Below are 56978 nucleotides of genomic sequence, written 5' to 3'. Positions count from 1 at the left end.
GGTGCCCACGCCCATGGCGCAGAACATCATCGGCCCGGTGCGCAATGCCTTGTCGTTGCTGCGGGTGTCGGTACAGGAAAGCCGGATTTTCAACCCCCAGCAGGCGGCCAAGACCTACCGCATCAGCATGACCGACCTCACCGAAGCGGTGATCCTGCCCCTGCTGTTCCAGCGTCTGCGCCGCCTGGCGCCCACGGTAGCGATCGAGAGTTTCCTGTCCAAACGCCGCGAGACCACCAAAGAGCTGGCGGCCGGGCGCCTGGACTTTGCCGTGGATGCGCCGCTGAACACCGACCCACAGGTGCGCCACGTCAAGTTGATGGAAGACCGCTACGTGTGCGCAATGCGCAAAGGCCATCCACTGGCGGGCAAAGACAAGTTCACCCTGGATGACTACCTGGCACTGACCCATATTCACATCTCCAGCCGCCGCAACGGCCTGGGCCATGTCGACCTGGCGCTGGGCAAGATGGGCATCCAGCGCAAGATCGCCCTGCGCTCGCAGCATTACCTGATGGCCTCGCAGGTGTTGCAGCAGACCGACATGGTGATGACCGTGCCCGAACGCTTCGCCCGCCGCCACGAACTGCACTGGTTCAACCTGCCGGTCAACGACGTGCCGCCCGTGGAAACCCACTTGTACTGGCATGAGAGCACCGACCAGGACCCGGCCAACCGCTGGATGCGTGAGCAAATGATCGAGTTGTGCCAACAAGTCATGGCGCAGGAAAAGAAGTTCGACAGCAAACCGGCTTGACCTTGACGTTTACGTAAAGCTGACACTAGCCTAGCGCCCAAGCCATCCCTTGAGCGCCACCATGAGTACGACCTACAGCATCTCCGACCTCGCCCGCGAACTCGACATCACCACCCGCGCCATTCGCTTCTACGAAGAACAAGGCCTGCTGGCCCCGGAACGCCGGGGCCAGGAGCGCATCTACTCGGCGCGGGACAAGGTCAGCCTCAAGCTGATCCTGCGCGGCAAGCGCATCGGCTTCTCCCTGGCCGAGTGCCGCGAGTTGATCGAACTCTACGACCCCACCAGCGGCAACCACGTGCAACTCAACAGCATGCTGGCCAAGATCGCCGAACGGCGTGCGCAGCTTGAGCAACAGTTGCTGGATATCGAACAAATGAAGCTGGAACTGGACACCGCCGAAGAGCGCTGCACCCAGGCCCTGGCGCACACCATGAGCCAAGCCGGCCATTGATCAGAAGGTAACTGCCATGTCCCTCCCCTCGTATGTCCGCCTGGTCGAAGTCGGCCCACGGGACGGTTTGCAGAACGAAGCCCAGCCCATCAGCGTGGCCGACAAGGTCCAATTGGTGGACGCACTCAGCGCGGCGGGCTTGAGCTATATCGAAGTCGGCAGTTTTGTTTCACCCAAATGGGTGCCGCAGATGGCCGGGTCGGCCGAGGTGTTTGCACAGATCCAGCGCAAACCCGGGGTGACCTACGGTGCCCTGGCGCCGAACCTGCGCGGCTTTGAAGATGCCCTGGCTGCGGGGGTGAAGGAAGTCGCGGTCTTTGCAGCGGCATCGCAGGCGTTTTCACAACGCAATATCAACTGCTCCATCAGCGAAAGCCTGGAGCGCTTCGCGCCGATCATGGCCGCCGCCCAGCAGCATGGCATCAGCGTACGCGGCTATGTGTCCTGTGTGCTGGGCTGCCCCTATGAGGGTGAAGTTGCACCAGAACAAGTGGCGGCTGTCGCGCGGGAGTTGTATGCCATGGGCTGTTATGAAGTGTCCCTGGGCGACACCATCGGCACCGGCACCGCAGGCGCCACGCGGCGCTTGTTCGAGGTGGTGGGCGCCCAAGTGCCGCGGGACAAGCTGGCGGGGCACTTTCACGACACCTATGGCCAGGCGATCGCCAATATCTACGCCAGCCTGCTGGAAGGGATCAGTGTGTTCGACAGCTCTATCGCAGGCCTCGGCGGCTGTCCTTATGCCAAGGGCGCCAGCGGTAACGTCGCCAGCGAAGATGTGCTGTACCTGCTCAACGGCTTGGGTATCGAGACAGGTATCGACTTGGACGCCTTGATACGTGCAGGCCAACAGATCAGCGCGGTGCTGGGCCGCCCCACGGGCTCGCGGGTGGCCAAGGCGCGTAACGCCGTTTGAGTAGCGTGGTCGTGACAATGTGTTACCGCCTCGCTACTTAACGAGTAACACGGGAACATATTTTGTCTTATTTGCCGTAGGCCGTTGCCCACGAAAAAATCAAACCATTGATTTTAAAGGGTTTTAAAAAGTTGGCACGGCTTCTGCTATCTCTATGGCATAACAAGAATAAAAAGTGCCAAACCTAATAAAAATAAGACGAAACGACTCTGACATAACAAAAACAACACGGCAGAGACGCAGCTAACAGATTTTTTTGGAGAAGATGTGCTTCGCAGGGTACGGCATGCCGAAACCCGCAACCGGATAGAGAACAATAAAACTACCATCAGGTAGCTACCCACTGGTTGGATCGCACGCGAAGAAGCAGATCAGCGCTCAAAAAAATACGTTTGCTCTTGACCCCGCATGGGGGTCGCCAAAAACAGCGGTAAAGGGTAACGGCTGCCAAAAACAACAATAGGCCGCCCCTCAATAATAAAAAAAGAGCACGCAACGACAAATTAAAGGGGACCTCCGGGTCCCCTTTGTGCTTTCCGGGGTTTACCCCCGCCCTTCTCCAAGCTCTTCGATGGAAATCTCGCGCATGCGGAATTTCTGCACCTTGCCCGTCACCGTCATCGGAAACTCATCCACGAACTTGAAATACCGGGGCGTCTTGAAGTGGGCGATACGGCCCTTGCACCAGGTTTGCAGTTCCAGCTCATTGGCGGCGTGGCCGGGATGGAACTTGACCCAAGCGACGATCTCTTCACCGTAGCGCGCGTCCGGGATGCCGATGACCTGCACATCCGCCACCGCCGGATGGGTGAAGAAAAACTCCTCCAGCTCACGCGGGTACACGTTCTCGCCACCTCGGATGATCATGTCCTTGTTGCGTCCGGCAATGCTTACGTAGCCTTGCTCATCCATGGTCGCAAGGTCGCCGGTGTGCATCCAGCCGGCATCGTCGATGGCCTCGCGGGTGGCTTGCGGGTGGTTCCAGTAGCCGAGCATCACGCTGTAGCCACGGGTGCACAACTCGCCGATCTCGCCCCGCGCCACAGTGTTACCGGCAGTGTCGATGATCTTGTTTTCCAACTGCGGCTGGGTGCGGCCAACGGTGGTGACACGGCGCTCGAGGTCGTCATCCGGCCCCGTCTGCAGCGACACCGGGCTGGTTTCGGTCATGCCGTAGGCAATCTGCACCTCGCTCATGTGCAGCTCGCTGATCACTCGGCGCATCACCTCAATAGGGCACGTGGCGCCGGCCATGATGCCGGTGCGCAAGGTCGACAGGTCGAACTCGCGTCGGAGTGGGTGATCCAGCATCGCGATAAACATGGTCGGCACACCGTACAGGCCGGTCGCGCGCTCTTCGGCGACGGCGGTGAGGGTCAGCAGCGGATCAAAGCCGTCATTCGGATAAATCATGGTGGCGCCGTGGGTGATACAGCCCAGGTTGCCCATGACCATGCCAAAGCAGTGATACAGCGGCACCGGGATCACCAGGCGATCCTGCGCCGTCAGGCCCAGGCTTTCGCCGACCATGTAACCGTTATTGAGGATGTTGTGGTGGCTCAGGGTGGCGCCCTTGGGGAAGCCGGTAGTGCCGGAGGTGTACTGGAGGTTGACGGCTTGGTCGAAGTGCAGGCTGGCTTGGCGGGTATGCAATTGCTCGGGCGGCACGCCTGCACCGAGCGCCGCCAGCTGCGACCAGGGCAGGAAACCCGCAGGCGGGGCCGGGTCGAGACTGATGATGCCGCGCAGGTCGGGCTTCAACTCCAGCAGCATGGCATGGTAATCGGAAGTCTTGAATGACCCGGCGCACACCAGCCACTGGCAGCCGGACTGCTTGAGCACGTACTCCAGCTCGCTGCTGCGATACGCCGGGTTGATGTTGACGAGGATCACGCCGATCTTGGCGCTGGCGATCTGGCTGATACACCACTGGGCACAGTTGGGCGCCCAGATACCCAGGCGATCGCCGGTTTGCATGCCCAGGGCCAGGAACGCACGGGCGTGCAGGTCCACCGCCTCGCAGAGTTGCCGCCAGGTGTAGCGACATTGCTGGTGACGCACCACCAGTGCCTCGCCATCCGGATACTGCGCGACGGTGCGATCGAATGCCTGGCCAATGGTCATGGCCAGCAAGGTCTTGTCCTGGGAGCCACGGCTGTAGCTCTGATGCGGTTGATCCATAACGACCCCTGTTGTCTTTTTTGTAGGTTGACGTAAACGTAAACTACGATTGACAGCGTCGCAAGGCAAGCTTACGTTAACGTAAAGGTTAGCGACCTCCCCTGGCGCTCAACCCACACAACAACAAAGCTCACATTAAGGTGCCTGTCCATGAGTTACCCGTCCCTTAACTTCGCCCTCGGCGAAACCATCGACATGCTGCGCGATCAAGTGCAGTCCTTCGTGGCCAAGGAGCTGGCACCGCGCGCGGCACAGATCGACAGCGACAACCTGTTCCCCGCCGATATGTGGCGCAAGTTCGGTGACATGGGCCTGCTGGGCATCACCGTCGCGGAAGAATATGGCGGCGCCGGCCTGGGTTACCTGGCCCACGTGGTGGCAATTGAAGAGATCAGCCGCGCTTCGGCTTCGGTCGGCTTGTCCTACGGCGCCCACTCCAATCTCTGCGTCAACCAGATCAACCGCAACGGCAGCCACGCGCAGAAACTCAAGTACCTGCCCCAGCTGATCAGCGGCGAACATATCGGCGCACTGGCCATGAGTGAGCCGAATGCCGGCTCCGATGTGGTCTCGATGAAGCTGCGCGCCGACAAACGCGGCGATCACTACGTGCTTAACGGCAGCAAGACCTGGATCACCAACGGCCCGGACGCCCACACCTATGTGATCTACGCCAAGACCGACCTGGAAAAAGGCGCCCATGGCATCACTGCGTTTATTGTCGAGCGCGACTGGAAAGGCTTCAGCCGCAGCAACAAGTTCGACAAGCTGGGCATGCGCGGCTCCAACACCTGCGAGCTGTTCTTCGATGACGTCGAGGTGCCCGAAGAAAATATCCTCGGTACGCTCAATGGCGGTGTCAAAGTGCTGATGAGCGGCCTGGACTATGAACGTGTGGTCCTGGCGGGCGGCCCGATTGGCATCATGCAAGCCTGCATGGACCTAATCGTGCCGTATATCCACGACCGCAAGCAGTTCGGCCAGAGCATCGGTGAGTTCCAGCTGATCCAGGGCAAGGTCGCCGACATGTACACCCAACTCAACGCCTGCCGCGCTTACCTGTACGCGGTCGCCCAGGCCTGCGAGCGCGGCGAAACCACGCGCAAGGACGCTGCCGGGGTGATCCTGTTCAGTTCCGAACGCGCCACGCAGATGGCCCTCGATGCCATCCAGATTCTCGGCGGCAATGGCTACATCAATGAGTTCCCTGCCGGACGCCTGTTGCGTGACGCCAAGCTGTATGAAATCGGCGCCGGCACCAGCGAAATTCGCCGGATGCTGATCGGTCGCGAACTCTTCAACGAAACGCGCTGAGGGAGCACGCCATGGCCACCTTGCACACCCAGCTCAACCCGCGCTCGGCGGAGTTCGCCGCCAACAGCAGGGCGATGCGCGAACAAGTCGACGCCCTCCACGCCTTGCTTGCTCAAGTACAGCAAGGCGGCGGCGCCAAGGCCCAGGAGCGGCACACCTCACGCGGCAAACTGCTGCCGCGTGAGCGCATCAACCGCCTGCTGGATCCCGGCTCGCCGTTTCTGGAACTCAGCCAGTTGGCCGCTCACCAGGTCTACGGTGAAGACGTGCCGGCCGCCGGGGTGATTGCCGGGATCGGCCGCGTGGAAGGCGTCGAATGCATGATCGTCGCCAACGACGCCACGGTGAAAGGCGGCTCCTACTACCCGCTCACCGTCAAAAAACACCTGCGCGCCCAGACCATCGCCGAGCAGAACCGCCTGCCGTGCATCTACCTGGTGGACTCCGGTGGCGCCAACTTGCCGCGTCAGGATGAAGTGTTCCCTGACCGCGAGCACTTTGGGCGGATCTTCTTCAACCAGGCGAACATGAGCGCCCAGGGCATTCCGCAGATCGCCGTGGTCATGGGCTCATGCACCGCAGGCGGTGCCTATGTGCCCGCCATGGCGGACGAAGCAATCATGGTGCGTCAGCAAGCCACCATCTTCCTCGCCGGCCCGCCGCTGGTGAAAGCCGCTACCGGCGAAGTGGTCAGCGCCGAAGACCTTGGCGGCGCGGACGTGCACTGCAAAATCTCCGGCGTGGCCGACCACTATGCCGACAGCGATGAACACGCCCTGGCCCTGGCCCGCCGCAGTGTGGCCAACCTCAACTGGCGCAAGCAGGGTGAGTTGCGGCAACGGCCGCCCGAGGCGCCGCTGTACAGCGGCGAAGAACTCTACGGCGTGATCCCGGCCGATGCCAAGCAACCGTTCGATGTCCGCGAGGTCATCGCACGGCTGGTCGACGGCTCGGTGTTCGATGAATTCAAGGCACTGTTCGGCACCACACTGGTGTGCGGTTTTGCGCACCTGCAGGGCTACCCGGTTGCGATCCTGGCCAATAACGGCATCTTGTTCGCCGAAGCCGCGCAAAAAGGCGCGCACTTTATCGAACTGGCCTGCCAGCGCGGGATTCCACTGGTATTCCTGCAGAACATCACCGGGTTCATGGTCGGCCAGAAGTATGAGGCCGGCGGTATCGCCAAACATGGCGCCAAGCTGGTCACGGCAGTGGCCTGCGCCAAGGTGCCGAAGTTCACGGTCATCATCGGCGGCAGTTTTGGTGCGGGTAATTACGGTATGTGCGGCCGAGCCTACGACCCACGCTTCCTGTGGATGTGGCCGAACGCACGCATTGGCGTGATGGGTGCCGAACAGGCGGCCGGCGTGCTGGTGCAGGTCAAGCGCGAACAAGCCGAACGTGCGGGCACAGGGTTCAGTGCCGAGGAAGAGGCGGCGATCAAGCAGCCGATCCTCGACCAGTACGAGACTCAGGGCCACCCCTACTACTCCAGCGCACGCCTGTGGGACGACGGTGTCATCGACCCGTTGCAGACCCGCGACGTGCTGGCCCTGGCCTTGTCCGCCGCGCTGAACGCCCCCATCGAGCCGAGCCGCTTCGGCGTGTTCCGCATGTAAATGGAGCTGTACCCCATGAGCGACTTCAACACCCTCGAACTGGTCACCGACACGCGTGGTTTCGCCACCCTGTGGCTCAGTCGTGAGACCAAGAACAACGCGTTCAATGCCGAGATGATCCGTGAATTGATCATCGCCCTCGACCAGGTACAGGCCGACCCGTCCCTGCGCTTTCTGGTGCTGCGCGGGCGCGGCAAACACTTCAGCGCCGGTGCCGACCTGGCCTGGATGCAACAATCGGCCGAGCTGGACTACCACACCAACCTGGACGACGCTCGCGAGCTGGCCGAGTTGATGTACAACCTGGCCAAGCTGAAGATCCCGACCCTGGCGGTGGTGCAAGGCGCGGCTTATGGCGGCGCCCTGGGCCTGATCAGTTGCTGCGATATGGCGATTGGCGCCGATGATGCGCAGTTTTGCTTGTCGGAAGTGCGCATCGGCCTGGCCCCGGCCGTGATCAGCCCGTTTGTGGTGCAAGCCATCGGCGAACGCGCGGCGCGCCGCTATGCCTTGACTGCCGAGCGCTTTGGCGGCCAGCGCGCACGGGAAATCGGCCTGTTGGCGGAAAGCTACCCCGCCACTGAGCTGGACCTGCAAGTCGAACAGTGGGTCGCCAACCTGCTGCAAAACAGCCCGGCCGCGATGCGCGCCAGCAAGGATTTGCTGCGCGAAGTCGGCAACGGCGCGCTCACCCCGGCCCTGCGCCGCTATTGCGAAAATGCCATTGCGCGGATTCGTGTCAGCGCCGAAGGCCAGGAAGGCTTGCGCGCCTTCCTGCAAAAACGCCCGCCCAGCTGGCAAGCGCAGGAGCCACGTTCATGAGCAAGCTGACCACCGTACTGGTCGCCAACCGTGGCGAAATTGCCTGTCGCGTGATGCGCACGGCCAAAGCCATGGGCCTGACCACCGTGGCCGTACACAGCGCCACCGATCGCGATGCACGCCACAGTCGCGAGGCAGACATTCGCGTTGACCTGGGTGGCAGCAAAGCGACCGACAGCTACCTGCAAATCGACAAACTGATCGCCGCCGCCCAGGCCAGCGGCGCCCAGGCGATTCATCCCGGCTACGGCTTCCTCTCGGAAAACGCCGGCTTTGCGCGTGCGATTGAAGCGGCTGGTTTGATCTTCCTCGGCCCGCCCGCCTCGGCCATCGACGCCATGGGCAGCAAGTCGGCGGCCAAGGCACTGATGGAAACCGCGGGCGTGCCGCTGGTACCGGGTTATCACGGCGAGGCCCAGGACCTGGAGACCTTCCGCAGCGCCTGCGAACGCATCGGCTACCCGGTGCTGCTCAAGGCCACGGCCGGTGGCGGCGGCAAGGGCATGAAGGTGGTCGAGGACGTCAGCCAACTGGCCGAAGCCTTGGCTTCCGCCCAGCGCGAAGCGCTATCGTCCTTCGGCAATGGGCAGATGCTGGTGGAGAAGTACCTGCTCAAGCCACGCCATGTGGAAATCCAGGTGTTTGCCGATCAGCAGGGCCACTGCCTGTACCTCAATGAGCGCGACTGCTCGATTCAGCGTCGGCATCAAAAAGTCGTGGAGGAAGCACCCGCCCCCGGCTTGAGCGTGGAACAACGCAAAGCCATGGGTGAAGCCGCCGTGCGTGCGGCCCAGGCCATCGGTTATGTGGGCGCGGGCACCGTGGAGTTCTTGCTGGACGCGCGCGGCGAGTTTTTCTTCATGGAGATGAACACACGGCTGCAGGTGGAACACCCGGTCACCGAGGCGATTACCGGCCTTGACCTGGTGGCCTGGCAGATCCGTGTCGCCCAGGGCGAACCACTGCCGATCACCCAGGAGCAGGTGCCGTTGATCGGCCATGCGATTGAAGTGCGCCTGTATGCCGAAGACCCGGCCAATGATTTCCTGCCGGCCACCGGGCATCTGGCGCTGTATCGCGAGTCGGCGCCGGGCCCTGGTCGCCGCGTGGACAGCGGCGTTGCCCAGGGGGACAGTGTCTCGCCATTCTACGACCCGATGCTGGGCAAGCTGATTGCCTGGGGCGAAGACCGCGAACAGGCACGGCTGCGGTTATTGAGCATGCTCGATGAGTTCGCCGTTGGCGGGCTCAAGACCAACCTGGGTTTTCTGCGGCGGATCATCGGGCATCCGGCGTTTGCGGCGGCAGAGTTGGATACCGGGTTTATTCCGCGCTATCAGGATGAGCTGTTGCCGCCGCCCGGCGCCTTGTGCGATGAGTTCTGGCAGATGGCAGGCTCGGCCTTCATGCAGAGCCTGCCGACCGCCGATGGCCCCTGGGCGGACACACGCGGGTTCCGCGCCGGGCTGCCGGCCGAGGTCTCCCTGCATTTGAGCAGCGGCGGGCAAGACCGGCTGGTGACGCTGGCGGACAGCACATCGCAGTGGCGCGATGAGCAGTTGCTGACCGAACAGCACGGCGTGCGTCGCAGCCATCTGGCGGTGCGCCAGGGGGCGCTGCTGTATCTGCGCTGGGGCGGTGAGATGCATGCGGTAAGCCTGTTTGACCCGATTGCGGCGGTCGAGGCCAACCAGTCGCATCAAGGCGGCCTCACGGCGCCCATGAACGGCAGTATCGTGCGGGTGCTGGTGGACGTCGGGCAAAGTGTGGAAGCCGGGGTGCAGTTGGTGGTGCTGGAGGCGATGAAGATGGAACACAGCATCCGTGCCCCCCAGGCCGGGGTGGTCAAGGCGCTGTTTTGCCAGGAAGGTGAAATGGTTGCCGAAGGCAGTGCCTTGGTGGAGCTGGAAACGGCGGACTAAAACTTCGCGGTGGCTTGCACCACGACGCCGAGGATTCGGCAATCGTCGCTGAATACCTGCTTGGGGTAAGTGGGATTGAGCGGTACCAGGTAGAGCTGGCCGCTCTCTTCCTGCAACTGGCGAAAGGTCGCTTGGGCGCTGTCGGCCCACTGGGCTAGCACCAGCTTGCCAGGTGCGGCGTCGATGGCCGGGTCCACCAGGATCAGCATGCCGGCGCCGATGCTCAGACCGCTGGGCGCCGTCATGGCGTCCCCCATCACGGGTAGCCAGAATGCCTCGCCCTGGGCGTGGTAATCGGTCGGTTCAAAGCGCGCAGTTGCGTAGGTGCCGCGCTCTTCGCGCGTTTCACAGAGCCCTTTCCAGTCGCTGACCGGGTAGCGGAAATACGGGTTGTAGCGTTGCTCGTGGGCCTCTGCCCCCTCATCGATTCGTTCACGAACCTCAAGCGCGACTTCCAGGTATCCCAAGCCGAGCTCCTTCAGCACCCGGTTCATGTCCGCCAGGCTGGGCACGCGGCGTTTATTCAGCCAATGGCCAACGCCCCCCTGGGACATGCCCAGGCGCTCGGCCAATTGATCCTGCGTGACCTTGCGGTCTTTCATGTGGGTTCTGACCAGCGCTATCCATTTATCCATGGCGCCTGACAATACGTTGCGTATTTTCCAGGGCAATAAACAGTTTGTAGTAATCCATAAAACGACATAAATACGATACGTACTATCATCGAACATAAGGTTTTCGACACCCACTCAGAGTAGCGCCCCTTATGATGAACAGCCCGTCTTTACTCGCTCAAACACCTGAATACGACGAACTGCACGGCATGCGCAGCAGCGGCGCGGCCCAGCGCGCGTTGGACTTCTACTTGAAAGAAGATATGTCTGCATCGATGCCGGAAGAGGCCTTGTTCGCCATCCACCCCGGCATCAGCCAGGAGGAAGCCCTGGTCCACGCTTCAGACCTGTTGCGCAGCGCGGCAGCCACGGCCTACGAATCGGCGAGCAACCATCAGGGCAACCAACGGGACCTGGCATTTTCAGTGGTGTATTTGATTGATATGGCCAAAGCGATGGTGGAACGGTCGCTGCAGGCATCGGTGCCGCCGTCACAGGCATGACGGGCACGCGGGAAAAATATTTCTATCCGACGGATAAAAACATTTGACTTGCAAATGATAATGATTATTATTGGACTCAGCTGATCGCGAGATCAGTCGATAGACCAAGGGACCTTAGGTCGGACTCTTGGAATATCTCCTCATCAGGCTAATCACGGTTTTTGACCCGGCTCTTTGGCCGGGTCTTTTTTTTGCCAGTTTCCCTGGCATGGCTTCAGGCTAATGAAGACTGTGTGTTGCTTGATGGCGCGCATGGTAGCAAAAGAGCATCAACCAAAGAAAGTCGCATGAACGCTCTAGCCCGTATCTTTGAGAAATAGCGCTTGAGAATCAATCTCATAGATTCTAAGCTGCCAGAGCGTCAAGGATGACGCCCCCTCCCCCTGCAACAATTTTGCATCCAGATTTTTCCTCGCGCCTGTGTAAGATATCCGCCACAACAACTCATAATCAGGCAGCCAGACTATGACCGTGGCCTTGACCTCCATCAAGATCAGCACCGACTTCGACAGCGGCAATATCCAGGTCCTGGATGCCAGCGACGCTTATCAGTTGCTGCTGGCGATCAAACCCGATACCCGCAGCCCGCACTTCCAATGGTTCCACTTCAAGGCTGAAGGCATGCATGTGGGGCACACCCACACCTTCCGCCTGAGCAATGCGGGCCGCTCCTCTTATAAACATGCCTGGAGCGGCTATAACGCCGTGGCTTCGTACGACCATATCAACTGGTTTCGCGTGCCCACGCGCTTTGATGGCGAAATCCTGCACATCAGCCTCCAGACTCGCGAGAAACAAGTGTGGTTCGCCTACTTCGAACCCTACAGCCGTGAACGCCATGACTGGCTGATCGACCAGGCCCTGAATCGCGCCGGCACTGAGTTGCTCGCTACCGGCAAAAGTGTCGAGGGCCGCGATATCCAATTGCTACGCCGTGGCAAGGGTGGCGAAGGCCGACGCAAAGTCTGGATCATCGCGCAGCAACACCCCGGCGAGCACATGGCCGAATGGTTTATGGAAGGCATCATCGAACGCCTGCAACAGGACGGTGATACCGAGCTGAAAAAACTGCTGTCCGTCGCCGACCTGTACCTGATACCGAACATGAACCCCGATGGCGCCTTCCATGGGCATCTACGTACCAATGCCATGGGCCAGGACCTCAACCGTGCCTGGCAGAGCGCCAATCAGGAAACCAGCCCCGAAGTGCTGTTCGCCCAGCAGCAGATGGAAAAGTATGGCGTCGACCTGTTCCTCGATATCCACGGCGACGAGGAAATCCCCTACGTGTTCACCGCCGGCTGCGAAGGCAACCCTGGCTACACCCCGCGTATCGAGAAACTGGAAAAACACTTCCGCAGCCACTTGAGTGGGTTGACCCGCGACTTCCAGACCACCCACGGCTACACCCGCGACCTGCCGGGCGAGGCCAACATGACGCTGGCCTGCAATGCCGTCGGCGAGAAGTACGACTGCCTGTCGCTGACCCTGGAGATGCCCTTCAAGGACAACGACGACGCGCCCAACCCGAAAACCGGCTGGTCAGGCGAGCGCTCCAAGCAATTGGGCAAGGACGTCTTGAGCACCGTGGCCGATATCGTCACGGCGCTGCGCTAACCTCCCCGCCCCCGGCATCAGCCCTTGGTGCCGGTCATGCTTTGCAATACACCATCGCGCCGGATCAGGCCGTGGAACAACGCCGCAGCCAGGTGCAACAGCACCGTCAGGAACAACAGGTAAGCGAGATAACCATGGGCCTTGCGCAACAGCGCAAACAATGGCGCGTTCGCCCCAACCAGTGCCGGCAGTTGTACCGAACTGCTGAGCATCACCGGATCGCCGGCCGCCGAAATCATTGCCCAGCCCAACAAGGGCAACACCAGCATCAATGCGTACAGCACCAGGTGGGACGCCTTGGCCGCCAAGACTTGCCACAGTGGCAAATCGGCGGGCAGCGGCGGTTGCCGGGTCGAGAAACGCACCACCAGGCGCACGATCACCAGCGCCAGAATCGCGATACCCAGCGGCTTGTGCAGGTGAATCAGCCACTCGTGACGTTCCGACACGGATGCCACCATGCCCGCGCCGATAAACAACATGGCGATGATCATCAGCGCCATCAACCAATGCAGCAGACGCGCCAGCGGTGCGAAAAACCTGGGTTGAGCATTCATGGCTTCGACTCCTGTGGGGCGCTGTGCAGTGGGCTGACTTCACCCGCGCGGCGCAGGTAGGAACTGGCGTAAGCGGCCGAACGGGCAGCCAGCAATGGGTCGTTGGAGGCTTCGATGCCACTGGGCAGAATCAGCGGGTCGAAGTTGATATCACGGCAATCACCGTCCGCCTGGGGCTGGCTGCTTTGCAGCACCAGGGTGCCGGCGTTGAGCACCTTGTGCTCACCGGTCCAGGGCTTGCTGGCGTCGTCCACCGGGTCGCCGGGGTTGGCCAGGGTCATGTTCAATTGCCAACGCAGCGGCCCGGCCGCCAACCGCTGCACCAAGTCTGTTTCCAGGAAATCGCTGCCCGGCGGCGCGCTGTCACCACTTGCGTCCTGGCTCTGCGGCACCACGCCCCAGCGTACGGCCTGGCGCTTGCCATCAGTGCCTACCAGGTAAAACGCATTGATGCCGTTATAGGTTTGCGTGGCATAGCTGGCCGACGGCTTGGCGGTCTTGACCCACGCCAGGAACGGCGCCGTCTCCGGGTGTGCGGCAAAAAAAGCGGGCATGCTCGCAGGATTCGGCTTGCCGGTGGCCGGGTCCGGCGCGCCGGCCTTCAGCAACTGGTAAAACGCCTCGGGCGTGCCCACCGGGAACACCGGCATGCTGTTCATGCCCGTGCGCCATTGCTGGCCGTTGGCCTGGCTGAACTGCAAGGCCAGACTGCGGATCGGCACGCTGCTGTCCGGCGCATAAGGGTTACCGCTGGGCAGGGCAAACCGTCCAATCACCGGGGTTTTCGCCGCGCTGAATACCTCGGCGCTGGAGTAGGCACGCACCTCAGGGCTGCTTTCGAAATAACCGGCTACGCACACGCCCTTGGCATGATTGCGCCGCAAGCCCGGGTGCTGGCCGTTATTGGTTTCCAAGGCATTGACCAAGGTCTTGGGGCGCAGGCGCTGGGGGTCGAGGGTGCCATTGACGTAGGCAAACGCCCCAGCCATAACCGCCACCACACCACCAATACACGCCAGCCTGACGACCAGACTGGCTGTACTGAGTGGCGGCCGTGGCGGTGATGAATGATCTACCATGAAAAGCTCCAGGGCACGTAGCCGTAGGGGAAATGAGCTATGAGACGAATCCCATGTAGGTTTATTCCCCTTTTACTGTAGTTATTTTCAAAGTAGATGCGCCGCCCTTCTACCTCTGGTTAAAGGAAGCCGTGCGCTTGCCCAAGAACGCCTGCATGCCCTCCTGCTGGTCCGGCGTGGCGAACAGGCCGTGGAACAATCGGCGCTCCAGCCGCACGCCCTCGTGCAATCCCACCTCAAGGGATTGCTCCACAGCCTCTCGCGCCGCCCGGGTAGCCGTGCGAGAAAATCCGGCGATCTGTGCAGCCACCGCCAGCGCCTGCTCCAACAAAGCCGCCGACGGATAAACACGCGACACCAACCCAGCCTGCTCGGCCTCCTGGGCCGTCATCGGCCGGCCAGTCAATATCAGGTCCATGGTCTTGGCCTTGCCGATCAACCCTGTCAAACGCTGGGTGGCGCCCATGCCAGGCATCACGCCGAGCTTGATTTCAGGCTGGGCAAACGTGGCGGTGTCGGCGGCAAAAATCATGTCGCACATCAACGCCAGTTCACACCCGCCACCAAAAGCGTATCCGGCGACTGCGGCGATGGTGGGCGTACGCAGCCGGGTGAACGCTTCCCAGCCGACGAAATAGTCTTCGTTGAGCATCTCCAGATAGGACTTGCCACTCATCTCCTTGATGTCGGCACCCGCGGCAAAATAGTCCGTGCCGCCGGTGATCACAAAACAGCCCACCTCAGGATCTCGGTCAAGGGTTTCCAGACAAGAAACCAGTTCGGTCATCAGCGCCGAACTCAGCGCATTTTTGACTTCAAGGCGATTGAGCCTGACCAGAATCACTCGGCCATGACGCTCGACCAATACATTCATAAGCACCTCCACTGATTGATAATCTTCAACGACCCCACGCTCTCAGGAATCCCAGATCGCGCCATAAGCGGGTATCCCTTGGGCTTCCAACGCCTGCACCACACGCTGCGTCAGGTTCTGGTTGGCGATGCAGATGACCGCCTCGATGCCATAAGCCTGGACAGCGCCATAGGCCAGCTGCACAAGGTCTGGTTTACCGCGCTCATCGGTATCCCAGATCAGCGCCTGGGGGTGTGCCCGGAGAATTTCATCCACCAATGCGTCACCGTAAGTTTTGCGCGGGCTGCGGGCCGACCAGATCAACCGTATCGGCACGTTGCCTGCCAGCAGGTGCGGCATGACCGGACCGATGCCACTGCCGGTGGCGACGTAGAGCACCGACTTGAATAGCGTCTCCACATTCGCGACCCCGGCGGTGGTAATGCCCTTGACCCAGACCTGGGCAGGCGGTTGCTCAATGAACCGCCCCGTCCAGTCCCCAGCCCGTGAAATGATCAGGCGAAACCCCGCCTGATCCGGCGCAGGGATATTGGCGAAGGAATGCCATTCCAGCAGTGGGTTCAGGCTGATCGCCGTGGATGAGCCGGCAAACGGTGTGGTGTGGGTCAATTGTGCAATTGCCGCATGCCGGGAAGGCCGCAGCGTGTCGATCGGCACCCGGCGCAAGCGCAGCCACGGCAGGGCGATACTCAAGGTCAGTAACACCAGCACCCAAAATGCACCGCTGGACAGTGGGTTCCCCCCACCTTCGACGGATGCCGTCAGTGTCAGCCCCCAAAACAGCAGCAGCACCCCCCATCCGGCAAACCGGTGAACACGCTCGAAAGCGTTGTGAAAATGCCCACGCATCCAAGGCAGCGCCATGATCAGCATCAACAACAGCAATGCCATCAACACCGCACCCAGCCACATTGCGCTTGACGAAGCATCACCAGGCTCGCGCAAGTACAGGGCTACCTGCATACCGAACATGGCGCAGAACCAGGCTGTCGCCGCCACTGCCCCGCCACTGTGCAGCCCGCCGAAGTGATACACCTTTGCCACCCGGCGCCGAATGCCCAGCGGCCATCCCAGCGGCACGCGGGTGGCCAGCCAGAACAGCCCATTGATCAGGTATTGCTGGCGCACCAAGGTCGCCAGCGAAAGGTTGATCAACACCATCGTCGACAGTGCCTGCGTCCCCATGGCCTGCCCCCCCTCACCCAGCCACAGCACCCCTGCATTGCAGGCGATGACCAGTGCAAAGAGACGGTTGTAATAGGAAAACACCGACCACGCGCGCAGGCGCCGCCAGAACCTCGGCTGGGGAGGAATCTGGGCTCGGGCCAGTGCATCAAACATGACCGGCCTCCTTCACGTCCTGCCTTTGTTGCGCCCATTGCAGCAACAGCGCTTTGTCGACCTTGCCTCTGGCCGTCAAGGGCAATTGTTCCAGCGCATAGATCGCCGACGGCACGCAGTAGTAGGCCAAGCGTTGTTCGCTCTGATGCCGGCAAGATTCAATATCGGCGCTGGCCGGTGAAACGAAGGCGATCAGGTTGCGCTCGTCCAGTTTCAGCGTGACGGCGCGTACGCATCCCTCCCCGGCTTCCAGTGCAGCCGACACCGCATCCAGCTCCACACGAAAACCGCGCACCTTGACTTGATCGTCCACACGCCCCAGGTGCTCAAGTTGCCCGTCACGCGTCCAGCGCCCCAGGTCTCGCGTGCGAAACATCCTCGCATCGCCCCCCAGGAACGGGTCCGGCCGGTAACGCTGCGCAGTCAGTTGAGCATCGTCCAGGTAGCCGGCTGTCACACCTTGGCCACCGGCCCACATTTCACCGGTTTGCCCTGGTTCACAGGCACGCCCTTGTGCATCGAGGACATACACCGTGTTGTTGGGCGTCGGTGTGCCGATGGTCAGCAATGTGCCGGGGACATGCCGGTGCAAGGTATTGACGATGGTGGTTTCAGTCGGCCCGCAGCCGTTATAGAAATCGCAATGGCTGGCCCAGCGGTCAGCCAGGGCCTGGGGGCAAGGTTCGCCGGCCACGGCGACCTGCTTGATCCTGGGGCAACGTTGCGGATCGAGCGTGGCCAGGATCGAAGGTGTCGCGATCAACACATCACACTGTGCTGCCGTTTGCGCAATGTCCTTGCCACGGATCAGCAGGGTTGCACCGTGGGCCAGGCAGCCAAGCATTTCCCAGGCGGCCATGTCAAAACCGATATTGAGGATCTGCCCCACGGTGCGGCCAGGCGCCATCCCCATCCGCCCCGGTTCCGTGAGCAGGATATTGCATAGGTTGCGATGGGTGACGCGCACACCGTTGGGGCGCCCGGTAGTGCCGGACGTGAACAGCACAAAACACAGATCGTCCGGGTAGGTAACGGCAAATAGACGATGATTGTCCTGGGCAACCCAGGGTTCTTCGGCGAGAAAGTCATCGAGACACAAGCAGCGCTGCGTCGGTGTTTCAGGGATACGTCCTCTCAGGTTCGACAGGGTCAATATGACCGGGCTGGTCAATGTGTCGAGGACCATTGCCAGTTGCACGGGCGGCACGATCCTGGCGTCCTGGGGGACATACGCCGCGCCGATCTTCATCACCGCCAGCAACCCCACCAACATAGGGATCGACCGCTCGACGAACAGCGCCACCGTATCGCCGCGCTTGACCCCCTGCTCGATCAATCGCACCGCCAAGCGGTTAGCCTGGCGGTTGAGTTGTTCATAACTGATGGGCTGGCCCAAACCGACCGCAGCTATGGCCTGAGGAGCCCGTGCCGCTTGAGCTTCGATGGCGTGGTGCACACAGCTATCGTCCAGCGGGACCAACGGCCCCCGGCCCCACTCTTCCAGCATGTACTGCTGCGCGGCGGGTAAATGAGCGAATGCTTCTGGTGAAAAATACGCTTTATCGGTTGGTGACAACGTCATGGACACACCCTCATCGTTTCACCGCCAACCACGTGCTGGCAGTTACAAGGGTGGAGAGACGGCAATCGCCGCGATTACAGCCTCTCAAGCTATGCAGAAACGTCTGACTCAACACAGAGTGAATTTCTTTTCTCGGCTGATGGAATAACCTACAGGGGCCTGCGTCTTCCTCAGTACAACCGACCAGACTTCCACTGCCATGCATGAACTCGACGAACAGTTACGTGAACTCATCCCCAGGTTGCGGCGTTTTGCCGTGTCCCTGACGCGTAACACCAGCAGCGCCGACGATCTGGTGCAGTCGACCCTGGAACGGGCAATCACCCGCTGGGCCGATAAACATAGCGAAGGTGACCTGCGTGCCTGGCTGTTCTCGATTCTCTACCGGCAGTTCCTCGACGCTCACCGGCGCAGCCGTCGGTATGCGCGCATGCTCGAATTCTTCACCGGCCGTGACGACGCGCACCCTTCGGCAGAACGCTCGGTCATGGCCCAGTCGACCCTGCAAGCCTTCGACCAGCTCAACACCGAACAGCGCGCCCTGCTGCTCTGGGTCAGTGTCGAGGGCTTGAGCTACAAGGAAGTCGCCGACATCCTCGACGTACCGCTCGGCACGGTGATGTCGCGTCTGTCCCGGGCACGCCAAGCCTTGCGCCAACTCAGTGACGGCGACATCGCCAGCCCTTCCCTGCGGATACTCAAATGATCAGCCTGCCCCCCAGCGAACGCGATATGCATGCCTATGTTGACCACCAGTTGTCGGAGAGCGACCGCCGTGTGCTCGAAACCTGGCTGGCCGCCCACCCCGACGCCGCGGCTCAAGCGCACGCATGGCAACGCGACGCGCAGTTGCTGCGCGCTTCCTTGAGCGGCGCCTTGCAACAGCCGGCCAACCCCGAGCTGGACCCGGCGCTGGTTCGCCGGCGCCTCAAGCATCAGACGCGCCGCCACGTCGCCAGCGCCGCCGTCCTGCTGATCGCCGTCAGCCTCGGCGGGCTGGGCGGCTGGCATGCCCGCGAAGCCACGCAAGCGCCGACGTTGCCGATGGCCGATGCGATGCAAGCATTCCGCTTGTTCGCCCAGGACGGCATCATGCCGGCCGACTACCAGACCCAGGACGGCGACGCCATGCAGGCGTGGCTGGACCGTTACTTCAACCGCGCCCATCGCCTGCCCGACCTCAGCCCATCGGGCTTCAAACCGGTCAGCGGGCGCCTGCTCACGACCGATCAAGGCGCGGCCGCCATGGTGCTGTACGAGGACGCACAAGGTCACCGCCTCAGCTTCTACATCCGGCCACCCGGCCCGAACAACGGGTTCCTGCCCCGTGGCAGCCGCAGTGCCGATGGTTTAGAGGCGCAGTATTGGTCCGGCGGCGGGTACAACTACGCCATGGTCCGGCCGGCGGACCAGCCGGGCACGCCGCTGCTGAAGTTCTAGAACCCTACATCCAGCACCACGTTGTCGAGGTAGGTGCCACCCGGTGGCGTGGTTTGGTCGGTGTAGATCCGGGCGTTGTAGTTGAACACCTGGCTGCCGGTGCCCAGGCCGTTGCCGGGGTTGATTTCCGCCGAGGCACTGGCGCGCCGCGACGCGCCCACGCTGCCCCAACGGGTGGTGCCGGCGCCCTGGAAAATGTCGTAGGCCAAGAGATTACTGCCGGAAATCATCTGCCGTCGTCCGCCCACACTCACCGGGTTCTGCCCGTCGCCGAGGCCGACGGTGTAGGCGCTGCCCTTGGTGCAGGCGACACTGGCCTGGCCGTTGACGGTGGTGAAGGCGCTGACCACCGGCGCACTGCCGAACGCGATCGCCGGCGTGGTGATCTGACAGTCATTGGCAACGGTCATGCTGACGTTCAGCGTGCTGGTGCCACTGCCGATATCGCGCCCTGCGCAGATACCGCCGATGCCAATGCCCGCGCAATAATTCCAGCTCCATAAAATACTCAGTGTCTCGCTGTACACGCCTGCCGCCACGTTACTGCCAACGGTGGTGGCAAAGTAGAGTGGCAAGGTTTTGGTGCCGGGGCCGAACACCAGCCCCAAGTTCGCGGCAATGCCGCCACTGCCGCCGAAATCAAATGCGCTGCCCCGCGTTATCGGGAATGAGGTGGTGTTGTTGCCGTACACCGTGTAGCTGATGACATCACCCGTCGGCCCGAGCATGCCACCTTGCGCCGAACCGGTAATGGTCGCGTAGAAGTGATCACCGGACGTCAGTACCGACAGCAACGCCGGTGTGCAGTTGATGCCACCGTTGGTGGTCGAACTGGGCTGGGACGTGGTACGTACCGTCATCGAGCTGACTGCCGTGCCGAAGCTGGCCGGCACGGTGGCCACCGCCGAACAGGCGGCTTGCACCGGTATCGATACGGCCAAGCTCGCCACCCCCCACAGCCATTCCTTGACCCGCACACGCACACTCCTTATGTCATTGGCACACCAGCGGCCCGATCAGCGGCACCTGTTCCCGAGTGGTATCCAGTTCAAACCTGGCCTGGCACGTCTGGCCATTGCCGAGGGTAACTTGCAAGGTGTTATGGGCCGCCAGGTTTTCCAGGTACACCAGGCCATCCCAGCCCACCACCGCCAGCGCGCCGCTTTGCTCGTGACGTACCTGGCTGCCCAGGGGCAGTTCCGCATGCTGGGCATCGACCAGCGTGATACTCGCCGACAGCACCCGACGCATCGGGAACTCGAGCAGATAACCGCTGCCCCGGCGCACGGCCACGCGTTGCTCAACGTTGGGGACTTGCACACTGGCCGGCAGGTTCAGCGGGTCAATCTCGTATTTGGCGCGGTAATACGCGCTGGTCCACGGCACCAGCAGGTGGCCGTTGCGATCGGTCTGGCCCACCACCTGGTTTTCATAGCGCACCGGTACACCGCTGAAGCCATCGGTACTCACCACCACAAATGCATCGTTGACGCGGTTGGCAGCGAACACCTGATGGTCCATCCACACCAGTGAGCCGCTGGCATCCGCCCAACGGGTTTCGCTGTCGCGGCTGCCATATACGCCTGCCTGCAACTGCACCGACTGCAAACGCCAGGTCAGGTCGGCCTGACGATAAGCCGGCCCATCACCGCTGGCGTAACCCAGGTTGACGCCCACCCCGCCTTCGGCCGGCACGGCGCGGCTGTAATTGACCCGTTGCAGGCTTTGCCCGGTCTTGCTGCGTTCACTGCCGACGCTGAGGCTGCCGTAAACGTCGAACGGAATCACCAGTTGCGCCTGCACCGCCCAACTGCTGTCGCCCACCTCATGGTTGGCCGACAGGTAAAAACTGCTGTTGCGCCACAGCGGTTTGCTCCAGGTCAGGTTCACCAGGCGCGTGCGTGAATCATCCGCCGCCTGCACATCAAAATAACCGACGCCCAGGCTGCCGAAATCGTTGAGGTTCAGACTCAAGGTGGCCTGCTGGCTGCGTTTGCTGAGGCTGGCGTAAGGCGTGTCGATCAGGCTCAGGTCGGCGTATTGATCGCGGCGCTCTACCCGTTGGTACGACAGGCTGTAGAGCGGGTTGCTGTATTGGTAGCCCAGGCTCAATTGCTGGCCGGTCTTGCCGTCATACTGGCTTTGGCTGATCGCCGTGTTGAGCACACCGAAGGTGCCCATTCGCAGGTTGCCACCCACGCCGCCCAGGGTCAGGTCGTTAGAGGCTTCCGCGTGGCTTTCCAACGTGAAGGCATCGGACAGCCCATGGCGAAACGTAGCGCTGACCAGCCCAGGGCCATAACCAAAATCACGCACGGTGTAGTCGCGACGCAGATTGCCCGCCGCTACTGAAAAGTCCGACAAGCCCTGTTGCAAAAGCGTACTGGTGACATAGAAGGGTACCGTGGTCGAGACTTGTCGGCCCAAGGTGTCGGTGGTGACCACCACCGCTTCCCCAGCACCATTGATAAACGGCACGTTGGTCAGGGTGTAGGGACCCGGCTGCAAATCGGCACTGCTGGTTTTATAACCATTGATAAACAAATCCACCGACGATGGCACCGCCGCCTCGCCCGAGAATTGCGGCAATGGGTAGGTCACCAGGTCCGGGCGTACCGCAAAGTCCCGCGACACCTGCACCCCGCCCAGGCGCACCGAAGTGCTCCAGGGCAACGCGGCGCTGATCACATCCCCCGCTTCGTAGGTCAGCAGGCGTTCATCATCGGAAAACCGCCAGGTGGTGTCATACCGTCGGTAACCGTTATCCAGGCTGCTGCCGACGGTCTCACGACCAATGGTGGCGCGGTACTGCCCGGTGTTGGACAAGGTTCCCCAGGTATCGAACAGCCGCACTTCGTTGAAGACGCCCAGGTAAGTAGCCGCGTCATCGGTGTCGTTCAGATAGGCGTCGTAGTTGAGCATCGCGCCAAAGCTGGTCAACGCGGGAGTGCGTGGGGAGTTGTCGCGATTGCCGATAAACTGCTCAGGCAACCAGGGGGGCGGCACGGTGAGCACCAGCCGCTGGCCCTGGCTGTCGTAGTCGCTGTGCAGGCCCGGCAGGTTATCCAGCGCGATTTCGCTGCCGACGTCGGCAGGCAGTTTCATGCCCACCTCTTGCAACACCGAGGCCGACAGGAACAACTGCCCGGCTCTCTGATTGACCGCGACCACACGGCCGGTGTCCTGCTGGTTGACCACCAGTTCCAGGAACAACTGTGCATCAGCAACGGCCTCCATGCTGCTGGGCGGTGGCGGCAACGGTGCAGCCATGCCCAGCGGCGCAAGCGCCAGGCCGGACAAGCCACCCACCCACACCCTTCGCCATAACCCTGGAGCCTGACCTTGGCTCACCACTACTTTGTGTCCGTCAATGGACATCTCCATCCGTTAACATCCGGGGCTGCTCCATGCCCTAGCGCATTGCCCTACCGCCCCGGCGCCAGGCTCTCCAGCTGCGTTGCACCATTGATGCGGACCTGTAGCGGCTGATCAACGGGTAACCCGTCCGGCACCGGCCAGCGCATGGTCGCCCCCGGCAACACGTAGCCCAACAAGCCCTCCACCAGCGGCCGAGGCTGGCCGCCCTGTTTGAACGCGGCATCGGTCAAACGCGCATGCACGGCGCCCTGGTTGCGCATTTCGACGTAGCTGCGTGCGCCCACCGTGACCTTCTTCCAGCTCAAGTCCGGTTTGCCCGCCCCCTTCGGGTCGCGATCACGGGTGCCGTCGTCCCTGCTCCACAGGCCCGGCCCATAGGCGAACAGTGGCACTGAATAACGCATCTGGAAGCGGATCGCTGCAGCGGTCTTGCCATCGGCCGGCGTGGCGATGGGTGTGGCCGATGGGATTTCATCGATGATGATGCGATAGGCCAGCTCCTGGCCCGGCGGCACGTCTTTGGTACGGGTCAGGCGCACCAGTTGCTTCTGCCCCGGCTCGATCTTCGCCACCGGCGGGCTGCCGATCACGTCGCGCTGGTTGTGGTACTGCTCGTCGAAACCCTGTTGGGTCCAGGCAAACACACGGATTTGCAGGTTGGCGGTCTCGGTGCCGCGGTTCTCCAGCCACAGGGCGCTGGCCTGTTGATCGGCCTCCAGCACCGGGTCAATCGGCCAGATCAACACGGAACTGGCAGCCTGCACGTTCGCCACGCCCAGTACCATCATGCTGATAACACCCGCGATCCATCCTCGCCGGGAAGCTGCATCCATAAATCCCACTCCTTGTGCCGATCGCTTTACCACGACAGCTGCACCTGCAGCGTATCGCTGTACGTCCCCCCAGGCTGGTTGCCCGGTAACTGCACTCGCCCATAAATCGGCAAGGTGATGTTGTTGGCGTTGCTGTAGGTCACACTGACGCTCTGGCTGATCCCCAGGCTCTGGCTGAAGGCCGCGTCCCGAAACAACTGGTAAGCCACTTGGGCGGTGCCGCTATTGAGCTGCATCCTCCGGCCGCTGGCGTTATACAAACCGCCATCGACACTCATGTTCAGCGCAACCCCTGGCGTGCATTGCAAGGTCACACCCCCGGTGAGCGCGACGGACGCCGTGCTGGTCGCCAGCGCTGAGTACGTGCCGAACGCCAGGCTGCCGTAATTCGTGCCGCCGCCGACCACCAGGCACCCCGGGGTGATCGTCGCACTGACCTGGAACGACTGGCTGGTCACCGCCAACAGCGACACCGGCATGCCCCAGCCCACGCACACCAGCAACGCCGCCCACCCAACGCGATTCATGCACTTAGAAGGTCAGGGTCACGGCAACTGTGTCTGTGTACGTGCCGGCCGGCAGCCCCGCCTTGCCGGTAGCCTTGCCGTAGATATTCACGGCCTGGGCAACCCCGGTGCTCGGCGCCAGGTTGATCACCCCTCCGATGGCCAACAGGTTCGAGTGGCCGCTGTCGGTGTAAAGGTCGTAGGGCACGTAATTGGCCACGCCGTCGTACAGCGCGCGCCCACCACCGGCGGACTTGCCATCGTTGGCCCCTGCGGACACCGTCAACGAGGGTGAAGTACCGGCCGAACACAAGATCGACAACGCTCCGCCGCCGCCGCCCAGCACCTGGCCGGTCGCTTGGGTGAACAGGCTATTGGCGGTACCGAAGTTCAACGCACCGAAACTCATCCCGCCGGTCGCCGCCGCACCGTTGACCAGGCAACTGCTGGTCAACACCAGGGTGGAGGTCACCGTGCCAGCCACCGTGGCCGCCTGCGCAGCCGACACCCACGCCAGCGCCATCAAGGGGAAAACTGCTTTGGAGACAAGTGCATGCATGATGTTCATCCTCATGGTTTACCAATCCAGAGTCACCGTCAGGGTGTCTGTATAGATGCCGGCCGGTAAGGCCTTGGTATTCGCCACCACCAAGCCGAATAACAGGATCGGGATGTGTGTGCCCTTGGTCATGACGAAATGGTGTTGCTGACCGATGCTGTAGGAGATTCTCCCCAGCGGATCGGCCGACAACTGATACGGAATGCTCTGACGACCATTGCTCAGGCGCCGGACAGTGCCGTCACCATTGGTGCCACCGTCGATGGTCACTTTAAAACTGCTCACCACCGACGGATTGCAGGACACCGACAACGGCGCCTTGGTGACGTCGGTAACGACCGCGCCCAGAGGGTTGGTCCAGGTCGGGCCCTGGCTGCCGAAGTCGAGCATGGCGGTGCCGCCGGTAGCATTGAGCGGCGTAGTCACCCCACCTTTGCTCACCTCGCAACTGGCCGTGATCACCAGGCGCGCCTGAATCTGCCCGCTGACCGCCGCCTCAGCGTCACCCGCCAGCAGCAACAAGCCGCCCACGGCTACCAGGGCCCAACCCCGGCTTACCATGTGACGGTGACCTTGAGCAGGTCGGAATAGCGGCCGACGGCGGGAATATCCCTCAACGGTTCGATACGGCCATACAGCGGCAGGTCGACGCTGCCGGAGTCCGGCACGCGCCCGCTCAACGGTTCATTTACAGGCAAGGGGATGCGACGCGCGGCGTCAGCGTACAGGCGATAGGGAATGGGCCGAGCCGAAGGCGCAGCCGTGGCGAGGTAACGCACTTCACCGACGCCACCATGCAAGCCACCGTCCACGCGCACTTGGTAGGGCGTATCGGGGTTACATTCAAGGCGCGGTTGACGCTGGCTGATCAGGGCCGCGCTCAAGGGACCGGCCGGGTCGTCCAGGCGCGGGCCACTGCCGAAGTCCAGCACACCCAGCTGTTCGATACCGGCACTGCGGGTGGTGCCCACCAATTGGCAGCCGCGCTGTACGTCGATGCGCACCACCACTTGCAGTTGCGCGCCGTAGACCGTACTGCCAAGCATGGCGCCCATGACGGCCAATACTGTGTGTCCCTTCACAGCCCCAATTCCTTATACAGGGGTACAAACTTTGTATGAGGTTAGTCATTTAGCAAGAATCTGCCAGTTTGCGCGGAATCCCCCACCCGTCATGCCTTTTTGAGATAACGGCTTGCCTGCTTCTCTATTGGTCAAATCGCGCTCAAGCCCCTAAAGTGAGCGACCCCCGAAACACAGAGCGACTCGTATTGGCCGTGCTTTCCCTGATCCAACGCCTGCTGGGTAAAAAAACCGACGCCTCGGACACCTCGCCCATCGCCGCTTTCTTTGCACAAAAAGCCGCGCAACAGGGCTACACCCTCAGTACCGGCCAGACCCAGGCAATTGCTGCCCTGGCCCGAGAAACCCGGCAACTGCTCGGCGGTCAGCGCACACGCAGCCTGTACCTGCATGGCCCGGTGGGGCGGGGTAAAAGCTGGCTGCTCGATGGTTTTTTCCAGGCGCTGCCGATCGACGAGAAGCAGCGCGTGCACTTCCACGATTTTTTCGCCCGCCTGCACCGGGGCATGTTCCAGCACCGCGAACACACCGATGCCCTGGCCGTCACCCTGGATGAACTGCTGGCAGGTTGTCGCGTGCTGTGTTTCGACGAGTTCCATGTCCACGACATCGGCGATGCGATGCTGATCAGCCGCTTGTTCAAGGCGCTGTTCCAGCGGGGCATCTGGGTGTTGGTGACGTCCAATTACCCCCCCGAAGGGTTATTGCCCAACCCCCTTTACCACGAACGCTTCAAGCCGGTGATCGACCTCATCGCCGCACGCATGGACGTGTTGGAGGTCAGTTCGCCGCAGGACTTCCGCAGCCTGCCCCAGGCCCATGCCGAACAACGGTTTACCGAAGGGCAATATGTGTGGCCGGGCACTGCGCAGCAGCGCGAAGACCTTGGACTGCCCGCCACCGACTCACCACCGCACCGCTTGAGCGTCGGCACCCGGCAATTGACTTACCGCCATCGGCAGGCACGCACCATCGCTTTCACCTTCAACGACCTGTGCGAGCAACTCACGGCGGTGATGGATTACCTGCTGCTGTGCCAGGACTACGACCATTGGATCATCGACGGCCTGCCCCAACTGGCAGAATGCCCCATCGCCGTGCAACAGCGTTTTATCAACCTGGTGGACGTGCTTTACGACCGCGATAAGCGCCTGACCCTGATCGGCCACCAGCCCCTGCCGCTCGCCATGGAAGGCCAGGCCATCGATCTGGCCCGCACGGCGAGCCGCCTGAGTCAATTACAAACGGTCTGCCCGCAATGGGCATCCGACCCGGTATCATGAGCGGCATTTACACCTACCTTGCCGAGTGATCGCGCCGTTCATGAATACCCTCGCCCAACTCAAGGCCGGCCAATTGGCCGGCACCCGACGCCTGGACCTGTCCTGTGGGCTGACCGAATTCCCGCCGGAAATATTTGAACTGGCCGATTCCCTGGAGATCCTCAACCTCACCGGCAATGCCCTGAGCAGTCTGCCCGACGATCTTCACCGCCTGACCCACTTGCGCATCCTGTTCTGCTCGAACAACGCCTTTACCGAGTTGCCGGAATGCCTGGGCCAATGTGCCAAGCTGAGCATGATCAGCTTCAAGGCCAACCAGCTCAGCCATGTGCCCGCAGCCGCCCTGCCACCGCGGCTGCGCTGGCTGATTCTCACCGACAATTGCATCCGCCAATTGCCCCACGAACTGGGAGAGCGGCCGCTGCTGCAAAAGCTGATGCTGGCCGGCAATCAACTGGAGCACTTGCCGCAAAGCCTGGCCCGTTGCCACAACCTTGAGCTGATCCGCATCGCCTCCAACCGTTTCACCCATTTGCCCGAATGGCTGCTGAACCTACCGAGCCTGACCTGGCTGGCCTATGCCGGTAACCCGGTGGAAATGGCGGCGGTAGCGGCCGATGAGCACACGACGGCGAGTATTCCCTGGCCTGAGCTGGAACTGGCCGAGGTACTCGGCGAGGGTGCGTCCGGGATCATCCGCAAAGCCCTGTGGAAGCCTTTGTCCAAACCTGTCGCGGTCAAGCTGTACAAAGGCACCATCACCAGCGACGGCTCGCCCTTGCACGAAATGCAAGCCTGTATTGCCGCGGGCCTGCACCCGAACCTGATCAAAGTGCAGGGCCGCGTCGTCGACCACCCCGACGACCAGGCCGCGCTGGTCATGGACCTGATCGACCCGAGTTATCGCAACCTGGCCGCCCTGCCCAGCTGGGACTCTTGCACCCGGGATATCTACGAAGCCGATACCCGCTTCAGCCTTGAGGTGGCGTTGCGCATGCTGCGGGGCGTGGCGTCGGTGGCGGCGCACCTGCATCGGCAGGGCATCACCCATGGCGACTTGTACGCGCACAATATCTTGTGGAATGCAGCGGGCGATTGCCTGCTGGGCGATTTCGGCGCGGCCTCGTTCCATGCTATGGCGGACACGCTGGAAACCAGGGCGTTGCAAAGGATTGAAGTTCGGGCCTTCGGGGTGTTGCTGGGAGAGTTGTTGGAGCGGGTCGAGCCGGGGTTCAGTGGCGAAACACGATGCCGCCTGGAAGCGTTAAACGCCCATTGCCTCCAAACGGATGTATTGGCGCGTCCAAGCTTCGAGGACATCACAGTTAGTTTGCAGGATATTTAAATAGCGCAAACTTATGCAGTCATAGATTAGAGGGTGCGGCTCCAGACGCACCCTACAGAACATTGGAAACATCCAAATATATAGCGCCTCTGGAAAAGCCATGAATTCCCGATAAGATCGCCACCCCAGTCCATTGCAATCCGCAATATTTATAGACACAAGGTGCAACTATGATCATCCGGATGCCCGCCCCACCCCACCAAACTTTGCAACCTCATCTGGATCATCAGCCCGTTGCCGAGCGCACGCCTGGAACTGCTGCATTTAAAACGCCTAAAAACTACGACCGAATCACCACTTCCTTTTCTTCCCCTTCTACTTCCTCTCTGGATCTTACACAAACAAACCTTCCAGCCGGGCTTCCGCTGCCGAAAGATAAAATGCTTTCCTTTCTATACAGTGAAACCCAGAAGAAATGGTATTTGACCGGCAAGGACGTCAATTACTCATCGCCGTTCAGAGTCGGATCTTCCATTCCAAACTATCCCGCCCCTATCACGCTCTACTCGATATCCAGTAATAACTGGATACCTGCGGTCAGCTTGCCGACGCACGCCAAGGATAACGACTTGATCGTGATCGAGTCGTCTGCGGACAAGCCTGTAACGATAGAAGGGAAAAATATCGTGCCTGCGCAGAGCGCTATCTTGAACAAGGATGAAAAACGCATTTATCAATACTCCGAAATTGATAAAGGCTGGAAGCTGTTCACGCCACAGAAAAATCCCACCCCATCGATCGCGCCCATCGAACCAAAGCCCGTAATGCCCGAGGCGCAAGAGGCCAAAGCGCTGAAACTCGAGGGCAAAAAAACAATATTTTTATTGGATGACGCCGCCAACGAAAAAACCGTCAAACTCCCCGACATTGCCAATGACAATGATCTGGTCAGGCTCACATCAAGCGCTAGACAGACTTTTAATATCAATACATCCAATATAAACAATCGCAGCGCAATGACATTGGATAAAGGGGAAGAATACATATTCAAATACATCACAAAAAACAAAAAATGGGAAATGATACGTGCCCCGGAGAAATTCTTTGACATTAAGACCCTGGCCAATAGCCAAGTACCCGACCTGAGCAAGCCCAAAACTTATATTGAAATTTCCAAAAACGCCATCTCGCCAAGTTTGAAACTTCCCGGCAGCCAGCCGCCTGGGTCAGAGGTCATCGTGAGTTCCTCTTCGAGCCACCACACCATCGTTGACATGGGAAACTCACAAGAAACCGTCAAGCCTGGGGAGGTGGTCGTTTTCAAAGTTGATAATAATAAAAAGTGGAAAAGGGAAACGGTTACCATCGATTTGCTTTTTCTCTACAACAATGAATTGCCGAAAGAACTGAGCAAAGACAAAATACAAAAACACGTCAAGCAGTCCATGAATGAAACCAACCAGGCACTGGTCAATTCAGGGGCAAACTTCACCTACCGAGCCGTTGCAGTGAAAGAGTTTGAAGATAATCAAGGCTGGGCCAAAACAAATACCAGCCATGTTTTAAATCAACTCAGAAATGACCCGCGAGCCCAGGCCATGCTGGATGACGTTAAAGCCGATGGTATGTTTTACCTTGCAAATCTCAAAGACCCTGCGGCATCAGGAAGAGCATTCCTTGGGCCGGGCAAGAAAGAAATGATTGCCACCTCAAACACTTACTCAACCTATGTCATCAGGCATGAGCTCGCCCACAATATGGGTGTAACTCACGCAGGGGAAGACTTCGGCCCGTCTCAGGGCTTGGCCGGTAAAACCGTGATGGGCCACTCCTTGAACCTGTATTACTCCACGCCACATCGCTATACGGACGAAGGAGAACCCCTGGGCATTGAAGGAAAAATCGACGCCGTTGGCGCCATGAACAAAATCTCCGCTGAAGTCGCTGCCTACCGATAAAACATGGAACAACCTGCGGGCACCTGAACGGCTCCGCAGGCGTGTTCGCAAGGGTCAGCCGGCCAAACCGACGAACATATCCTGCACGTCATCATGGTTGTCCAGGCCTTCCAGGAAGGCTTCGACTTCGGCCATCTGCTCATCGGTCAAACCGCTGACCGGGTTCTTCGGCACATAACCCAGCTTGGCCGACAGCACGGTGAAACCCTGCTCCGGCAGCGCTTTCTGCACAGCGTCGAGGTCGGTGGTCTCGGTGATGAACAGGGTGGTGCCCTCTTCCTCGCCGTCTTCAAAATCCTGGGCGCCGGCTTCAATAGCGGCCATTTCCGGGTCCGCGTCCGGGGTGTCCGGCGAGGCTTCGATCAAGCCGACATGGTTGAAGTCCCAGGCCACGGAGCCGGAGGCACCCAGCTGGCCCTTGCGGAACGCCACGCGGATTTCCGCCACGGTACGGTTGATGTTGTCGGTCACGCACTCGACGATCAACGGCACCTGATGCGGGGCAAAACCTTCATAGGTGACACGGTGGTACTGCACGGTTTCGCCCAGCAGGCCGGCACCTTTCTTGATGGCGCGGTCCAGGGTCTCCTTGGGCATCGAGGCCTTTTTGGCCTGCTCCACCACCAGACGCAGGTGGGCGTTGGTCGCGGTGTCGGCACCGTTACGGGCGGCGATGGTGATCTCTTTCACCAGCTTGCCGAAGATCTTGCCCTTGGCATTGGCTGCCGCTTCTTTATGTTTGACTTTCCACTGTGCGCCCATGACTCACTCTCTTTTATCCATCGCGCCGAAACGTCTACTGGCCGGCGCTTTGGGGGCAGAGTTTATAGGGCAAGAACGCTCCAATCCACCAAAAAACCGTCAAGCGGCCAACTCGAAAAACGCCTGGATCAAGCGCAATGAGCGACGTCGCTCCAGGCAACCGAGCAGGTGCCGGTTGACCAGCCCATCACCTTGCAAGGCAATCGCCTGTACCCGAGGGTCGGGGCTGACCTCCATTGACGACACCACACCCACGCCCAATTGCGCGGCGACGGCTTCGGTGACCGCTTCACGGCTGTCCAGCTCCAGCAACACCCTGGGCTGTACACCGCGTGCCTGACAGGCGTCATCAAAGGTACGGCGGGTGATGGAGCCGGGTTCACGCAGCACCATGATCACCTCGTTGAGCTGCTCCAGGTCAATGCCCCCAGGCTGCTTGGCCCAGGCATGGCTCGCCGGCACCAGCGCGCAGATCCGCGACTCACTCAAGGGCTGCAAATGCAGGCCGTGGCGCGGCTCCACCTCGGTCAGCACCGCCACGTCCGCATGCTCGGACAGCAGCGCCGCCAGGGTTTCCTGAGCATTGCCCAACCGCAGGTTGACGGTGATGCCCGGGTAACGCGCGCGCAGGCTGGCAATCATCGGCATCACCAGGTGCGGGCCATCCGCCGCCACTTCCAGGCGCCCGGTCAGCAATTGCCGGTTGGCCTCCAGCAACATCTGCGCCTCATCCACCAGGCCGAAGATCGCCCGCGTGATCGCGGCCAGGCGCGTGCCCTCCTCGGTCAACTCTACCCGCCGGGCCGTACGGCGCAGGAGTGGGATCTGGTAGTGCTCCTCCAGGGCCTTGATATGCCCGGTCACCGCCGGCTGGCTGATAAACAGCCGTGCCGCCGCCCGGGTAAAGCTGCCCTCGCGGGCCACGGCATCGAATGCGCGCAGTTGGAACAGGTTCATAGCTATCGGCCTCACTGATAGCTCGCATAACAACAAACAATTTGATTGATAACAAGCCAAACTGCAATTTAGGCGCCGTAGATTGACTCGACCGCTTCACGAGGAGCTGCAATGACCCCGCCGATTCTGCTCACGCCCGGCCCCCTGACCACGTCCGCCCGCACCCGCCAGGCAATGCTGATGGACTGGGGCTCATGGGATGACCGTTTCAACCAACTCACCTCCAGTGTTTGCGAGCAGTTGCTGGCGATTATCAACGGCGCCGCGAGCCACCACTGCGTGCCTTTGCAAGGCAGCGGCACCTTTGCCGTGGAAGCCGCCATCGGCACCCTGGTGCCCCGCAACGGCAAGGTGCTGGTGCTGATCAACGGCGCCTACGGCAAACGCCTGGCGAAGATCTGCGCAGTGCTCGGCCGCGTATTCACGGCCTTTGAAACCGCCGAGGACGAGCCGACCACCGCCGCCGACGTGGACCGCCTGTTGCAGGCGGACCCCACCCTCACCCACGTCGCGTTGATTCACTGCGAAACCAGTACCGGCATTCTCAACCCGCTGGCGGCGATCGCCCGGGTGGTGAAGCACCACGGCAAGCGCTTGATCATCGACGCCATGAGCTCGTTCGGCGCCTTGCCGATCGATGCCCGCGAGGTGCCGTTCGATGCCCTCATTGCCGCTTCGGGCAAATGCCTGGAGGGTGTGCCGGGCATGGGTTTCGTTTTTGCGCAAAAGCACGCCCTGGCCGCCGCCGAGGGTAATTGTCATTCCTTGGCGATGGACCTGTTCGACCAACACCGCTACATGGCCAGTACCGGTCAATGGCGCTTCACTCCGCCGACCCACGTGGTCGCAGCCCTGCACGAAGCGCTGGTGCAATACGCCGAGGAAGGTGGCCTGCCTGCGCGCTATCAACGCTACGCCAGTAATTGCCAGGCGCTGCTGGACGGTATGGCTGGACTGGGCCTGCGCAGCTTTTTGCCGGCAGCGATTCAGGCGCCGATTATCGTGACCTTCCACGCCCCGCAAGACCCGCGTTACCAGTTCAAGGCGTTTTACGAACGGGTCAAGGCCAAGGGGTTCATCCTGTACCCCGGCAAATTGACTCAGGTGGAAACCTTCCGTGTGGGCTGTATCGGCCAGGTCGACGCCAGCGACATGCACGCCGCCGTCGCCGCCATCGCCGAGGCACTGCAATCCATGCATATCAACCTTTCTTCTCTGGGATCGCCGGCATGAACTATCAAACCCCCAACACCCTCCAGGCCGTGATCCTCGACTGGGCCGGTACCGTGGTCGACTTCGGCTCCTTTGCCCCCACGCAAATCTTTGTCGAAGCCTTCGCCGAGTTCGGTGTGCAGGTGTCCATCGACGAAGCCCGCGGCCCGATGGGCATGGGCAAATGGGACCATATCCGCACCTTGTGCGATCAGCCGCAGGTGGCCGAACGTTACCGCAAGGCGTTCGGCCGCAGCCCGACCGACGATGACGTCACCGCGATCTACCAGCGTTTCATGCCGCTGCAGATCGAAAAGATCGCCGAGCATTCAGCGCTGATCCCGGGCGCCCTCGACACCATCGCCCGGCTGCGCGTGCAAGGCATCAAGATCGGTTCCTGCTCAGGCTACCCCAAGCAAGTAATGGACAAGGTGGTTGCCCTCGCCGCCGCCCACGGCTACATCGCCGACCATGTGGTTGCCACCGACGAAGTGCCCAACGGCCGACCATGGCCGGCCCAGGCCCTGGCCAACGTGATCGCGCTGGGGGTCGATGATGTGGCGGCGTGCGTGAAGGTCGACGACACCGTGCCAGGCATTCTTGAAGGTCGCCGCGCCGGGATGTGGACCGTGGCCCTGACCTGTTCCGGCAATGCCCTTGGCCTGACCTACGAGCAGTTCCGCGCATTGGACAGCGCCACGTTGGCCGGCGAACGCAAACGCATCGGGCACCTGTTCGAACGCTCGCGTCCGCACTACCTGATCGACACCCTCCTGGAGCTGCCGGCAGTCATCACGCAGATCAACCAGCGCCTGGCTCGCGGCGAAATGCCGCAAAGCGGCTGACAGAGGTCAAAACAACGGTATTTGCGCCAGGCAAACCACTCAAAATCGGCATACAGTTAAAGCACTCCGTCGCTAAAGAACGGAGGTTTGCCCTGATGAGTGAGGAACCCAGCGATGCCGTGGAAAAATTCCGATACGCGTTACAGCACCATGTCGATAGCGTTGCACTGGGTGATGGTGGTGCTGCTGGCGGTGGTTTACGCCTGCATTGAGTTTCGTGGGGTCTTCCCCAAAGGCAGTGGCGGTCGGGCATTGATTGTGGAAATGCACTTCATGTTCGGCCTGACCATCTTTGTACTGGTCTGGCTGCGGCTGTTCGCACGCGCACTGGGCGTGGCACCGAAAATCGTGCCGGCACCGCCGCCCTGGCAGGCGGCATTGGCGAAACTGATGCACGTGGCACTCTATGTGTTCATGATCGGCACGCCGATCCTGGGCTGGTTGATCGTCAGCGCCCAAGGGCATTCCGTGATGTTCTACGGAATAGAGTTGCCGCCCCTGATCGGCGAAAACAAAGATTTGGCCAAGCAGATCAAGGAGTGGCATGAACTGAGCGGCACCGTCGGTTACTGGCTGATCGGGCTGCATGCCTTGGCGGGGATCTACCACCACTACATCGTGCGCGATAACACCGCGCTGCGCATGATGCCGGGCAAGCGCGCTACCCCGTGAACCCTCGGCGGCCTTGCAAGCCGCCGGTATGAATGAAGATCAACCGGGTGCCAGGCTTGAAGCGCCCGGCTTCGATCTGCTGCTTTAACGCCAGCAACGCTTTGCCGGTATAGAGCGGCTCCAGCGGCAAGCCACAGGCCTGTTCGGTAGCCTCGATAAAGTCGCGCAACACCGCGTCGATTTTTGCGAAGCCGCCCCGGCAGGCGTCCAGCAGTTCGTAACCGCCCGGCACTAGCGCCTCGATGTTCTGCGCAACACCGTGATCATCCGGCACGGCCATGGCGCCGTACACCGGATGCGCCCCCGCCTCAGCCAGGGCCAGGCCCGCGAGCGTCGTGCCGGTACCCGCCGCCAGCCACCAGCCGTCATAGTCCGCCCAACCCAAGGTGTGCAATTGCGCGCGCGCCTGTTCCAGCAGCACCGCGCAGCCCAATGCACCGGCCATTCCGCCTCCGCCTTCGGGCACAGGATGCAGGTGCGGGTATTGCTCGCGCCAAGGCAACCAGAAGTCCGGCGCATGCCGCGCGCGATAGCCGCCGTAGCCCAGCCAATGCAGCTGCATGCCGAACGCTTTCAGGTCGAGCACGGTGGGCGTGTCTTGAGGGTGGCCGCGCAACAGGCCAACGGTGGGGAAACCCAAGCGTTGCCCGGCCGCCGCCAAGGCGTGCAAATGGTTGGAGTAAGCGCCGCCCAGGCTGATGATGCCGCTGGCGGTTTGCGCCTGCGCCAGATGCCCGGTGAGCTTGAACCACTTGTTGCCGCTGATCAGCGGGTCGATGCGGTCCAGGCGCAGTACCGCCAACTCGACGCCCTTCAACCAGTCCAGGTACAAGGGTTCAAGGGGAGCGCGGGGAAGCCAGTCGAAGGGGCCCATCAGGGGATCTGCATGAAAAACGGGGCGGTAGTCTAACACCGCCCCGCTTGTGGCCTTACAGCTCGGCCGCCAGGCGTGAACCCTGGTTGATCGCACGCTTGGCATCCAGCTCGGCCGCCACGTCGGCACCGCCGATCAGGTGCACGTTCTGGCCCGCCGCGACCAGGCCATCCTGCAATTCACGCAGCGGGTCCTGGCCGGCGCAGATCACAATATTGTCCACCGCCAGCACCTGAGGCTCGCCTTCGGCACCAATACGGATATGCAGGCCCTCATCGTCGATCTTCAAATACTCGACACTGTTGAGCATCTGCACCTGCTTGTTCTTCAGACCGGTGCGATGAATCCAGCCGGTGGTCTTGCCCAAACCGTCACCGACCTTGGAGGTCTTGCGTTGCAGCAGGAACACTTCACGTGCCGGCGCATGGGGCTGAGGCTTGATCCCGGCCACGCCGCCACGGGCCTGCAGTTGCGTGTCGATGCCCCACTCCTTCCAGAAGGCTTCGCGGTCAAGGCTGGTGGACACGCCTTGGTGCACGAGGAATTCCGAGACGTCAAAACCAATGCCGCCGGCGCCGATCACCGCCACGCGCTTGCCCACCGGCTTGCGCTGCAGAATCACGTCCAGGTAACTGAGCACCTTGGCATTGTCGATGCCCGGGATCGCAGGGGTGCGCGGTGCAATACCGGTGGCCAGGATGATCTCGTCGTAACCGCCCGCTTCCAGTTGCGCCACCTCCACGCGAGTGTTCAGGCACAGTTCGACGTGGGTGGTCTGCAGCTTGCGCTTGAAGTAGCGCAGGGTTTCAAAAAACTCCTCCTTGCCCGGCACTCGCTTGGCGATGTTGAACTGGCCGCCAATTTCGCTGGCCGAATCGAACAGCGTCACTTGGTGGCCACGCTCGGCAGCCACCGTCGCCGCTGCCAGGCCGGCCGGGCCGGCGCCGACCACGGCAATTTTCTTGATCTGTTTGACCGGCAGGTAGTTAAGTTCGGTCTCGTAGCACGCTCGTGGGTTGACCAGGCAGGTGGTCAGTTTGCCGCCGAAGGTGTGGTCCAGGCAGGCCTGGTTGCAGCCGATGCATGTGTTGATTTCATCGGCACGACCGGCCGCAGCCTTGTTGACGAACTCAGGGTCAGCGAGAAACGGCCGCGCCATCGAAACCATGTCGGCATCGCCTTCGGCGAGGATCTGTTCGGCGATTTCCGGGGTGTTGATACGGTTAGTGGTGATCAGCGGGATCTGCACCGCACCGCGCAGCTTGGCGGTGACTTTGCTGAACGCGCCACGCGGCACCTTGGTGGCGATGGTCGGGATACGCGCTTCGTGCCAGCCGATACCGGTGTTGATCAGGGTCGCACCGGCCTGCTCGATGGCCTTGGCCAACTGCACGATCTCTTCCCAGGTGCTACCGCCTTCCACCAGGTCGAGCATCGACAGGCGGAAGATAATGATGAAGTTCGGCCCGACGGCCTCGCGCACACGGCGTACGATTTCCACCGCCAGGCGCATGCGGTTTTCGTAGCTGCCGCCCCAACGGTCGGTACGGTGGTTGGTATGGGCGGCGAGGAACTGGTTGATGAAGTAGCCCTCGGAGCCCATGATTTCAACGCCGTCGTATTCGGCGACCTGGGCCAGCAGCGAACAGCTGACGAAATCCTGAATCTGCTTTTCGATGCCCTCTTCGTCCAGTTCCTTGGGCTTGAACGGGTTGATCGGCGCTTGAATCGCGCTCGGCGCCACCTGCTTGGGGCTGTAGGCATAACGGCCGGCGTGGAGGATCTGCATGCAGATCTTGCCGCCCGCTTCGTGCACGGCCTGGGTCACGATCTTGTGCTTCTGTGCTTCGGCATCGGTGGTCAGCTTGGCCGCACCGGCGTAGACCCCACCCTCATCATTCGGGCCAATGCCGCCGGTCACCATCAGGCCCACGCCGCCACGGGCACGCTCGGCGAAATAGGCCGCCATGCGTTCGAAACCGCCAGGCTTTTCTTCCAGGCCAGTGTGCATCGAGCCCATCAGGGTACGGTTGCGCAAGGTGGTAAAACCCAGGTCCAACGGGGCCAGCAGATGCGGGTAGGCAGCAGCGGTCATGGTCAAGCTCCACAACAGATCATCACGGGACGTGGGGCGTTCGTATGACACCCCATCGGTTTATGTCCCACAGACTAAGAGGCGCTGAACCCGCGCTCAATGACTGAAACTGACAAGTTATTGATCCAAATGTACAGCGCCCCTTGGCAAGCCGCGCCATGGGCCCTACCCTAGTCGCGAACCCTGCACCCGGTCTGTTGTCTGTTGCCCCATGCGTAAACTTCTAGCTTTCAGTTTCACCCTGGCCCTGGTTGCCGCCGCCACCGCGTATCTGGTCTGGACCCAGGAGCGCCCTGTGGCGCATTACCTGTCGGACCTGCGCATTACCCTGGCCGTCAACGAAGGCATTCCGGCCGACCGTGGCAATTTGCTGGGCATCCAGCCGGAGCTGTTTCCCGCCGACTACCAGAGCCTGGAACGCCTGCACCTGAAACTCGCGGCCTACCTGCAAAAGGCCCGGGACCAGGGCCTGATCAACAGCAAGACCGTCGTAGTGCTGCCGGAGCATATCGGCACCTGGCTGATGCTGGGCGGCGAGAAAAACGAGCTGTACCAGGCCATCCACCTCAAGGACGCGATGAACTGGCTGTCGGCCAGCAACCCATTCCTGTTCGCCCGCGCCTGGCTCAGCGCCACCGGCGACAATCGCATGGACGACGCCTACCTGCGCATGAAAGCCGCATCGATGGCCCGCGACTATCAGGCGTTGTTCGGCGGCCTGGCCAAAGAGTTCGGCGTCACCCTGGTGGCCGGCTCCATCACCCTACCCAACCCGAACGTGAGCCAGGGGCAACTGCAGATCGGCCATGGCGCGCTGTACAACGCCAGCCTGGTGTTCGGCGCCGACGGTCTGCCCTTGGGCCAGCCGCAGCGCCAGCTCTATCCTATCTATGACGAACGTGGCTTTATCCAACCGGGCGCTGAAGACCTTGTCAGCGTGGTCGACACGCCGGCCGGGCGCCTGGGCGTTCTGGTCGGCAGCGACAGCTGGTACCCGGACAACTACCGCAAGCTCAATGAGCAAGGCGCACAGCTGATTGCGGTGCCGGCATTCGTGACCGGTCGCGACACCTGGGACCGGCCATGGCGCGGCTTCAAAAGTGTGTCCACGCCGCCTGAAATCAGCCTCAAGCCCGAAGAACTCAGCGAAGGCGAAGCCTGGCGCCGGCTCACCCTGATCAGCCAGCAGCCGATCAGCCAGGCCACGGCAGGCATGAGTGTATTTCTGCGCGGGCAGTTCTGGGACCTGGGTACCGCCGGGCACAGTTTCCTGAACAGCAACGGGCAGATCAGTGCCGACAGCGACGCCCGTGGCGCACGCCTGTTGAATGTCTGGCTGTAACCCGTGAAGCCGGTGCGCCTTGGGGATCTGTCGGTGGGCTTCGTGCACACCCTGGCCGATGCCATCCACAGCCACGGTATGGACCCGCAACCCTTGCTGCTGCAATACGGCCTGGACCCGGCACGCCTTGCCGAGGCTGGCGCACGCCTGTCGATCCCGCGCTATATGCGCCTGGGCCATGCCGCCATCCAACTGACCGGCGACCCGAGCCTGGGCCTGCGCATGGGCCAGCTCAGCCGCTTGAGCCAGGCCGGGCTGGCGGGTGTCACAGCCGCCCAGGCGCCCAACGTACGCGAAGCGGCACGTACATTGACGCGCTTCGAAGCCTTGTACGGCTCCAACTATCGCGGGCAGTCGAGCTTTCATGAGGATGCTGAAGGCGCCTGGCTGCGGTTCTATTCCATCAGCCCCTACAACGCTTACAACCGTTTTGTGGTGGACTCGATCATCGCCGGCTGGCTGCACCAATTGTCGAGCCTGGCCCAGCAGCCCGTACGTGCGCAGCGTATCGACATCGAGTTCGAAGCGCCGCAATACAGCGAACACTACCAGGCGCTAGGCGATGTTCACTTCGGCGCCGACGCCAACCAACTGCGCCTGGGCCAGCAAACCCTGGCCCTGCGTAACCCACAGCACTGCCCCAGCACCTGGCATCTGTTGCTGCAGTTGTGTGAAAGGGAGTTGGAACAGCTGACCCGCACCCGCAGCCTGCGCGAGCGCATCACCCGTTTGCTCGGGCCGATGCTCAATGGCGGCCGGGAACCGGACCTTGAAGAAGTGGCGGCGCGCTTGAAGCTGCCCACCTGGACGCTGCGGCGCAAGCTGGCCGAAGAAGGCACTCAGTTTCGCGCAATTCTCAACGATACTCGCCGCGACTTGGCGATGACCTACATTCGCGACACCGAACTGGCATTCGGCGAAATCGCCTATCTGCTCGGTTTTGCCTCGGCCCAGGCGTTTCAACGGGCGTTCAGGCGGTGGAACAACCAGACCCCAGGGGAATTTCGCCGCAGTCAGCGGCATTCCGCCTGAAGTCAGGGTTACAGCTCAGTGGCGTCATCCACCGGATCCAGCGGGTCCAATTCAAACGCCTGGTACTCCAGCAGTTCTTCCTGATAATCGTCCATGGGTCACTCCTCGCTAGGTTTAATGTGGCTGCAGATTAATGACCTGCACAACCAGCCTAAAGTGCCGTCATGACGAAAAAAAGTCTGCGCTATGACGTTCCTGCACTCAAGGATTAAACGTAGCAGCATTGCGGGGATTTAGCCCGCCTGCATCGAACAACTATTGCAATCATTGCAATTGCAATCAAAAGCGATTTTCTATTAGGGTAATGGCCTTCCTTGCCAGGTGTCCCTCTCCATGAACGTCGCCACCGCACATGCCGCTCGGTTCTGTATCGACGCCTTGAGCACTGCCAACCTTGCCGGCAACTCACCGCTGGGCACTCTGATCAACATAGCCAATACCCTTGAAGCCAGCCGTCAGGCCTGGGTGATTCGAGGCCAGTCACGCTCCCGGCGCGTGAGTCATTGGCCCACCTGGTTCGCACGCAATACCGCTGAGAGGCCCTTGCTGTATCTGCACAGCGCGCATTCGTCGGCGCAGTTGAGTGCACTGTCGGACATCACTCAACAGCGCGGCATCCTGTGTAACGACATTGAAAACCTGCCCTCGCCCTGGCCCAAGGGCGCTCAGCCTTCCTTGCCCCTGTGGCTGGCCACTCACCCGCGCTGTACGCCGTATGACCCCGCCTCAGGTGCGGAAACCCAAGCGATTGTATTGGCGGCGTTGCGTGCACTGTATGTCGACGGCAAGCCAGGGTTTTACTACCTCGCCCTCCATGATCATGAACTGGCAGCGCCCTTGAGTGAGCACAATCGTGAAGCCGCATCCAAGGGCATGTACCCGCTCCAGCACGACCTATCTGCGGATGTACGGCTGCTCGGCGCCGGCCGGGCGCTGGCGGAGGTCGTGCAGGCCAAGCGCCTGCTGGAACAAGACTGGAATATCAGCGCGCAATTGTGGAGCTGCCCCAGCTATACACGCCTGGCTCGGGAGGCAGCGGCGGCGGCTCGCTGGAATCGCCTGCACCCCACGGCCTCCAGGCGCAGTTGCCATTTGCGTGATTGCCTGGCTGGGAGTACTGCGCCGGTGATTGCCGTCACCGGCTACCCGCAGGCGATTGTCGATCAATTGGCAGCGCACGTGGACGCGCGGTTCATCGCGTTGGGCGCGGGGTCAGTGCAAGCGGCGGCGCCGACCCGGTATTGGATTGTGCTGGCGGCCTTGAAAGCACTGGCGGATGAAGGTCATGTCGATGTTCGCCAGGTGGAAAAAGCGTTGGATCGGTACCGACTGCAATGAAGCGCAGGGCGAACTAAATGTGCGGGAGCCTGGCTCCCCCTATTTGAACTCAGGGTTTACGTCGACCACGAACCTGCACGCCAGCCTCCATCGCCAGCCCTGCCGTACGCTCCAACGCATCCGCAAACGCCTGGCGCTGAGCAGGTTCAATCTGCGACAGAAACAGCTCTTCCACTGTGCTTTCGTAGATCTTCCACATCTTTTTACGGAGCCCCCGGCCGGCATCGGTGATTGAGGCAAACGCCGCGCGACCGTCACCGTCTGAGCGGGAACGCACTACCAGGCCGTCCTTTTCCAGGCGGTCAACCAGGCGCGTGAGGTTATAGCGCTCGATGGCCAGCACATCGGCCAATTCATGCATGCGGCGCGTACCGTCGGGGCCGCTTTCCAGGCCCCACAACGCGTCATACCAGGCATATGGCGGCAGGCCCGCCTCTGCCAGTCGACGCTCGATTTCACGGATGACCGTCCTGTGGGCCCTGACAAAACGAAACCATACATCAGGCTCTTTCGACGCCATGCAACACCATCCGCGGGAATTTCAAGAAGGTTGCAATAGTAGCCCATCCCGCGCTAGATTCCGCCATGTAGTTGCAATTGCAATTACTTATCGACACTCCCACAAAGAGCCCGTCATACGAAATCCGCCTACCCTGGAGCCTCACATGACCCAGAACCACGCACTCAGACACGACGATGATCCCCTGGAGACACGCGAGTGGCTGGAGTCCATCGAATCGGTATTGTCCGCCGAAGGCCGCCCGCGCGCGCACTACCTGATCGATCAGTTGCTGGATTTCGACGTGGCGCGCCATGGCGACTTCCACGGGCGGGTCACCACGCCGTACGTCAATACCATCCCGGTAGACCGCCAGTTGCCCTACCCCGGCAACCTGGACATCGAACGCCGTACCAACGCTTTTATCCGCTGGAATGCGATGGCGATGGTATTACGTGCGGGCAAACACTCAGGTGTCGGTGGGCATATCGCGACCTATGCGTCAGCTGCCGTACTGTACGACGTAGGGTTTGACCATTTTTTCCGTGGCCGTACCGACAGCGTCGATGGCGACCTGGTGTATATCCAGGGCCACTCCGCCCCAGGCATCTATGGCCGGGCTTACCTGGAAGGCCGCATCAGCGAAGCACAACTCGACAACTTCCGCCGCGAGGCCGGTGGCGAGGGTATCTCGTCCTACCCGCACCCACGGCTGATGCCCGACTTCTGGCAGTTCCCCACCGTGTCCATGGGCCTCGGCCCGATCACCGCGGCTTACCAGGCGCGCTTTATGCGCTACCTGGAACTGCGTGGCCTCAAGCAACACCAGGGACGCAAGGTGTGGGCCTTCCTCGGTGATGGCGAAATGGACCAACCGGAATCCTTGGCCGCCCTTTCCATGGCCGGGCGCGAGAAGCTCGACAACCTGATCTTCGTGGTCAATTGCAACCTGCAACGCCTGGACGGCCCTGTGCGCGGCAATGCCAAGGTCATCCAGGAGTTCGAAAGCCTGTACCGTGCCGCCGGTTGGAACGTGATCAAAGTGATCTGGGGCAGTGGTTGGGACGCACTGCTGGGAAAAGACCAGAGCGGCCTGCTGCGCCAGCGCATGATGGAATGTGTGGACGGCGACTATCAGAACTACAAATCCCAGAACGGCGCTTATGTCCGCGAACATTTCTTTGGCAAATACCCGGAGTTGCTGTCGTTGGTTGCGGACATGTCCGACGACGAAATCTGGAAACTGTCACGGGGCGGGCATGACCCGGAAAAGGTCTATAACGCCTACGCCGCCGCCATGCGTCACAAGGGCCAGCCCACGGTGATCCTGGCGAAAACCGTCAAGGGCTTTGGCATGGGTGAAGCGGGTGAAGGCCAGAACATTAACCATCAATTGAAGAAGATGGGCGCTGATGCGGTAAGAGCTTTCCGCGATCGCTTTGGCCTGGACGTCACTGACGGTCAACTCGCCGATATTCCCTACCTGAAGCCCGCCGCCGACAGCGTAGAAGCCCGCTACTTCGCCGCACGCCGCCAAGCGTTGGGCGGCTACGTACCGGCGCGCAACAGCGCGGTCGAGCCGTTGCAGATTCCCGAACTGTCGGCCTTCGCCACCCAGCTCAAGGACACGGGCGAGCGTGCGATCTCCACCACCATGGCCTTTGTACGCATCCTGGGCACGCTGCTCAAGGACCCACACCTGGGCAAACTGATCGTGCCGATCGTGCCGGACGAGTCGCGTACCTTCGGCATGGAAAGCCTGTTTCGTCAGATTGGCATCCATTCTGCCGTAGGCCAGCTCTATACCCCACAAGACGCAGGGCAACTGAGCTACTACAAAGAAAGCAAGGACGGACAGATCATGCAGGAGGGCCTGAATGAATCCGGTGCCATTTCTTCCTGGATTGCAGCCAGCACGTCCTACAGCAACCATGGCCTGATGACAGTGCCGTTCTATATCTTCTACTCGATGTTCGGCTTCCAGCGCGTCGGCGACCTCGCCTGGGCGGCAGGCGACGCGCGGGCGCGTGGTTTCCTGCTGGGGGCCACGGCCGGCCGCACCACCCTGATGGGCGAAGGCTTGCAGCATGACGATGGGCACAGTCACATCCTGTCGTCGGTGATTCCGTGCTGCGTATCCTACGACCCGACGTTTGCCTACGAGTTGGCAGTAATCATCCGCGAGGGCATGCGGCGTATGTACGTGCAACAGGAGGATATTTACTACTACATCACCCTGCTCAACGAAAACTACCCACACCCGGCCATGCCCGAAGGCGTGGAAGACGGCATTCTCAAGGGCATGTACCGACTCAGTGCCAGCGACCAGGCCCAAGTGCAACTGATGGGCAGTGGCTCAATCCTGCGCGAAGTGATTGCCGCGGCTGAGCTGCTTGAAAAGGACTTCGGCGTAAGAAGCAACGTGTGGAGCGCAACCAGCCTGACTGAATTGCGCCGTAACGGCCATGAGGTGGAGCGCTGGAACCTGCTGCATCCGCAGAGCGAGCCGCGGGTGAGCTACGTCGAGCAATGCCTGGAACGGCAGACGGGGCCGCTGGTAGTAGCAACGGACTATATGAAGCTCTTTGCCGATCAGATCCGCCCTTTCGTCTCCGGCCGACGCTTTGTAGCGCTGGGAACGGACGGCTTCGGGCAATCGGATACCCGTGAAACCCTGCGGGCATTCTTTGAAGTGGACCGGCACTTCATCGCGTTGGCGGCCTTGAAAGCACTGGCCGATGACGGCGTCATCGGCCGTGAAAAAGTCAGTGAAGCCATCAGCCGCTACGGGATCAACGTCGACAAGGCCAACCCCGCAGCCGTCTGAGTTACTGCCCAGGCGTCGGCAGGGGTGCAATCACCTCTGTCGGCGGCGGCAGGTCCGGGCGAGTAGGCGCCGGTGCAGGCTCTGCTTGCGGCACAATCGGCGCGGCCTCGACAGGCGGCGTGACAGGCTGAGAACTGGCAGGCTGCGAGCTGGCAGGCTGAGAACCGGCCGGTTGCGAAACAGCGGGCTGCGAAACGGCTGCCGGTGCAGCGGCCGGCGATGAGGTGGTCGGCGCCTCCTTCGGTGGCTCGACCTTCTCGGTAGCCGGTGCAGCCTTGGGCTCCGGCACCCCCAGCTCGGCTTTCGGCTTCTCAGGGCTACTCTCGGCCGGCTTCGCTTCCTGCGGCAGGAACACGTCCACCAGCGCAAAGTAACGCTCATAGAACTTCGGTGCCGATACGGTCTCACTCGCCACCTTCACCATCGAGTCATCGGTGGAGCCGATCGGCATCGACACCGAGCCCAGCACACCCACACCCAGGCTCGCGGAGTTGTTGACCTTCTTCAGCGCATACCGGTCCTGCAAGGCGTTGGCAAACATCGTCGAGTGATTGTTGCCCTTGCCATCATTGGCACACACCACATTGAAGCTGATCTGCATGTGGGTTTCGCCGGTTTGCTGGAAGCTCTTGTTGCCCACCACCAGTTTGGGATCGCTGCTGGTGATGATGTAGCCCTGGCTCAGCAGCGCCCGCCGCGCCGCCTCGCAGGACGCCGTGGCACTGACCGGATAATCACGGGAAAACGTACCGGAATCGTCGAAGTTCTCATGTTCATAAATAGCGGTCTTGGGCGACGAGCAGCCCGCGGCGCCCGCCAACACAAGCGCCAACCCGAGGCTACGCACGTGAAATGATGTCGACATCGAAAATCCTGAGGAAAACAGTCAGGGCGGTATTGTGCAACAGAACGAGACCTTGGCGCGCATATTCCTGTCGGTAAAACGTCACAGATCTACAGATCAAGCACCATAAAAAAACCCCCGGTCTTTTCAGGCCGGGGGCTTTTCATTCAAACCGTCATCAGAACTTCTTGATGTCAGCCTGGGTTTCCAACTGCTTACGGTACGCCGCAAAGTCTTGCTGGCCAATGCGCGAAGCGAGGAATCGACGGTATTGCGCCTTTTCTTCGTCCGACGGGGCTGCCGCTTCGTTGACGCCGTTCAGGCGCACGATCACCAGGCTGCCATCAGCCAGGGTCACCGTAGTGAACGTCGGCTTGTCCTTGCTCGCAGGCTTGGGCATACGGAACAGGGCTTGCAGCACTGCTGGATCAACAGCCTCGGCGTTACGGGTCGCCGCTTCGGTGACTTTCCAGGCCTGGCCGTCGACCGGCTGGCCCAACGGGGTCTTGCCGTCGCGCAGGCTGGCGATCACTTCGTCAGCGTGAGCCTTGGCCGCCGCGCTGGCGCGCTCCTTGGTCATCTGGGTGCGAATCGCCGCAGCAACACGCTCCAGCGGCAATTGCGCCGGCTTGAGGTGCTCTTTGGCACGCAGCACGATGACGGTTTCCGGGTCCAGCTCGATGGCGGTGCTGTTGGCACCCTCATCCAGCACTTCCGGGCTGAACGCAGCGGTGACCACGGCACGGTTGGCCGCGATACCTTCACCACCCTCACGGCCAAATGGCGCGGAGGTGTGCACGGTCAGCTTCAGGTCGGACGCCGGCTGAGCCAGGTCGGAGGCTTCGAAAGCCGCGTCTTCCAATTGCTTGGTGGCTTCGACAAAACGCTGTTCAACCTGTTGGGTCTTGAGCTCGCGGGTCAGCTTGTCTTTCAGGCTGGCAAACGATGGCACCTGCGGTGCTTCAACGCCCAACAACTTGATCAGGTGCCAACCGAAGGTGGTGCGCACCGGGGCCGACACCTGGTCCTTGTTCAAGGCATACAGGGCAGTTTCAAACGCCGGGTCATAGACGCCTGGGCCGGCGAAACCGAGGTCACCGCCATTGTTGGCCGAACCCGGGTCCTGGGAGAACTCCTTGGCCAGGGCTTCGAACTTCTCGCCCTTGGCCAGGCGCGCCTGGATTTCCTCGAGCTTGGCCTTGGCTTGCGCGTCGGTGGTCTTGTCGTTGACTTCAATCAGAATGTGCGCGGCGCGACGCTGTTCAGCGAGGTTGGCGGTTTCTTTCTGATAGGCAGCCTGCAGTTCATCGTCCTTGACGGTGACCTGGTCGAAGAAGGATGACTTCTTCAGTTCCAGGTAGTCGATGACCACCTGGTCCGGGGTCATGAACTCTTTGGCGTGCTGGTCATAGTAAGCCTTGACCTCGTCGTCAGTGAGCTTCACCGCCGCAGGGTCGGCCTTGACATTCACGGTGGCGAAATCGCGGGTCTGTTTTTCCAGGCGGGCGAATGCGAGCACTTCGGCGTCGGTCACGAAACCGCTGCCGGCAATACCTGCGCGAACCTGGCCGATGAGCATTTCCTGGGTCAGCATCTGACGGAATTGCATACGGCTGTAACCCAGCTGACGGATCACCTGGTCAAAGCGTTCAGGATTGAACTTGCCGTCCACCTGGAATTCCGGCGTCTGCAGGATGACCTGGTCCAAGGCTGCTTCGGAGAAGCCAAACTTGGAATTCGCAGCGCCTTGCAGCAACAGCTTGCGGTCGATCAGCCCTTTGAGGGCCGCATCGCGCAGCAACTTCTCGTCCAGCAGGGAAGCATCGAAATCCTTGCCCAGCTGTTGCATCAGCTGACGACGTTGCATATCGACGGCCTGGCTCAATTCGGTCTGGGTGATTTCTTCACCGTTGACCTTGGCCACGTCCTGCTTGTTGTTGGTCGAAGCCTGGAAAATGGCTTCGATACCGGTGAACGCCATCAATGCGACGATGATCCCGATAATGGTCTTGGCAATCCAGCCTTGTGAATTGTCCCTGATATTTTGCAGCATGCGTCCCCCAGAAACGGTTGAACTTCAAAATTAGGCAACCGTGGAGCGTGGGTAGAGTCCGGATAGAAGAAAGGCGCATCCGAGGATGCGCCTTCTCGTAACTGGCGGAGCGGACGGGGGTTTGAACCCACACCCCCGGCGTTGCGACCCGGTGGATACCTGGGTCGGCTGTGCCGCTCCGCTGCCAGGCCAGACCTGCGTCTGACCCGGATAGGTAAGGCTTGAACGAGGCTTAGTTAACGGCTTCTTTCAGGGCTTTACCGGCTTTGAAACCTGGTTTCTTGGCAGCAGCGATTTGCAGTGCTTTGCCAGTCTGTGGGTTGCGGCCAACGCGAGCTGGGCGGTCAGTCACAGAGAAAGTACCAAAGCCTACCAGCACCACGGAGTCGCCGGCCTTCAGAGCGCCAGTGACGGATTCGATAACTGCGTCCAGCGCACGGCCAGCAGCGGCTTTCGGGATATCAGCGGATGCGGCAACAGCATCAATCAGTTCCGACTTGTTCACTCTAAGTCCCCTTATATATCTATTGAGTATGATTCTAAGTTTTTTGGTGAAAGCAAAAACCAGTGCTGAATGGCCTACAGACACTTAAGAGCCGCTTTATAACAAGGGCTCTAAAAATCTGTCAAGGAAGCCCCCAGGCTTAAGCGCATTAATGCGTGCTAATTCTTTCCTTGGAATCAGACTCACGTTTTTCATCCTTCGCGACGATCTCCGGAGCCACATCCGGCAAGGGCTCCGGCGCGTATTGCAGCGCAATTTGCAGGACCTCGTCAATCCATTTAACGGGTTTAATCTGAAGATCTTGCTTGATATTGTCAGGAATTTCCTTCAAGTCGCGGACATTCTCTTCAGGAATGATCACCGTCTTGATTCCACCCCGGTGCGCGGCCAGCAATTTCTCTTTCAGACCACCGATAGCCAGTACCTGACCACGCAGGGTAATTTCCCCGGTCATGGCCACATCCGCTCGCACCGGAATGCCGGTCAATGCCGACACCAGGGCCGTGCACATGCCTACGCCGGCGCTAGGGCCATCCTTCGGAGTCGCCCCTTCCGGCATGTGGATGTGCGTGTCGTGCTTCTCGTGGAAGTCCAGGGGGATGCCCAGGCTCTTGGCGCGGCTGCGCACCACGGTTTGCGCGGCAGTGATGGATTCAACCATCACATCACCCAGCGAGCCGGTCTTGATCAACTGGCCCTTGCCAGGGATCACCGCCGCTTCAATGGTCAGCAATTCGCCGCCCACCTGGGTCCATGCCAGGCCAGTCACCTGCCCTACCTGGTCCTGCTGCTCAGCCAGGCCATAACGGAATTTGCGCACGCCCAGGAAGTGCTCCAGGGAGTCTGCAGTGACCTTGACGCAGAAGCGTTTTTCCAGCGCATGCTCCTTCACGGCCTTGCGGCAGATCTTCGCGATCTGGCGCTCAAGCCCCCGCACACCGGCCTCGCGGGTGTAATAGCGCACGATGTCGCGGATCGTCTCGACCTCAAATTCGATCTCGCCCTTTTTCAGGCCATTGGCCGAAATCTGCTTGGGCGCGAGGTACTTGACGGCGATGTTGATCTTCTCGTCTTCGGTGTAACCCGGCAGACGAATCACCTCCATCCGGTCCAGCAAGGCTGGCGGAATGTTCATGGAGTTGGAGGTGCACAGGAACATCACGTCGGACAGGTCGTAATCGACCTCCAGGTAATGGTCATTGAAATTATGGTTCTGCTCCGGGTCGAGCACTTCGAGCAAAGCCGATGCCGGATCGCCCCGCATATCGCTGCCCATTTTGTCGATTTCATCGAGCAGGAACAGTGGGTTGCGCACACCGACCTTTGTCATCTTTTGAATCAATCTTCCTGGCATCGAACCGATATAAGTCCGGCGATGACCACGGATTTCCGCCTCATCACGCACACCACCCAGGGCCATGCGCACGAATTTGCGGTTGGTGGCGTTGGCGATGGATTCGGCCAGGGAGGTTTTACCCACACCTGGAGGGCCGACCAGGCACAACACCGGACCACGAATCTTCTTCACGCGCTTTTGCACGGCGAGGTATTCGAGGATGCGTTCTTTGACTTCTTCGAGGCCATAGTGATCGGCGTCGAGGATATCTTCTGCACGAGCCAGGTCCAGGCGCACCTTGGTCTGGGCCTTCCACGGCACCTGCACCAGCCAGTCGATGTAGGAGCGAACCACGGTGGCTTCGGCCGACATCGGGGACATTTGCTTGAGCTTGTTCAGCTCGGCGGTGGCTTTGGCCAGGGCGTCCTTCGGCAGGCCGGCGGCATCGATACGCTTTTTCAGCTCCTCGATTTCATTGTGGCCTTCCTCGCTGTCGCCAAGCTCCTTCTGAATGGCCTTCATCTGCTCATTCAGGTAGTACTCGCGCTGGCTGCGCTCCATTTGCTTCTTCACACGACCACGGATGCGCTTCTCAACCTGCAACAGGTCGATTTCGCCATCCAGCAGTGCCAGCACATGTTCAACGCGGGCGGCCAGGTCGATGATTTCGAGAATGTCCTGCTTCTGCTCGATTTTCAGCGCCATGTGCGCAGCCATGGTATCGACCAGGCGGCTTGGCTCATCAATGCTGTTGAGGGACGACAGGACTTCAGCCGGGACTTTCTTGCCCAACTGCACATACTGCTCGAACTGCGAGAGCAGGCTGCGTACAAACACTTCGGATTCGCGCTCAGGGGCTTCGACTTCGTCGATCAACGCGACTTCGGCACGCAGGTGACCATCCACCTCCATGAAACGCTCGACCGCGCCACGCTGCTCGCCTTCGACCAGCACCTTGACGGTGCCATCAGGCAGCTTGAGCAGTTGCAGCACGGTGGCAATGGTGCCGACGCGATACAGGGCTTCTTCGCCCGGATCATCATCAGCAGGATTCTTCTGGGCCAACAGCAGGATCTGCTTGTCGCCCGTCATCGCAGCCTCGAGGGCTTCGATAGACTTCTCGCGCCCCACGAACAGCGGGATAACCATGTGCGGATAGACGACGACATCACGCAACGGCAGGAGAGGCAATTCGCTGGTTGTCTTCATGATTTCGCCTCTATGACAGTTGAAAAATAAGCTTGGAGCCAAGATGGGGGCTGCATGCAAAAAAAACAAGCTCAATGCCAGCAGTTAAACGCATGAATACCTATGAATTTAAAAGCCGCCCTGAAAAACCACCCCAAAAGGCACACCAAAAACAAAGGGGCCCCGAAAGGCCCCTTGCTGGTACTGCAGCTGCAAAACGCTTACGCGTCCGGCGCAGCCTTGGCAGTCGGCTCACTGTTTTCGTAGATATACAGTGGCTTGGACTTGCCTTCGATAACGCTTTCGTCGATCACCACCTTACTCACCTCGGACTGCGAGGGAATTTCGTACATGGTGTCGAGCAACACGCCTTCAAGAATCGAACGCAGACCACGTGCACCGGTCTTGCGCTCCAATGCCCGCTTGGCCACTGATTTGAGCGCGTCGGTACGGAACTCGAGGTCTACACCTTCCATCTCGAACAGCTTGGCGTATTGCTTGGTCAGGGCGTTTTTCGGCTCGGTGAGGATCTGAATCAGAGCCGCCTCATCCAATTCGTCCAACGTGGCCAGGACCGGCAGACGGCCGACGAATTCCGGGATCAGACCGAACTTGACCAAATCGTCAGGCTCGACTTCACGCAGGGACTCGCCCACCTTCTTGCCTTCTTCCTTGCTGCGCACTTCCGCACTGAAACCGATGCCACCACGGGTGGAGCGCTGCTGGATGACCTTTTCGAGACCGGAGAACGCACCACCACAGATGAACAGGATGTTGCGCGTATCGACCTGAAGGAATTCCTGCTGCGGGTGCTTGCGACCACCTTGAGGCGGAACGGAAGCCACCGTGCCTTCAATCAGTTTCAACAGGGCCTGCTGCACGCCTTCACCGGAAACATCCCGGGTGATGGACGGGTTGTCCGACTTGCGCGAAATCTTGTCGATTTCGTCGATGTAGACAATACCCATCTGGGCTTTCTCTACATCGTAGTCGCACTTCTGCAGCAGCTTTTGAATGATGTTCTCGACGTCTTCGCCCACGTAGCCAGCCTCGGTGAGGGTGGTGGCGTCGGCGATGGTGAACGGAACGTTCAACAGGCGAGCGAGGGTTTCGGCAAGCAGGGTTTTACCCGAGCCTGTCGGGCCGATCAGCAAGATGTTGCTCTTGCCGAGTTCGACTTCGTCGCCCTTCTTGTCACGCTGGTTCAAGCGCTTGTAGTGGTTGTACACCGCTACGGCCAGAACCTTCTTTGCACGCTCTTGACCAATTACATACTGGTCAAGGATGCCGCTGATTTCTTTAGGCGAAGGCAATTTATGCGCGCTGCTCTCGGCCTGGGCTTCCTGCACCTCCTCGCGGATGATGTCATTGCACAGGTCGACGCACTCGTCGCAGATAAACACCGAGGGGCCGGCAATCAACTTGCGTACTTCATGCTGGCTTTTGCCGCAGAAGGAGCAATAGAGCAGCTTGCCGTTGTCCTCGCCGTTGCGGGTGTCAGTCATTCGTTCGATCCAAATCCGATAGGCTTGCAACACAAGATGAAGGCTTATGCGGGCTTTTTCAAGCCCGCCGGTGGTCGGACATGCCGACCAGCCCTATTTTGAGCGGCTTATATTAAGCAGGGCGCTTGTCGATCACTGCGTCGATCAGCCCGTATTCACGCGCGGCTTCGGCACTCATGAAATTGTCGCGGTTGGTGTCACGCTCGATTTCTTCGAGGGTGCGCCCGCTGTGCTTGGCCATCAGCGTGTTGAGACGCTCACGAATAAACAGGATTTCCTTGGCGTGGATTTCGATATCCGACGCCTGGCCCTGGAAGCCGCCCAGTGGCTGGTGAATCATCACTCGCGAGTTAGGCAGGCAGAAACGCTTGCCCTCGGCACCGGCAGTCAGCAGGAAAGCGCCCATGCTGCAGGCCTGGCCGATGCAAGTGGTCGACACGTTCGGCTTGATGAACTGCATGGTGTCGTAGATCGACATGCCCGCCGTCACCGAACCGCCTGGAGAGTTGATGTAGAGATGGATGTCCTTGTCCGGGTTTTCCGCTTCAAGGAACAGCAGTTGCGCACAGATCAGGTTGGCCATGTAGTCCTCTACCGGACCAACCAGAAAGATCACTCGCTCCTTGAGCAGGCGCGAGTAGATGTCGTAGGCGCGTTCGCCACGAGCAGATTGCTCGACAACCATCGGGACCAGGCCGCCGGCGGCCTGGATATCAGAGTTCTGCTGAATATAGGAATTACGGAACATGCTCTGCAGTTACTCCCAAATAGTCATGTCTTGAAAACGCATAAGCCAGCGCGAGGCTGGCTTATGGTTGTATTTCCAACGAGTTGGACAATCAGTCGGCTTGTGCTGCTTCCGCCGGCTTGACTGCTTCTTCGTAAGAGACCGCTTTGTCGGTCACCTTAGCCTTCTGCAGAACAGTATCCACAACTTGTTCTTCCAGCACAACCGAACGTACTTCGTTCAGTTGCTGGTCGTTCTTGTAGTACCAAGCCACGACCTGCTCAGGCTCCTGGTAGGCCGAAGCCATTTCCTGGATCATTTCGCGAACGCGATCTTCGTCAGGCTTGAGGTCGTGCTGCTTGACCACTTCAGCCACGACCAGGCCCAGCACGACACGGCGCTTGGCTTGCTCTTCGAACAGTTCGGCCGGCAGTTGATCAGGCTTGATGTTGCCACCGAACTGCTGAACCGCTTGAACGCGCAGGCGATCCACTTCGTTGGACAGCAGAGCCTTGGGCACTTCGATCGGGTTGGCGGCCAGCAGACCGTCCATGACCTGGTTCTTGACCTTGGACTTGATGGCCTGACGCAGCTCGCGCTCCATGTTCTTGCGAACTTCGGTACGGAAGCCTTCGATACCGGTTTCCTTGATACCGAATTGCGCGAAGAACTCTTCGTTCAGCTCTGGCAGCTTAGGCTCGGAAACGCTGTTGACGGTCACGGTGAACTCAGCGGCTTTGCCGGCCAGGTCCAGGTTCTGGTAGTCAGCAGGGAAAGTCAGGTTCAGCACGCGCTCTTCGCCGGCTTTAGCGCCAACCAGGCCGTCTTCGAAACCAGGGATCATGCGGTTGGAACCCAGCACCAGCTGAGTACCCTTGGCGGAGCCGCCAGCGAATGCTTCGCCGTCAACCTTGCCCACGAAATCGATGTTCAGCTGGTCTTCGTTCTGGGCAGCGCGGTCGGCCACTTCGAAACGGGTGTTCTGCTTGCGCAGGATTTCCAGCATGTTGTCCAGGTCGGCATCAGCTACGTCAGCGCTCAGGCGCTCAACGGTGATACCGTCGAAACCGGCCACTTCAAACTCAGGGAACACTTCGAATACGGCAACGTATTCCAGGTCCTTGCCGGCTTCCAGGGACTTAGGCTCGATCGATGGCGAGCCAGCCGGGTTCAGCTTGTGCTCGACAACGGCTTCGTAGAAAGAAGCCTGGATCACGTCACCTACAGCTTCCTGACGCGCATCGGCACCAAAACGACGCTTGATTTCGCTCATTGGCACTTTGCCTGGACGGAAACCAGCGATCTTGGCCTTCTGGGCAGTCTGCTGCAGACGCTTGTTGACCGCAGTCTCGATACGCTCAGCCGGCACGGTGATGCTCAGGCGACGCTCGATAGCAGTAGTATTTTCAACAGAAACTTGCATGGATATTCCTCGTTGCACAGACGTTAGCCGGCCATTTCCGACCCCAATCAAGGGCATGCATTCTAGTGGGTCAAACTCAAGAAGTCACCCTACTGGAAATACGCCCGAAAACAGCCGGCAATTTATCGGTACGAAGGCACTGATGCCCCCCGCCCCGCTGACAAATACAGCCCATCACGCCAGGGCTCTGCGCCGCTCCTTCTATATATAGAGGAAGTCGTCATCCATCTCCCTGACGGCCCACCCCTCAGACGGGGCGGCAGGCAGTGCGGCATCATCGAGATACACAAATACGACGAAACGCCCTGCCCTTGCGACCCACTACCTGCAGCCGCGGAATATTCGAACCGCTGAAACCAAAAAAGGCGCCAGACTGTTAAATCTGGCGCCTTTCGAATATGGGGTGGACGAAGGGGATCGAACCCTCGACAACGGGAGTCACAATCCCGTGCTCTACCAACTGAGCTACGCCCACCATATTGCGTTAACAAAGAAACCAAACCACTTCTTTGTTGAGCCCTACCCTGCTTTTCAACGGGGCCAAGCTTTATTTGGTGCGGATGAAGAGACTCGAACTCTTACGCCTCGCGGCGCTGGAACCTAAATCCAGTGTGTCTACCAATTCCACCACATCCGCGCTTGAAGCTCTTAAAGCAAAGGCGCCAGATGATTAATCTGGCGCCCTTCTAAATATGGGGTGGACGAAGGGGATCGAACCCTCGACAACGGGAGTCACAATCCCGTGCTCTACCAACTGAGCTACGCCCACCATATAGCGCTACTTGTGCCAAAGCTGCCTAATGGCGCACCCGGCAGGACTCGAACCTGCGACCATCCGCTTAGAAGGCGGATGCTCTATCCAGCTGAGCTACGGGCGCCTTATTAATCTGTACTCTTGGAGGATTACAAACTAAGTGCTTCCAGCCTTGCAGAACAACTATTCTGCTCGACCTTCTTAACCAGTGCTAGGCTGTGCCCGACAAGTGCGACGAATAGTATAGAGGGCGTTGATACCCGTCAAATCTTTTTTGAAAAAAACTGATTTTATTTAAGGGGTTAGGGCAATTTGCAGACCAAGCGCCTTTGCCCTCACGTCATGGCGTGCGAGAATGCGCGCACTTTTCTTCCCCCTCTCGATGGTTAACCACGCGTAATGACTGCACAACTTATCGACGGCAAATCAATCGCCGCCAGCCTGCGCCAGCAGATCGCCAAACGCGTCACCGAGCGCAGCCAGCAAGGTCTGCGCACGCCCGGCCTCGCGGTGATCCTGGTCGGCAGCGATCCTGCCTCTCAGGTTTATGTCTCGCACAAGCGTAAAGACTGTGAAGAGGTCGGCTTTATTTCCAAGGCCTACGACCTGCCTTCCGAGACCACCCAGCAGGCACTGACCGACCTGATCGACACGCTCAACGACGACCCGGCCATCGACGGCGTCCTGCTTCAACTGCCACTGCCCGAGCATCTGGATGCCTCCAAGTTGCTCGAACGCATCCGCCCGGACAAAGACGTCGACGGTTTCCATCCTTATAACGTCGGCCGCCTCGCACAACGTATCCCGCTGCTGCGCCCCTGCACCCCCAAAGGCATCATGACCCTGCTGGAAAGCACCGGTGTCGACCTGTACGGCCTCGATGCCGTGGTCGTCGGCGCGTCCAACATCGTCGGCCGCCCAATGGCCATGGAACTGCTGCTGGCCGGTTGCACCGTGACCGTCACCCACCGTTTCACCAAGGACCTCGCCGGCCACGTCGGCCGGGCCGACCTGGTGGTGGTCGCCGCCGGTAAGCCGGGCCTGGTCAAGGGTGAGTGGATCAAGGAAGGCGCCATCGTGATCGACGTCGGCATCAACCGTCAGGAAGATGGCAAGCTGGTCGGTGATGTGGTCTACGAGACCGCCCTGCCCCGCGCCGGCTGGATCACTCCCGTGCCAGGCGGTGTCGGCCCGATGACTCGTGCCTGCTTGCTGGAAAATACGCTGTACGCAGCAGAAACCCTGCACGGCTGATAACCAGCCGTACTGAAAAAACCCCGCGTTATAGCGGGGTTTTTTATTTCCGCGGCTAAAACACTTTTTTCTTTGTTTTTAAGTACTTTCGTCCGGGTTTAGAAGAACATTCGACAGTTATTGATCCATACTCCTAAAATGTAACGGCATTTATCATAAAACCCGTTCTCGAACGGTATTTCCTTACTTTTTAGCGAGTTCACCCGCGTGAAAATTCGTCTCTCTATTGTCAGCCTATTTTTTGCATTTACAGGCACCTTCGCGCACGCAGCCGAAACCACCCAGGCCCCGCGTGATACTTCCAAACTGCAAATCGCCTCCGGCAGCGCCATGCTGGTCGACTTACAGACCAACAAAGTCATCTATTCCAGCAACCCCGACGTGGTGGTACCCATCGCCTCCGTGAGTAAATTGATGACCGGCCTGGTGGTGCTGGAAGCCAAGCAGAACATGGACGA

49 protein-coding genes and 4 tRNA genes (2 of these 53 only partly in view) are annotated in these 56978 nt (G+C 60.5%); 23 read left to right on the top strand and 30 right to left on the bottom strand.

Features of this window, described 5'->3' with window-relative positions; translation table 11 throughout:
* The 3 genes from JBE38_RS03965 to JBE38_RS03955 all read left to right on the top strand — a co-directional run.
* On the top strand, window positions 1-757 hold the 3' portion of the coding sequence (locus JBE38_RS03965) for a LysR family transcriptional regulator (protein WP_090370153.1). The gene continues 179 nt to the left of window position 1, outside the view; 757 of the gene's 936 nt are visible here — the last part of the coding sequence; its start codon lies beyond the left edge, outside the window; it ends in the stop codon at window positions 755-757.
* 61 nt (window positions 758-818) lie between these two features.
* Window positions 819-1211 (top strand): MerR family transcriptional regulator, encoded by a 393-nt coding sequence (locus tag JBE38_RS03960; RefSeq protein WP_060756723.1) that lies wholly within the window; start codon window positions 819-821, stop codon window positions 1209-1211.
* Between the two features lie 16 nt (window positions 1212-1227).
* Window positions 1228-2127 carry a hydroxymethylglutaryl-CoA lyase gene (locus JBE38_RS03955; RefSeq protein WP_205343622.1) on the top strand — a complete coding sequence of 300 codons (900 nt, stop codon included), beginning with the start codon at window positions 1228-1230 and terminating at the stop codon, window positions 2125-2127.
* A 543-nt stretch (window positions 2128-2670) separates the two neighbouring features.
* On the opposite strand, the gene JBE38_RS03950 is transcribed toward JBE38_RS03955, so the two are convergent.
* Window positions 2671-4308 (bottom strand): AMP-binding protein, encoded by a 1638-nt coding sequence (locus JBE38_RS03950; RefSeq protein WP_205343621.1) that lies wholly within the window; start codon window positions 4306-4308, stop codon window positions 2671-2673.
* 150 nt (window positions 4309-4458) lie between these two features.
* On the opposite strand from JBE38_RS03950, the gene JBE38_RS03945 reads away from it, so the two are divergent.
* Genes JBE38_RS03945 through JBE38_RS03930 form a run of 4 tightly spaced genes read left to right on the top strand, consistent with a single transcriptional unit; the run spans window position 4459 to window position 9985 of the window.
* Window positions 4459-5622, top strand: coding sequence for an isovaleryl-CoA dehydrogenase (locus JBE38_RS03945; RefSeq protein WP_104994175.1), 1164 nt, complete (start codon window positions 4459-4461; stop codon window positions 5620-5622).
* Between the two features lie 11 nt (window positions 5623-5633).
* The gene (locus JBE38_RS03940; protein WP_060756727.1) at window positions 5634-7241 is read left to right on the top strand and encodes a carboxyl transferase domain-containing protein; all 1608 of its coding nucleotides are present in this window, start codon (window positions 5634-5636) and stop codon (window positions 7239-7241) included.
* A gap of 15 nt (window positions 7242-7256) precedes the next feature.
* Entirely contained in the window at window positions 7257-8063 is an 807-nt protein-coding gene (locus JBE38_RS03935) for a gamma-carboxygeranoyl-CoA hydratase (RefSeq protein ID WP_090370146.1), read from the top strand.
* Entirely contained in the window at window positions 8060-9985 is a 1926-nt protein-coding gene (locus tag JBE38_RS03930; RefSeq protein ID WP_205343620.1) for an acetyl/propionyl/methylcrotonyl-CoA carboxylase subunit alpha, read from the top strand. Before JBE38_RS03935 ends, JBE38_RS03930 begins: the two co-directional genes overlap by 4 nt.
* Here JBE38_RS03930 and JBE38_RS03925 read toward each other — a convergent pair.
* Window positions 9982-10620, bottom strand: coding sequence for a LexA family protein (locus JBE38_RS03925; RefSeq protein WP_090370142.1), 639 nt, complete (start codon window positions 10618-10620; stop codon window positions 9982-9984). The genes JBE38_RS03930 and JBE38_RS03925 overlap by 4 nt on opposite strands.
* Before the next feature lie 131 nt (window positions 10621-10751).
* Between JBE38_RS03925 and JBE38_RS03920 the strand changes: the two genes are divergently transcribed.
* Together JBE38_RS03920 and JBE38_RS03915 are read left to right on the top strand one after the other, a co-directional pair.
* Window positions 10752-11102: a DUF6124 family protein gene (locus tag JBE38_RS03920; RefSeq protein ID WP_205343619.1), complete on the top strand. Its 351-nt coding sequence runs from the start codon at window positions 10752-10754 to the stop codon at window positions 11100-11102.
* 465 nt (window positions 11103-11567) lie between these two features.
* Window positions 11568-12719, top strand: coding sequence for a M14 family metallopeptidase (locus JBE38_RS03915; protein WP_205343618.1), 1152 nt, complete (start codon window positions 11568-11570; stop codon window positions 12717-12719).
* Between the two features lie 17 nt (window positions 12720-12736).
* Here JBE38_RS03915 and JBE38_RS03910 read toward each other — a convergent pair whose 3' ends face one another.
* The 5 genes from JBE38_RS03910 to JBE38_RS03890 form a co-directional block, all read right to left on the bottom strand.
* Window positions 12737-13276, bottom strand: coding sequence for a cytochrome b (locus JBE38_RS03910; RefSeq protein WP_060756733.1), 540 nt, complete (start codon window positions 13274-13276; stop codon window positions 12737-12739).
* Complete coding sequence (locus JBE38_RS03905; RefSeq protein ID WP_205343617.1) at window positions 13273-14355, bottom strand: catalase family peroxidase; 1083 nt, start codon at window positions 14353-14355, stop codon at window positions 13273-13275. The genes JBE38_RS03910 and JBE38_RS03905 overlap by 4 nt, the downstream gene beginning before the upstream one ends.
* Window positions 14356-14464: 109 nt before the next feature.
* Complete coding sequence (locus JBE38_RS03900) at window positions 14465-15229, bottom strand: enoyl-CoA hydratase-related protein (RefSeq protein ID WP_205343616.1); 765 nt, start codon at window positions 15227-15229, stop codon at window positions 14465-14467.
* Window positions 15230-15271: 42 nt separating this feature from the next.
* Window positions 15272-16570 carry a hypothetical protein gene (locus JBE38_RS03895; protein ID WP_205343615.1) on the bottom strand — a complete coding sequence of 433 codons (1299 nt, stop codon included), beginning with the start codon at window positions 16568-16570 and terminating at the stop codon, window positions 15272-15274.
* Complete coding sequence (locus tag JBE38_RS03890; protein ID WP_205343614.1) at window positions 16563-18152, bottom strand: amino acid adenylation domain-containing protein; 1590 nt, start codon at window positions 18150-18152, stop codon at window positions 16563-16565. The genes JBE38_RS03895 and JBE38_RS03890 overlap by 8 nt, the downstream gene beginning before the upstream one ends.
* 199 nt (window positions 18153-18351) lie before the next feature.
* Between JBE38_RS03890 and JBE38_RS03885 the strand changes: the two genes are divergently transcribed.
* Both JBE38_RS03885 and JBE38_RS03880 read left to right on the top strand, forming a co-directional pair.
* Window positions 18352-18858, top strand: coding sequence for a sigma-70 family RNA polymerase sigma factor (locus JBE38_RS03885; RefSeq protein WP_205343613.1), 507 nt, complete (start codon window positions 18352-18354; stop codon window positions 18856-18858).
* Window positions 18855-19592 carry an anti-sigma factor family protein gene (locus tag JBE38_RS03880; protein WP_205343612.1) on the top strand — a complete coding sequence of 246 codons (738 nt, stop codon included), beginning with the start codon at window positions 18855-18857 and terminating at the stop codon, window positions 19590-19592. The genes JBE38_RS03885 and JBE38_RS03880 overlap by 4 nt, the downstream gene beginning before the upstream one ends.
* Here JBE38_RS03880 and JBE38_RS03875 read toward each other — a convergent pair.
* The 7 genes from JBE38_RS03875 to JBE38_RS03845 are packed head-to-tail and all read right to left on the bottom strand — an operon-like array spanning window position 19589 to window position 25923.
* The gene (locus tag JBE38_RS03875) at window positions 19589-20569 is read right to left on the bottom strand and encodes a Csu type fimbrial protein (RefSeq protein ID WP_199777920.1); all 981 of its coding nucleotides are present in this window, start codon (window positions 20567-20569) and stop codon (window positions 19589-19591) included. The two genes, JBE38_RS03880 and JBE38_RS03875, sit on opposite strands and share 4 nt — an antisense overlap.
* Window positions 20570-20585: 16 nt before the next feature.
* On the bottom strand, window positions 20586-22976 hold the full coding sequence (locus tag JBE38_RS03870) for a fimbria/pilus outer membrane usher protein (RefSeq protein ID WP_205343611.1): 2391 nt from the start codon (window positions 22974-22976) through the stop codon (window positions 20586-20588).
* Between the two features lie 41 nt (window positions 22977-23017).
* Entirely contained in the window at window positions 23018-23803 is a 786-nt protein-coding gene (locus JBE38_RS03865) for a fimbrial biogenesis chaperone (protein WP_090370121.1), read from the bottom strand.
* 26 nt (window positions 23804-23829) lie between these two features.
* A complete protein-coding gene (locus JBE38_RS03860; RefSeq protein ID WP_060756743.1) occupies window positions 23830-24330 on the bottom strand; it encodes a Csu type fimbrial protein in 501 nt (166 codons plus the stop codon).
* 4 nt (window positions 24331-24334) lie between these two features.
* Window positions 24335-24868 (bottom strand): Csu type fimbrial protein, encoded by a 534-nt coding sequence (locus JBE38_RS03855; protein WP_060756929.1) that lies wholly within the window; start codon window positions 24866-24868, stop codon window positions 24335-24337.
* An 18-nt stretch (window positions 24869-24886) separates the two neighbouring features.
* A complete protein-coding gene (locus JBE38_RS03850; RefSeq protein ID WP_090370119.1) occupies window positions 24887-25429 on the bottom strand; it encodes a spore coat protein U domain-containing protein in 543 nt (180 codons plus the stop codon).
* Entirely contained in the window at window positions 25423-25923 is a 501-nt protein-coding gene (locus JBE38_RS03845; protein WP_425226343.1) for a Csu type fimbrial protein, read from the bottom strand. Before JBE38_RS03845 ends, JBE38_RS03850 begins: the two co-directional genes overlap by 7 nt.
* Window positions 25924-26138: 215 nt before the next feature.
* On the opposite strand from JBE38_RS03845, the gene zapE reads away from it, so the two are divergent.
* The 3 genes from zapE to JBE38_RS03830 all read left to right on the top strand — a co-directional run bounded on the left by zapE (window position 26139) and on the right by JBE38_RS03830 (window position 30476).
* On the top strand, window positions 26139-27233 hold the full coding sequence (gene zapE / locus JBE38_RS03840) for a cell division protein ZapE (RefSeq protein WP_090370114.1): 1095 nt from the start codon (window positions 26139-26141) through the stop codon (window positions 27231-27233).
* Window positions 27234-27273: 40 nt separating this feature from the next.
* Entirely contained in the window at window positions 27274-28578 is a 1305-nt protein-coding gene (locus JBE38_RS03835; RefSeq protein WP_205343610.1) for a protein kinase, read from the top strand.
* A 170-nt stretch (window positions 28579-28748) separates the two neighbouring features.
* Window positions 28749-30476 (top strand): M12 family metallo-peptidase, encoded by a 1728-nt coding sequence (locus tag JBE38_RS03830; protein WP_205343609.1) that lies wholly within the window; start codon window positions 28749-28751, stop codon window positions 30474-30476.
* 54 nt (window positions 30477-30530) lie between these two features.
* Here the strand turns inward: JBE38_RS03830 and JBE38_RS03825 are convergent, their stop codons facing one another.
* Together JBE38_RS03825 and JBE38_RS03820 are read right to left on the bottom strand one after the other, a co-directional pair.
* Window positions 30531-31238, bottom strand: a complete 708-nt coding sequence (locus JBE38_RS03825) for a YebC/PmpR family DNA-binding transcriptional regulator (protein ID WP_090370111.1) — start codon at window positions 31236-31238, stop codon at window positions 30531-30533.
* Between the two features lie 99 nt (window positions 31239-31337).
* Entirely contained in the window at window positions 31338-32195 is an 858-nt protein-coding gene (locus tag JBE38_RS03820) for a LysR substrate-binding domain-containing protein (protein WP_205343608.1), read from the bottom strand.
* Between the two features lie 111 nt (window positions 32196-32306).
* Between JBE38_RS03820 and JBE38_RS03815 the strand changes: the two genes are divergently transcribed.
* From JBE38_RS03815 to JBE38_RS03805, 3 genes are all read left to right on the top strand, one after another.
* Window positions 32307-33428, top strand: a complete 1122-nt coding sequence (locus tag JBE38_RS03815) for a 2-aminoethylphosphonate--pyruvate transaminase (RefSeq protein ID WP_090370107.1) — start codon at window positions 32307-32309, stop codon at window positions 33426-33428.
* The gene (phnX, locus tag JBE38_RS03810; RefSeq protein WP_205343607.1) at window positions 33425-34252 is read left to right on the top strand and encodes a phosphonoacetaldehyde hydrolase; all 828 of its coding nucleotides are present in this window, start codon (window positions 33425-33427) and stop codon (window positions 34250-34252) included. Before JBE38_RS03815 ends, phnX begins: the two co-directional genes overlap by 4 nt.
* Before the next feature lie 114 nt (window positions 34253-34366).
* Complete coding sequence (locus JBE38_RS03805) at window positions 34367-34924, top strand: cytochrome b (RefSeq protein WP_198761822.1); 558 nt, start codon at window positions 34367-34369, stop codon at window positions 34922-34924.
* On the opposite strand, the gene JBE38_RS03800 is transcribed toward JBE38_RS03805, so the two are convergent.
* Together JBE38_RS03800 and JBE38_RS03795 are read right to left on the bottom strand one after the other, a co-directional pair.
* On the bottom strand, window positions 34914-35798 hold the full coding sequence (locus JBE38_RS03800) for a 1-aminocyclopropane-1-carboxylate deaminase/D-cysteine desulfhydrase (RefSeq protein WP_205343606.1): 885 nt from the start codon (window positions 35796-35798) through the stop codon (window positions 34914-34916). The genes JBE38_RS03805 and JBE38_RS03800 overlap by 11 nt on opposite strands.
* 55 nt (window positions 35799-35853) lie before the next feature.
* Window positions 35854-37893: an NADPH-dependent 2,4-dienoyl-CoA reductase gene (locus JBE38_RS03795; protein ID WP_090370099.1), complete on the bottom strand. Its 2040-nt coding sequence runs from the start codon at window positions 37891-37893 to the stop codon at window positions 35854-35856.
* Between the two features lie 211 nt (window positions 37894-38104).
* Here JBE38_RS03795 and JBE38_RS03790 point away from each other — a divergent pair, with 211 nt between their 5' ends.
* The 3 genes from JBE38_RS03790 (at window position 38105) to JBE38_RS03780 (ending at window position 41605) form a co-directional block, all read left to right on the top strand.
* Complete coding sequence (locus JBE38_RS03790; protein ID WP_205343605.1) at window positions 38105-39235, top strand: carbon-nitrogen hydrolase family protein; 1131 nt, start codon at window positions 38105-38107, stop codon at window positions 39233-39235.
* 3 nt (window positions 39236-39238) lie between these two features.
* Window positions 39239-40267 (top strand): AraC family transcriptional regulator ligand-binding domain-containing protein, encoded by a 1029-nt coding sequence (locus tag JBE38_RS03785; RefSeq protein WP_205343604.1) that lies wholly within the window; start codon window positions 39239-39241, stop codon window positions 40265-40267.
* A gap of 333 nt (window positions 40268-40600) precedes the next feature.
* Entirely contained in the window at window positions 40601-41605 is a 1005-nt protein-coding gene (locus JBE38_RS03780; RefSeq protein ID WP_205343603.1) for a transketolase-like TK C-terminal-containing protein, read from the top strand.
* 49 nt (window positions 41606-41654) lie between these two features.
* Here JBE38_RS03780 and JBE38_RS03775 read toward each other — a convergent pair whose 3' ends face one another.
* Window positions 41655-42125 (bottom strand): MarR family winged helix-turn-helix transcriptional regulator, encoded by a 471-nt coding sequence (locus tag JBE38_RS03775; RefSeq protein ID WP_090370091.1) that lies wholly within the window; start codon window positions 42123-42125, stop codon window positions 41655-41657.
* Window positions 42126-42270: 145 nt separating this feature from the next.
* On the opposite strand from JBE38_RS03775, the gene aceE reads away from it, so the two are divergent.
* Window positions 42271-44931, top strand: coding sequence for a pyruvate dehydrogenase (acetyl-transferring), homodimeric type (gene aceE, locus JBE38_RS03770; protein ID WP_090370089.1), 2661 nt, complete (start codon window positions 42271-42273; stop codon window positions 44929-44931).
* 1 nt (window position 44932) lies between these two features.
* Here aceE and JBE38_RS03765 read toward each other — a convergent pair whose 3' ends face one another.
* From JBE38_RS03765 to JBE38_RS03715, 11 genes are all read right to left on the bottom strand, one after another.
* Window positions 44933-45796 (bottom strand): DUF2242 domain-containing protein, encoded by an 864-nt coding sequence (locus JBE38_RS03765; protein WP_161549201.1) that lies wholly within the window; start codon window positions 45794-45796, stop codon window positions 44933-44935.
* Between the two features lie 157 nt (window positions 45797-45953).
* Window positions 45954-47828 (bottom strand): SurA N-terminal domain-containing protein, encoded by a 1875-nt coding sequence (locus JBE38_RS03760; protein WP_205343602.1) that lies wholly within the window; start codon window positions 47826-47828, stop codon window positions 45954-45956.
* A gap of 232 nt (window positions 47829-48060) precedes the next feature.
* Window positions 48061-48333 (bottom strand): HU family DNA-binding protein, encoded by a 273-nt coding sequence (locus tag JBE38_RS03755; protein WP_060756760.1) that lies wholly within the window; start codon window positions 48331-48333, stop codon window positions 48061-48063.
* Between the two features lie 148 nt (window positions 48334-48481).
* Window positions 48482-50878: an endopeptidase La gene (lon, locus tag JBE38_RS03750; protein WP_060756761.1), complete on the bottom strand. Its 2397-nt coding sequence runs from the start codon at window positions 50876-50878 to the stop codon at window positions 48482-48484.
* A gap of 200 nt (window positions 50879-51078) precedes the next feature.
* The gene (clpX, locus tag JBE38_RS03745) at window positions 51079-52362 is read right to left on the bottom strand and encodes an ATP-dependent Clp protease ATP-binding subunit ClpX (protein ID WP_003238279.1); all 1284 of its coding nucleotides are present in this window, start codon (window positions 52360-52362) and stop codon (window positions 51079-51081) included.
* Window positions 52363-52474: 112 nt separating this feature from the next.
* On the bottom strand, window positions 52475-53110 hold the full coding sequence (gene clpP / locus JBE38_RS03740) for an ATP-dependent Clp endopeptidase proteolytic subunit ClpP (protein WP_016974096.1): 636 nt from the start codon (window positions 53108-53110) through the stop codon (window positions 52475-52477).
* Between the two features lie 91 nt (window positions 53111-53201).
* Window positions 53202-54512 carry a trigger factor gene (gene tig, locus JBE38_RS03735; RefSeq protein ID WP_060756762.1) on the bottom strand — a complete coding sequence of 437 codons (1311 nt, stop codon included), beginning with the start codon at window positions 54510-54512 and terminating at the stop codon, window positions 53202-53204.
* A gap of 399 nt (window positions 54513-54911) precedes the next feature.
* Window positions 54912-54987: transfer RNA gene (locus JBE38_RS03730), tRNA-His, on the bottom strand.
* Between the two features lie 77 nt (window positions 54988-55064).
* Window positions 55065-55149 (bottom strand) — tRNA-Leu (locus JBE38_RS03725).
* A gap of 56 nt (window positions 55150-55205) precedes the next feature.
* Window positions 55206-55281 (bottom strand) — tRNA-His (locus tag JBE38_RS03720).
* Window positions 55282-55313: 32 nt separating this feature from the next.
* Window positions 55314-55390, bottom strand: a tRNA-Arg gene (locus JBE38_RS03715).
* Between the two features lie 275 nt (window positions 55391-55665).
* Between JBE38_RS03715 and folD the strand changes: the two genes are divergently transcribed.
* Complete coding sequence (gene folD / locus JBE38_RS03710; protein ID WP_090370085.1) at window positions 55666-56520, top strand: bifunctional methylenetetrahydrofolate dehydrogenase/methenyltetrahydrofolate cyclohydrolase FolD; 855 nt, start codon at window positions 55666-55668, stop codon at window positions 56518-56520.
* A 207-nt stretch (window positions 56521-56727) separates the two neighbouring features.
* Window positions 56728-56978, top strand: the 5' portion of a protein-coding gene (pbpG, locus tag JBE38_RS03705; protein ID WP_060756764.1) for a D-alanyl-D-alanine endopeptidase. 673 nt of this gene lie beyond the right edge of the window; 251 of the gene's 924 nt are visible here — the first part of the coding sequence; its start codon is at window positions 56728-56730; the stop codon falls past the right edge of the window.

The organism is Pseudomonas sp. ICBG1301, assembly GCF_016918385.1.
Taxonomy (GTDB): Bacteria; Pseudomonadota; Gammaproteobacteria; order Pseudomonadales; family Pseudomonadaceae; genus Aquipseudomonas; species Aquipseudomonas palleroniana.
Note: the sequence above shows the minus strand (reverse complement) of the source record. Positions and strands in the feature narration are given on the sequence as shown.

Excerpts from the sequence above, each read along its gene's own strand:
- JBE38_RS03960 (WP_060756723.1), top strand. The coding sequence starts at position 819 with ATGAGTACGACCTACAGCATCTCCGACCTCGCCCGCGAACTCGACATC.
- JBE38_RS03955 (WP_205343622.1), top strand. The coding sequence starts at position 1,228 with ATGTCCCTCCCCTCGTATGTCCGCCTGGTCGAAGTCGGCCCACGGGAC.
- JBE38_RS03950 (WP_205343621.1), bottom strand. The coding sequence starts at position 4,308 with ATGGATCAACCGCATCAGAGCTACAGCCGTGGCTCCCAGGACAAGACC.
- JBE38_RS03945 (WP_104994175.1), top strand. The coding sequence starts at position 4,459 with ATGAGTTACCCGTCCCTTAACTTCGCCCTCGGCGAAACCATCGACATG.
- JBE38_RS03940 (WP_060756727.1), top strand. The coding sequence starts at position 5,634 with ATGGCCACCTTGCACACCCAGCTCAACCCGCGCTCGGCGGAGTTCGCC.
- JBE38_RS03935 (WP_090370146.1), top strand. The coding sequence starts at position 7,257 with ATGAGCGACTTCAACACCCTCGAACTGGTCACCGACACGCGTGGTTTC.
- JBE38_RS03930 (WP_205343620.1), top strand. The coding sequence starts at position 8,060 with ATGAGCAAGCTGACCACCGTACTGGTCGCCAACCGTGGCGAAATTGCC.
- JBE38_RS03925 (WP_090370142.1), bottom strand. The coding sequence starts at position 10,620 with ATGGATAAATGGATAGCGCTGGTCAGAACCCACATGAAAGACCGCAAG.
- JBE38_RS03920 (WP_205343619.1), top strand. The coding sequence starts at position 10,752 with ATGATGAACAGCCCGTCTTTACTCGCTCAAACACCTGAATACGACGAA.
- JBE38_RS03915 (WP_205343618.1), top strand. The coding sequence starts at position 11,568 with ATGACCGTGGCCTTGACCTCCATCAAGATCAGCACCGACTTCGACAGC.
- JBE38_RS03910 (WP_060756733.1), bottom strand. The coding sequence starts at position 13,276 with ATGAATGCTCAACCCAGGTTTTTCGCACCGCTGGCGCGTCTGCTGCAT.
- JBE38_RS03905 (WP_205343617.1), bottom strand. The coding sequence starts at position 14,355 with ATGGTAGATCATTCATCACCGCCACGGCCGCCACTCAGTACAGCCAGT.
- JBE38_RS03900 (WP_205343616.1), bottom strand. The coding sequence starts at position 15,229 with ATGAATGTATTGGTCGAGCGTCATGGCCGAGTGATTCTGGTCAGGCTC.
- JBE38_RS03895 (WP_205343615.1), bottom strand. The coding sequence starts at position 16,570 with ATGTTTGATGCACTGGCCCGAGCCCAGATTCCTCCCCAGCCGAGGTTC.
- JBE38_RS03890 (WP_205343614.1), bottom strand. The coding sequence starts at position 18,152 with ATGACGTTGTCACCAACCGATAAAGCGTATTTTTCACCAGAAGCATTC.
- JBE38_RS03885 (WP_205343613.1), top strand. The coding sequence starts at position 18,352 with ATGCATGAACTCGACGAACAGTTACGTGAACTCATCCCCAGGTTGCGG.
- JBE38_RS03880 (WP_205343612.1), top strand. The coding sequence starts at position 18,855 with ATGATCAGCCTGCCCCCCAGCGAACGCGATATGCATGCCTATGTTGAC.
- JBE38_RS03870 (WP_205343611.1), bottom strand. The coding sequence starts at position 22,976 with ATGGAGATGTCCATTGACGGACACAAAGTAGTGGTGAGCCAAGGTCAG.
- JBE38_RS03865 (WP_090370121.1), bottom strand. The coding sequence starts at position 23,803 with ATGGATGCAGCTTCCCGGCGAGGATGGATCGCGGGTGTTATCAGCATG.
- JBE38_RS03860 (WP_060756743.1), bottom strand. The coding sequence starts at position 24,330 with ATGAATCGCGTTGGGTGGGCGGCGTTGCTGGTGTGCGTGGGCTGGGGC.
- JBE38_RS03855 (WP_060756929.1), bottom strand. The coding sequence starts at position 24,868 with ATGCATGCACTTGTCTCCAAAGCAGTTTTCCCCTTGATGGCGCTGGCG.
- JBE38_RS03850 (WP_090370119.1), bottom strand. The coding sequence starts at position 25,429 with ATGGTAAGCCGGGGTTGGGCCCTGGTAGCCGTGGGCGGCTTGTTGCTG.
- JBE38_RS03845 (WP_425226343.1), bottom strand. The coding sequence starts at position 25,923 with ATGGGCGCCATGCTTGGCAGTACGGTCTACGGCGCGCAACTGCAAGTG.
- JBE38_RS03835 (WP_205343610.1), top strand. The coding sequence starts at position 27,274 with ATGAATACCCTCGCCCAACTCAAGGCCGGCCAATTGGCCGGCACCCGA.
- JBE38_RS03830 (WP_205343609.1), top strand. The coding sequence starts at position 28,749 with ATGATCATCCGGATGCCCGCCCCACCCCACCAAACTTTGCAACCTCAT.
- JBE38_RS03825 (WP_090370111.1), bottom strand. The coding sequence starts at position 31,238 with ATGGGCGCACAGTGGAAAGTCAAACATAAAGAAGCGGCAGCCAATGCC.
- JBE38_RS03820 (WP_205343608.1), bottom strand. The coding sequence starts at position 32,195 with ATGAACCTGTTCCAACTGCGCGCATTCGATGCCGTGGCCCGCGAGGGC.
- JBE38_RS03815 (WP_090370107.1), top strand. The coding sequence starts at position 32,307 with ATGACCCCGCCGATTCTGCTCACGCCCGGCCCCCTGACCACGTCCGCC.
- phnX (WP_205343607.1), top strand. The coding sequence starts at position 33,425 with ATGAACTATCAAACCCCCAACACCCTCCAGGCCGTGATCCTCGACTGG.
- JBE38_RS03805 (WP_198761822.1), top strand. The coding sequence starts at position 34,367 with ATGCCGTGGAAAAATTCCGATACGCGTTACAGCACCATGTCGATAGCG.
- JBE38_RS03800 (WP_205343606.1), bottom strand. The coding sequence starts at position 35,798 with ATGGGCCCCTTCGACTGGCTTCCCCGCGCTCCCCTTGAACCCTTGTAC.
- JBE38_RS03795 (WP_090370099.1), bottom strand. The coding sequence starts at position 37,893 with ATGACCGCTGCTGCCTACCCGCATCTGCTGGCCCCGTTGGACCTGGGT.
- JBE38_RS03790 (WP_205343605.1), top strand. The coding sequence starts at position 38,105 with ATGCGTAAACTTCTAGCTTTCAGTTTCACCCTGGCCCTGGTTGCCGCC.
- JBE38_RS03780 (WP_205343603.1), top strand. The coding sequence starts at position 40,601 with ATGAACGTCGCCACCGCACATGCCGCTCGGTTCTGTATCGACGCCTTG.
- JBE38_RS03775 (WP_090370091.1), bottom strand. The coding sequence starts at position 42,125 with ATGGCGTCGAAAGAGCCTGATGTATGGTTTCGTTTTGTCAGGGCCCAC.
- aceE (WP_090370089.1), top strand. The coding sequence starts at position 42,271 with ATGACCCAGAACCACGCACTCAGACACGACGATGATCCCCTGGAGACA.
- JBE38_RS03765 (WP_161549201.1), bottom strand. The coding sequence starts at position 45,796 with ATGTCGACATCATTTCACGTGCGTAGCCTCGGGTTGGCGCTTGTGTTG.
- JBE38_RS03760 (WP_205343602.1), bottom strand. The coding sequence starts at position 47,828 with ATGCTGCAAAATATCAGGGACAATTCACAAGGCTGGATTGCCAAGACC.
- lon (WP_060756761.1), bottom strand. The coding sequence starts at position 50,878 with ATGAAGACAACCAGCGAATTGCCTCTCCTGCCGTTGCGTGATGTCGTC.
- clpX (WP_003238279.1), bottom strand. The coding sequence starts at position 52,362 with ATGACTGACACCCGCAACGGCGAGGACAACGGCAAGCTGCTCTATTGC.
- clpP (WP_016974096.1), bottom strand. The coding sequence starts at position 53,110 with ATGTTCCGTAATTCCTATATTCAGCAGAACTCTGATATCCAGGCCGCC.
- tig (WP_060756762.1), bottom strand. The coding sequence starts at position 54,512 with ATGCAAGTTTCTGTTGAAAATACTACTGCTATCGAGCGTCGCCTGAGC.
- folD (WP_090370085.1), top strand. The coding sequence starts at position 55,666 with ATGACTGCACAACTTATCGACGGCAAATCAATCGCCGCCAGCCTGCGC.